Consider the following 57,671-nt stretch of genomic DNA (forward strand, 5'->3'; position numbering starts at 1 on the left):
TAGAAAACAGCGTTCTGGTTCTGTTGTCAAAAAGTCCCTCACCTTGCGGTGGGGGATTTTTTTATGCATGGCTAAAGAGGTTCGATAGAGAGATAAATGACCTAATGTACCTTCGAGATAATGAGCCAAAAAAGAAATGATATTTTTTCAGTCGTCAGAGCGATAACCTTTCCTGACTAGCCCCTAATTTTTGCCACCCTTAGAATGAATTGAGTTCATGCCTCATTTGGTCTTGTGCTTTGCTTTGCTTTGGATGTAATCACGTTTTCGATGCGCGCGCTTACGTTGTGTCGAAGCCTCTTTGGCGTGAACTGAAGCCCCACAGGGCAGTAAAAACGAAGCACTCTTTTCTTGTTCACGTAGATCACCCCTCAAGCTTCAACTGACGTGGAGACGTTTGTCGCTATATCGCACTAGCGCTCTGGCGATCGTCACGATTTTCTGGGAAAGGTTTCCCGGGGCTTTAAGCGCCGGCCCATTGACTCCTGAAATAAATTATTTTGTATCACCTGATAAATTTTGAGCTATATCTATGGTAAAGGAGGTTAAAAAATATGGCGGGTTAAATCAAGAAAAAATAAAAAGCAACGTTATTAATAAGAAGGATTCTGCGGATGCTGTAAATAGGTACATCTGTGATATTGAAAAGTTTATTTTCCGGTAAATGGGGAGTTCTTATCATGAAATACTTTATATCTGTTGCCGTGTTTTTTTTGAATGTTGCACCTGTTTTAGCAGGAGATAATCGTTCGGTTTCGATTATAGCTGAGGTGCCATCTCAATCATTTTATGTTGTGGAGCAGAGTGGCTCCACTATTTTTTCTGGTAACCAACGAATGCATTACGACACAGGTGTTAGTAATTTTTCTGAAGTTGGGGGGGAAATTATTATTGGAGCGTCAGCAGGAACTATTTCTGCAATGCTCTTGGGGACTCAGGCTTTAACCGGGCATTATTCAGCGAACCAAATACCATTAGAGGTGCATATAGATTCTTTGCTATTAACTGCCTCAAGTCAGCAGATTGCAAATGAAATGGAAGCTGCAGCGAGTAAAGTTGTTAAATTAACGATCAATGCAAAAACCAGCGATTCTGTAGTCGCTGATTATTATTCAGCCAGTTTAAATATTTTGTTCGAGAATTCGGCTGATCTTTGACCCTGACTTTTCATAATAAAAACTCCCTGGTGCTCTTTAGTAGTCCTGGGGAGTTTTGTACATCCCTAAATCAACCTGAACTCGGGATAATGAGTGTCGAATACTCTATATTTAACAAAAAAATCAAATAGATAAGCCAATTTATTGAACCAGCGTAAGTCATTACTCACTGAATGCGCAGATTTTTGCGCATATCAAGGCGCTTTGTCTAACTGTCCAACTGTCTAACGTCCACCCAACCTCACATATTTCGGATTAGTCTGATGTTGTCATTCGCCCCGACTCCTTAAAATGAATTAAATCCTAATCAGTTGAGGCTCGGCTCTTATGGCACGTTTACTTAAATTAAAGCGTCTTAGCATTATAGTTATGGCTTTATGTCATGTATCAGCTTTTGCCGGATCGCAACTGAGTCAACCCAGCCTTTTATCTCAGGCTAAGGAATTGCCAGCAGATTTTGTTTCTTATTTATTTGATGCTCCCCTTTTTGTCCGGGTCGAATTAAATGATCAGTATCTGGGCGATGCTATGGTAATGCTGAATCGGAAAGAGCAAGTTCAGTTATTAAGGTTTACAGAAGCTCACAGCAGTAAATATTCAGAGCAGGACCGTACCGCGTGGGCAGATAGTTTACAGAACTTTACTAACCTGGGTAAATGCACCACTAAATGCCCAAATAATATATTAGCCTTATATTACAATTTAAATGAATCTAAACTAAGCATTCTTACCGCCGATGCAGAACAAAACACTGTAGGGCGCCACTACCAATTGCCTGAAAATGGTAGTAAAGGATTAATGCTGGAAAATCGTTTGAATGTAACTGCTGCAGAACACCAACAAGCTAACGTGAATTATAATTTTAATGCAACAGCCAGTCGCGGTTTATGGTCATACCATGCAGGTGGGCAGTTTGTAAAAAGTGATTTCGCCGAAGAAAAAAATATGTACGGCATTGACCAGTTGTATGGACAGACTGAATTTGAGGATAACTTTGTTCGTGTTGGGTATTTTTATAATGGCACAGAGGGTCTTAGTTTAAGACCTCAGCGACTTGGAAATAACACTATGTTGGGTGCTATGTATAGCTCTTCCGATGCGTTGGTGAGAGTGGAAAATACACCAAGTAGCACACCTATTTACGTTACGGCGAACAAGCAGGCTTCAGTTGAGCTATACAAAAATGGTGCATTAATTCATAGTCAGCAAGTTCCATCAGGTTTGCAGACTGTTGATACGCGTCAGTTACCGACAGGTATTTACCCTGTTTTAGTTCGATTAATTGAAGACGGTCAGGTAATTTCTGAAACGGAAGAGATGGTTTATAAACCGACCTCCTGGCGCGACCCATCGCAAAAGCTCAGGTACAGCTTTTTTGCCGGTCAGGAAAGTAATTTTTTATCGGGAACTACAAATAATGCTGATGAACGTTTCACTTTGGGGGCAGCTGTAAACTATTTATTGAAGCCTCAGTTGGTTGGTGGTGCTTCAATACAAACCAGAGGCTCAGAGCTGGAAATGGGCGCTTCCTTTGATTGGACTTTATTCGATCAGACCAGAATGTTAACAAATGTTTTGCATTCAACAGAGTTTGGCATGGCAGCCGATATGCAGCTGATGCATCCTCTTAATTTTGGTTATGTTGTTTTGGGGCACAGATACAGTAAAAAAGATTTAAGTGAAGCCTTAACTGAGCAAGCCCAGCACATCAGCAGCTTAAGTTTAAGTTACCGCTTGACGAGAGATCAAAATATGATGATGCGGGTCAGTCGCCAAAATAATCAGGGAACGGCTTATGATATCAGCTGGCGTTACAACTCGTCTGTATTAAATGCTCCGGCCGTCTGGAGCCTGAGTGCATTTAATCGTCCGGGGAACAAGGGGACAAAATTTGAGCGTCAGCAAGGTATAGAGCTTGGAGTAAACATCAGATTTGGTGATTCATCGCAAGATCGAAACCGTTACAATGCAGCCATAGGTAGCCGCACTTCAACAAGTGGTAAAAAAGAACAGGTGTTGGATTTGGGCTGGCAGGGAACATACTCTGATTCAATCATCAAACAGCTGAGTGCGAATGCGTCAGTAAATTCATCAGGAGTAGGGCTTAGTGGCGCTGGGTCTGTAGATAACGATGTGGTGCAAGCCGATATGTTTATCAATACTGCCGCTGGTTCTGGTTCGCTTAGTGGTGGGTTAAATTTACAAAATAGTGTTGTGCTGGGAACCGAAGGTGCAGTTGCCAGTAGCGCGTCATTGTTCAATGGTGCTGCTTTGACCGTAGACTTGATCAGTGATGCTCCTGATGTGCCAGTGATGGCCTATGACTCAAATGGTGGTCAGTATCAGCTAAAACCTGGGAAAAACCTGGTACCTGTCACGGCGTTTAAGCCAGGTACTGTAAGTTTTGATTTGGCACAAGGACGCACGGATAATATCAGCTTATCAAAAAGCAGCCAGAGTTATCAGTTAAACAAAGGCGGTGTAGAGCATGTTCAGTTGTATGTTCATAAAACCGTGACCGTATTGGGACGTTTGCTGGATGCACTGGGTAAACCTTTAGGCGGCAGTCATGTTATTAACCATGCCAGTCGAACAGTAACAGAACATAGTGGGTTTTTTAGTGTAGAGATGCGGGAAGCCACACCTACTTTAAAAGTGGTGTACCAGGGTGAAGAACTCTGTGACATTGAACTGAATACCTCGCATACCACTCGTCAGGATAATGTGGTAATGGTGGGCGATGTTCAATGCGGCGTGGCTGTTGCTAACAAAGAGACTGAATAATAAATCGTGAACAAAACCAGGTTTCAAAAACGCATGTTGTGTTGTGTTGTGAGTATTGTGAGTATGGTCAGGCATACAGTGAAGCAGAAAAAAGTTCTGCTCTGTTTAAACTCGCTGTTAAGTAATTGATTTACGGAGTTAGTAATGCAACAGATAAAAAAAATAGCTCAAGCAAACGTAGCTCTGCTTTGTTTGTTAAGCACGATGACAGCAACAGCCTATGAGGTTAGTGTAAAAGCTGAATATCGTACAGTAAAAGGTGTCAATCAGGCAGAATTTACCGACACAACCAGTTGCGGCACCAATTACTGGTGTAGTTATATGGGACAAAGGAGAACCGTCATTATGAATGCCACGGGGTCAGTGCTTACAATAACTGTGCCCTCAACAGATCCCCGGCAAAATCTGTACTATAAGGTTCCTGGCAGTAGAACAGTGAATATGACTAATGCAAAAGGGCAAACACATATATTAACTTTTAATTTTAGTGCAATTGGTGGGGTGTACAGACGGACAGAATCAAATGGCACTATGCCAGGTTTACACGAGTTAACAGGAAACATTTCTCCTGATAATGCTGGCTCTAGCTGCGAGCGTCGCTGGGCACACGGGGGAAGCGCTGATACTGGGTTTGCCTGGAATATTATGCCTGCCTTTCAATCCACAGGAACAACCTGCCATAAAATGTTTAATAAATCTTCCCGCCTTGGTACCTGGGAATACGGGATAAATCTCTTCTTTCTAGCGTATGCACTCGATACGCCAAACCCTTTAGCGATGGAGAGTGGTGTATATACCGGCAACCTTACTTTTTCAGTTGGGCCAGGAGGCGAGATCGATTTTGGCGATAATGTTACTACTACGTCTAATCAAATGACAGTTAACTTTGAATTGAATGTAATGCACGATTTTATCTTTCAGTTTCCGGCTGCCGAAAGTATTGCTGTGTTAGAGCCAGCCGGGGGGTGGGCCAGTTACAATGGCGCAAACCCGGGCTCAATAAATAAAGATATCCCATTTAGAGTAACAAACTCCGGGCCTTTTACTATGTATCTTGCATGCGAACATGATTTAAATGTTGGTTGCGGTGTTAAGGCGGCTTCAGGCCGCACAGTGCGGCTGAATACTTCGATTACTCTGCCTGGCGCAATTCGGCTTGGTAATGGTTCACCAGTGAACCGGGTGCCATTACCTGTAGGACGTTTAATGCGTAAAGCCTTTACGCCGGTCTTTGCGGTAAGTAATCAGCAAGGGCTGTTGCATTTTGATATTACGAATCCGGCTTTAGAGGGAATGTTAAAAGATACTCCCGGAGAAAGGTATGAGGGGGATGTAACCCTAATGATTGAATCTGAGCTTTTTGAATAAATAAGCATGTAAAAAACGGAATATTCCTATAGTACGCAGCGCTTCCGTTATTTAAATTAACAATTAATTACTTGTGCTTTGTCAAAACTAATGATTTTTCGTTTTGAAGTGAAGTGAAGTGAAGTGAAGTGAAGTGAAGTGAAAAGGAGCAGTACGTGATAAATTACGAAGAATTCTGGCTCGACGTGAACCAGACGAAGTTAAAATGCAAAAATAATTATTTAATTTTAGATTGCTGGCAAAATCAGTTATATATTGCAGGAAAGTATCTGAGATTAAATGAAATACAAAAGCGATTATTTGCTTGTTTGCTGAAAAATGTAACGCGCAAATCCGACCTTTTTAATTATCTGTGGTTTGATTGTCCGCAGCAGAACCCCAGTAATAGCTACCATCAGCTGCTGCATCAAATTAGAGGGTTATGTCGGGACAACAATTTACCATGTTTGCTGCTGACATTCCCCGCTTATGGAGTGCGACTGGATATTGAAGCGGTTGAAAGTATAGCTGTTCGTAGTGAGACCGGCGGAAAAGTAGCATAAAAACGGACCGGATATGCAAAGTCTTGAGAGAGCCCATGTCGCTCTGCTTAGCTGTCATTTTCGGAGCGCAAAGTTCAGGGGGGCAATGTTATTCATAACTGAGATGGACACGGACGTTTCTGTTTTTCTGCGGCTTAAAAACTTGTTGTGGCTATCACATGAGTTTTTATCGTCTTGCCCAGATCTACAAGGTAAAAAAAGTGAGGACCCATTCTTTAAAGTCTGAGCTGAATTCTCAGTCAAAATTTAAAAAGTAAGCGTAACTCGAACCCCGCATTCCAGCTTTAGCTAAACCACCATACCCTGTGTGCATCATTCACCAATCAGGGTTTCCTATGCTTCGCAGAACCTCCGAACAATGGCAGACGCTGTTTGACCAGCACAAAGCCAGCGGTTTAACTCAGACCGAATTTGCACAGCAGGGCATCGACCCAAGTTACTTCAGCCTGCGCAAGCGGAAGTTGCTTGCCTGGCAACAGGCGACAACGACGGCTTTGTTGAGCAACACCTTATGGCATAGTGTTTTGCCAACCGCTGTTGCTCAGAAAGCGGGATATTGAACTGCACCTGCCGGCTGGGGATCATGGCAATCGTTAAACAAGCGGAAGCTGGCACGCCGGTCCCAGAATTATGTCGTGAGCATGGTATGAACTCAGCGACTTTTTACAAATGGCGAGCCAAATTTGGCGGCATGGATGCATCGTTGATGGCTCGTCTAAAAGAGCTTAAAGCTGAAAATGCCCGTTTGTGATGTATGCCGAAGAGCGGCTAAAGGCCGATGTCATTCAGGAGGTCATGGCAAAAAAGTGGTAAAGCCGTCGTAGCTCAAAGCGATGGCACAGTAGGCTGTTGTAAATCGAAAAATAAGTATCCGTTTAGCTTTCGCAACCTTTTGTATCAGCGAAACCTGTTATCGCTATCCGTGTGTCAATAACGACGAGAATGCAGATATTGCAGACTTTCTTGTTGAATTAACTGAAAAAGGATCAGATTTGGTCTTTGGCCAGTGTTTTAGTTACTTACGCAACGTAAAAGGTTTTGGTTGGAACCACAAGGATGTTTATGCGAATTTACTGTGAATTAGCGTTAAATCTGCGAATAAAACCACGCCGAAGGTTAAAGCGAAATGCACCAGAGCTGCTGAAAGAGCCAAACAAACCCGATTAGCTTTGGTCGATAGATTTTATGCATAACCAGCTATCAGGTGGAAGAAGCCAACCGACTGTTCAGCGTGATTGATGGCTTTAAATGTGAAGGGCTCGCGATTGAAGCTGGTTTTTCCTTGCCAACAATGCGGGTGATCCGCCCCCTAAATTAGCTACTTGAAGGGCAAATAAACCTAATGGCTATCCATTGTGACAATGGACCTGAGTTTATTAGTCACGAATTTACGGAATGGGCGTGAAAAAGCATGAGATCAAGATTGATTACATTCAACCTGGCAAGCTGCAGCAAAATGCGTACATCGAACGACACAACAAGGCGAACAGGTATACGAACAGGCACAGCTGGGTAAGCAAACATATTTATTTGACAGGCTTAAAGAAGTTCAGGACTATGCCACCAAATAGTTATGGTTTTACAATCATGAACGGCCACATAAAGCCAATGACGGAAAGCCACCATTGATGGCTGCATAAACTCTACTTTTAACTTCGGTTAAAAATGGGAGCATTACCGATAGGTAAGCTTATGGCGACAAAATGTCGAAAACTATATTAACCTGGCCTAAATAAGTTCCAGGTTGATATTGGGTACCGCTTGGTGCTGGCCGGACACTAATGTGTACTGGAACCAGTCGTCCCGCATGACTGTCCTGACTGTTAAGTATTTGTTGAGCTGTTGTAGTTAAAAGCACGGAATTTATGTATACGTTCAAAGGTATGCTGTCATTTATACCTACCAGTTCAGCTTCATTATAAAGTCTGGCCGTAACAGGTCCCAAACTGCTTTCAATATAAAGCTGCTGTCGAATAGCTGAAGGTCTATTACTAACCATATCCCAGCGCATAGTTTGTGTTTCGTACAGCCAGTTGTTTCCCGTTGGGGGTCTTACAATAAAGTTGGGATTAGGTAGCTCTACTATAACTTTTACTTTGTGCTCAAGAATGTCGCTCGCTGATAAAATATGGGAAGTCGATAATAATAAAAAAGCTATTATTGAATGTATTTTAATCATGACTTTAACTCTCTAAAATTTGACAATGCGATTGATAGGGTGTTGTAGAAAACTTCAGCATATAAAACCAGTTGAGTGGTTTTATATGCTGAAGGCCTTCCATCAAAAAGAGTATGGTTTTTTTACATCGAACTCTTTTATGTCGAAGTATATTTTTTTGCCCGACATTTTTTCATATGTTTTCTCTCTTCCCGGCAGCAGGTGATCAACTCTTACAGGAGTGCAGTTTAAGCCAGAGTTGTCGCAATATCTGATCATGTCGACAATCGCTGTCGAGTTGCCTTTGTTTGTTACTTTAATATTTGACTCACTTTCAATAACTTGGGTATCAAATTTTGTTTTTTCTGGATGGACCATTACTATGGTTCCATAGCCGGCCATGATGCTAAAACCAGCATCTAGTTGTTTTTTATACTCTTCAGCTTCTTTTTCCGACAAATTAAACTGATCGTTAATATCTGGTGCTACCGGAATATAACGTACCCGGAAATAACGTTCTTTGTCACGATTCCCCATATACAATAGCCGTACAGTTTGGCTAGATCCTGCAGGAATTATTAAGCGAGCCGGGCTGGCAATTAAAGTGTCTGTTTGTTTGCTTACGTCCAGTATTTCGCCCGCTGCGACTTCACTACTTTTCCCGTTGCTCTCGTAGACAATTTCAGCTACAGATACTCGTACATAAGCGGTCGACGACCCCGAATTCATAATACGCTTTACCTCGGTTGTTTTGCTTGCCGCCACATAATCGTACATTGAACCTACATTAAGTTGTGGGGCTGCCAAAGCATGAACTGAGCTAAGAGTTATTCCAATAGCTACCAGAAGTTTGTGCATGTCGTTCTCCTTTAATAACAATTCTAAAAAATCAATACCTTTAAGGTACTTTAAGGGTGTGAGCATAGCTATCAGATTCCTCTGATTCAAGTTATCCGTAATGTTTCACAACCTCTGAGATTTTTACAAGAAATTATAACAGTAGCCCTTTGGCTTTTAGAGAATGGATTGCAATTTGTGGTAGTAAGGTTAAGTTTTCGCCTGATTTTGTGGTGGCAACAACTGTAAAAAACCAAATATCACTTTTGGTTGTTAAATATCCAATGTGCCAACCCAGGTCTGGATAAATCGTTTTGATCCAAGCGGTTTGATAATAAAGCTGATAAGTATCCGTTTTTTCTGCAAGTATCAATTGTTCTACTAAAGAGAAATTACCGAACTGGAAAGGTAATTTTTTTTTGTAAAAACTTTTCAGAAAACTGACTTGTTCGTAGCTATTGATCTGTAGGTTGCCGTTAAACCAGAACTCGGTACCTGTACTAATGTTGTCTAGGTGTCCGTACTTTGACGCTTCAAGGTACTTGACGTAATTTATTGTTCCAACATTTTTGGTGAGTTGATCCAGGTGGTAACAATCTGACGTCCTACGACCTGCTTGCTTGGTTATTTGTCGATTTAACCAACGTTTTTCCGTACATGTTTTATTTTTCCAAATGAAGCCGCTTTGTTCTGGCGTAATAATGGTTTCCTCCAGAAGAATTAGCATGTTCAGTATTTTGAAAGTTGCAGCAGGAGGCAGTGGCTGAGAAGCTTTTCGCGAGTTATGGATATAGGTTTTTCCAGAATGAAGAGATGACAGTACCATAGCTCCTTCGATGCCGTGAGCAGAAAAAATACTGGCAATTTGTTGATCGTTGGCTGAAACGAAGCAAATAGACTGAATTGCGATTAGAAAAAATACTTTTTTCAATAAATCCTCTTTGCGGAAACTTCGTGCTTTACTATCTGCGCTAGTTTTTCATCTTTGTTATCGTTTGGTCATCAGACTAATCTGGTTCTAAATGGAAGCTTCAATGCATGGGCTAAAAAGTGTGCACGTTTTTCACAAAAAATTAGCATGCAGTAATTTTTTACTTGTCTGGCAGCTGATATAAAGGTAAATAGTTGGCCCAATTTTTAGCGATGATTCGCGACAAAACGCGACAGGACAAATCATGAAAGAGCGTATTGGCTTTATTAACCAGCCGGGCAGTGCTGTAACAGTGGAGTTACCAGACTGGGTAGCCACTTTTGTTGACTGGCAAAAAACCTATCACAATGACGATGAAAAAATGGCTCTGGCCATTGAATTGTCAAAACAAAATGTAGAGCGTGGCACGGGGGGCCCTTTTGGTACTGCTATTTTTGATCGGGTTTCAGGTCAGCTGTTAGGGGTAGGGGTCAACCGTGTGGTGCCTTTGACTAATTCCACCTTACATGGCGAAACTGTGGCTATTATGATGGCCGAAAAAGCTTTGGGTTCTTTTACTCTGGCCACAGACAGTGGCCGTGAACTGTTTACCTCTTGTGAGCCTTGTGCCATGTGTATGGGGGCGGTGCTCTGGAGTGGCGTCAATCGTATGGTCTGTGCTGGTGCTGCTGAAGATGCCAGAGCTATTGGTTTTGACGAAGGCCCGGTATTTGAGCAGTCGTATCAGTATTTAGCAGATGCCGGTATGGAAGTGGTGCGTCAGTTTAAGCGTGCAGATGCCAAAGCAGTGCTGGATTATTACAAAAACTCCGGTGGCCGTATTTATAACGGCCGCGATTAAAAGGGAATTTGAAGTGTTATTTGTAGTGATGTTAGGTGGAAAACACCCTAAAGCAAAAATTGAAGTCCATGATGTGGCTTTTGTTACTGGCGACAGCATTGAAGATTGCTATCCGCAGGTACGCGAGCAGTGGTTTGGCACTATGGCGGGTATGCATATCGATTCCTGGATGCAAGTGGATGGAATAGAAGGCTATCAGCTGCGGTTTTCTGAACAAGCACCTGCTGCAGATGAATTGCGGTTGTTTTTCATTAATTTAGGCGGCTACTTGCCTGGTGCTTTTGGTGAAGATCATCATTACCTGCTGGTCACAGCCAAAGACAAAGCCGAAGCTAAACAAAAGGGTAAAGCATACCTGCCCAAAGGCTGGGATAAACCTCACACCGATGCTGTAGTGGATGTAGATGACTGTATTGCTATTGATCAGGTAGGAGGCCGTTATGTACGGCTGGTTCTGGCTGAGCACAAAGACATAGTTTATCAGTCGGATTATATTATTTTGGGTTGATAACAAAGGTCAGAGCTAAAGCTCTGACCTTTTACAACTGCACCGAAGACAAACCCGGCTGGGTTTTCTTTAAAGTGGAGACGTATTTTTCAAAACGTTCTTGCTCACTTTTATCCAACTGATTTTGCCGAAGCACCCGGGCTGCATTACGGGCGTAGTTGATGGCTTCGCCTGTGACTCCTGCGCTTTTACTCATGGCCTGCAGCAAATTCAGCGCTATCACCGGATTGGTGGGCATAAAGTCGAAGGTTTCACAAAACAGCGACACGGCGCGGCCATACTGGCCCATACGGTAGGCGTCTGAGGCTTCGGTATTAATTTGTTTGATCTGCTGTTTTAAGCCTTCGTGTTTGTCCTGTTCCAGTTGCAACATAATGCGCTGAGTTTCGGTCAGGAAATCATCGTCATACAACATGGTTTTTAAGCGGTCGATACAAAGCTGGCTGGAATATAAATCACCCAGTTCAAAAAAAGCTTTGGCTGCATCCATACAGCTGTCGATGGTCAGATCATCCAGGGGTAAGTCCTGAATTTGCTGCATTAATTCGCGGCCTTCTTTGATGGCTCCACGGCAACTGCTCATGCGGCTGCGTAAGATCACGGTTTCCCGCTTCAGCGCATCTACGTTAAAGCGTTTATGCAAAGCGTCCAGCAACTTGCCTGCATTTTGCAGAATAACAGCTTTATCCAGCACAGATGCACCTTTAGCCTGATCGACCAAAGCGCGGGCATGGTTCAGATAATTATCAGCTGTATCGTCTATAGAATGACGGGCCCCCTGAACTATTTTGCCGGCAATGCGGGCAGCTATATCGGTATGGCCCAAAATGGCACATAAATTACTTAAGGTTTTTTGGCGGCTGACGTTTTTAGGGGACAATGTGGCGGCTTTTGTTAAGGTTTCAAAAGCCAACTGATAACGGCCATGGCGCACATATAAACGGGATAACCAATCCAAAGCTTCCACTTTAGTATCGCCAAACTGAGTCAAATCAGCCAGTTCCAGTTCGGTATCTTCCCAGCGCTCCAGATAAAAACAGCTTAAGGCATGGCCCAGACGCGCCCAGCTATAGGCTTTTTGTTGCAGCACTTTTTGGTAAAAGACTTCAGCTTTATCGTATTGCCCCAATTTCAGCAGCAGTTCGCCTTTCAGTCGCATGGCTTGCAATGCATAGTCTGGTTTGGTACGCATCACCAGATCGCATTCACGTGAGGCTTCGGCGTAGTCTTGCTCAAACAAGCGGAAAAATACTTTACGTAATTCAATGCGGTGCCTGATGGCTCTGTGGATGCGCTCTTCCAATGCAGGTGCGGTAAAAGGTTTCAGCAGATAGTCATCAGGTTGCAGCTCAATCACACCATGCACTATCTGGCTTTGGCCTTCGGCGCTAATGACGATAAAACAGCAGAGCGGGGCCAGCAGTTGTTGTTTTTTTAAGGCTTCAAATAACTGATAACCGTCTTTGCAGTCACCGAGGTTAAAGTCACACAAAATAAAATCGAAGGGCATATCTATACATTTCTGCATAGCTTCGCCTGCGTCTTTGGCCAGATGAATAGCCTCAAACCCCATTTGTTGTAACATTCCTTTTACAGTGGCCCGGACGGGCGCACAGTCATCAATGACCAAGACTTTTTTACAACGAAAAAATGACTGGTCCATAACGGTTTAACTCTTATTATTGCGTTTAACTGCTGATTTGTAGCGACGAAATTATGGGGCGCATACTAAATAGCCAAATTCATTTTGTAAAGTATGTTTTTTATATGTTAACCATGATTAATTGCTGCTTCACTCTAAAGATAGCAGAAAGATCCTATAACTCATCACCTTAGCCTGAATCTCCTCTGCGTGAATTATTTTGTACAAAAAAGAAGATGAACCAGGATTGCCATTGCAGTATTTTTTATCGGAACTTAAATGTCTGATTTGCTCTGTTCGTACTTGTGGCATAATAAAACCGTTCTGTAGGCAGTTTAAGGTTGTACCTCTTTGTTTAAATTCATATTTTCCTTTGCATTTTTTATTGTTTGGACAGTGGCTGCTGCGCCTGCCAACTTTGACTCCGCCAAAAAACTAGCTAGCCGTATCTATGCACCTGAAAAACAAGAATTTTATTGTGGATGCGATATTCGTTGGCAAGCAGGCAAAGGTATTCCTGATCTGAAAGCCTGTGGTTACCAAATTCGGAAAAATGGCCCCAGAGCCAGCCGTATTGAATGGGAGCATGTGATGCCCGCCCAGCAATTTGGCTCCCCTTTGTCCTGCTGGAGAAAGGGCGGGCGTGAGCAATGTGGCAAAACAGATAGCTTGTTTAAACAAATGGAAGCCGATTTATTTAATCTCAAACCTGCAATAGGTGAAGTGAACGGTGACAGAGCGCATTATCGTTTTGCACTTTTGCCACCCCAAACACCACAATATGGCTCCTGTGAAGTGAAAGTGGACTTTAAAAGCCGGCAAGTCGAACCAAGACCCCAAATTCGCGGCGATATAGCCCGTATTCATTTTTACATGGCCGACAAATACAACATTCATTTATCAAAAGCCCAGCAACAGCTTTTTATGGCCTGGCATCAGCAGGACCCTGTCGATGACACTGAACTTAAGCTGCAACAACGTATTGCTCAGCATATGGGGCATGGCAATGACTTTGTCACAGGAAAAAAAGTCTGGCAGCTGGATTACAAAGCCTCGGGTTTTGGCCTGAATACACAAGCTCAGGCAAGTCAAATTGCGGCTGTAGCACCAGTTCAGACAGAGCAAGCCTCAGGTCAGGTGCTCGGCAATAAACGCAGCAAGTTGTATCACTTAAGTCATTGCAGTGGTTATCGTCAGGTGTCAGAGCGCAATCAACAATGGTTTGAAACAGAACAACAAGCGCTGAACGCAGGCTTTAAAAGAGCAGGTAATTGCAGTGCAGAAACCTCCATAGGCGCTGAAGACTAAACTCTTATTCTGGCAAAACTAACGCAGAGCAACTTGCGTCTGCGAGGTAGTTCGCGGTACAACCTTGAGCAATAAGTTTATTGATCAGGGATTTCTTTATGCGTCGCTCCATCAGCTTTTTAGCCTTGTGCTGTTTTTCCGCATTAGCTTCGGCCAACCAGGCCACAACTCCAATAGCCATAGTGATCCATGGTGGTGCCGGTACCATCAACAAAAGCCAGATGACAGAAGCGCAGGAGCAGGCCTACCACGCCACCTTAAAACATGCAGTAGAAACAGGTTATGCCGTGCTGGAAAAAGGTGGCAGTAGCGTGGATGCAGTCACAGCTGCTGTGCTGATTATGGAAGACTCGCCGCTGTTTAACGCTGGTAAAGGTTCGGTTTATACCTATGACGAAGGTCATGAACTGGATGCCTCTATTATGCGGGGTGACAACCTGATGGCTGGCGCTGCTTCGGGAGTCACAGTGGTGAAGAACCCTGTATTGCTGGCCCGCGCTGTGATGGAAAAGTCCGAGCATGTGATGCTCTCCGGTGCTGGTGCTGAGCAATTTGCCAAAGAGCAGGGGCTGGAACTGGTTGAAAACTCCTATTTTGATACCGAATTTCGTTATGACGCTTTAAAAAAAGCTAAACAAAGTATGCAAAAATTGCCACATCAGGCACAAAATTACCGCTTAAAGACACCATGGCAGGCTGAATGGAATATGGGCACTGTAGGCGCTGTGGCAATGGATCGCAGTGGTTTATTAACTGCAGCGACTTCCACTGGTGGCATGACAGCCAAACGTTATGGCCGTATTGGTGATGCACCTATTATTGGTGCAGGTAACTTTGCAGACAATAGCAGTTGTGCTGTGTCGGCCACTGGTCATGGTGAGTTTTTTATCCGCTACCGTGTGGCTTCGGATATTTGTGCCAGGGTGAAGTATCAGGGCATCAGTGCTGATAAAGCGGCTGATCAGGTGATACAGCAGGAATTAGCCAAAGTAGGTGGCACTGGAGGTGTGATCCTGATTGACCACAAAGGAAAAGTCGGCTGGAGCTTTAATACCGAAGGCATGTACAGAGCGAAAAAAACTGAAGGCGAAGCCACAATCAGTGAAATTTTTAAAGAGAGTTCAACCAAGTAGCCTGAGCTGGTCTAAGCTTAAGGTGTTGTGAAAATACGACGTTTTTGAGGGGCTTATGGACTTATTAAAAATTTCCGATCATATGAATCGTCACCCTGTGACCTTTACCGAAGAGATGTCAGTGGAAGAGGCGGTAAATAAACTGATCCTCGCTGAACAACTGGGTGGACCTGTGATCAACAAAGAAAAAAAAGTGATTGGTTTTGTCTCTGAGCAGGATTGTCTGTCCAGAATGTTATCCGGTACTTATCATTTACAGCAGGCTGCTTCAGTCAAAGATGTGATGCGCAGAGAAGTGCTGACGGTCAAGTCTTACCACGGCATAGTAGATTTAGCTCAAACCATGCTGATGTCCAAACCTAAGGTATACCCTGTGGTGGATGACGATGGTTATCTGCTGGGCGTGATTAGCAGAACAGATGTATTGAGAGCCATCGATCTGGAATTGCACTCCCATTACAAAGCTGTGAGTTAATCGATTTTACGCTGAGCGGGCGGGTACAAGACCCGCCCCTACAGGTCTCACTGTTGAAGTTGCAGTAAAAGCACCGTTTTAAGCGGTGCTTTTACTGGATCTCAAGCCCCTGAACTTGGTAGCATGTCGCCCCTATCTCTTGAGGGCCTTGTGTTGACCGACTCTACTGTTAAACCTGCTATTGCTGCCAATGACGCTGAAATTTCTGTTGCCGCGCTTGCTAAAGCCATTCCCAATTCATTATCCAAAGATCAGCACCGTTTTCGCCAGACCTTGCAGGGCATAAAAAAACAGCAGGACCAAGCCAAACAGCAGCAGTTAATGCTGCAGCTGTCGGCAAAAATAGCCACTTCTATGCAATTACGCGCTCAGCGACTTGCAGCAATGCCCACTATTGAATACCCGGCTGAACTGCCTGTTGTAGGTAAAAAAGACGACATTAAAGCCGCTATAGCCAAACATCAGGTGGTGATTATTGCCGGTGAAACTGGCTCGGGTAAAACCACCCAAATTCCAAAAATCTGTTTAGAGTTAGGCCGTGGTGTGGCTGGCATGATAGGCCATACCCAGCCACGACGTTTAGCGGCGCGCAGTGTCTCTGCGCGTTTAGCCGAAGAGCTGAAATGCTCTGTTGGTCAGCAGGTGGGTTATAAAATCCGTTTTGGCGATCACACAGCGCCCACCACTTTAGTCAAACTGATGACAGACGGTGTGCTGCTGGCTGAAATTCAGCAGGACAGATTTTTAAATCAATACGACACCATCATCATCGATGAAGCGCACGAACGCAGTTTAAATATCGACTTCTTGTTGGGCTACTTAAAACAGCTGTTGCCACGCCGCCCTGATTTAAAAGTCATTATCACCTCGGCTACCATAGATCCAGAGCGTTTTTCCAAGCACTTTTTTGACGCGCCTATTATTGAAGTCTCAGGCCGTACTTATCCGGTCGAAACCCGTTACCGGCCTTTGGCAGAAAACGATGATAAAGATGCCGATCAGCTGCAATCTATTTTTGATGCAGTCGAAGAGCTTTACCGAGAGCCACCTGGCGATATTCTGATTTTTTTAAACGGTGAGCGCGAAATTCGTGACACAGCAGATGCGCTGGAAAAGTTAAAACTGCCTCATACCGAAGTGTTGCCGCTCTATGCCCGTTTAAGTGCGGCCGAGCAAAACCTGATTTTCCAAAACCATGTCGGCCGCCGCATTGTTTTGTCGACCAACGTGGCTGAAACCTCACTGACTGTGCCTGGTATACGTTATGTGATAGACCCGGGCACAGTGCGTATTTCGCGTTACAGCTACCGCTCTAAAGTACAACAGCTGCCGATTGAAGCCGTCAGTCAGGCCAGCGCCAATCAGCGTAAAGGTCGTTGTGGTCGTGTGGCTGCTGGTATCTGTATCCGGTTATACAGCGAAGAGGATTTTAATGGCAGACCAGAATTTACCGATCCGGAAATTCTGCGTACCAATTTAGCCTCTGTTATTTTACAAATGTTGGCGTTAGGTTTAGGCGATATTCAGGCTTTCCCGTTTTTAGAACGGCCGGACAGCCGTTTTATTAACGACGGTATTAAGCTGTTGGAAGAGCTGGGTGCAGTCAAACCTCAGTCCAATAGCCATAGTTTGCAAATGACAGACTTAGGCCGCCAAATCAGCCGTTTACCTGTCGACCCTCGTTTAGCCCGTATGGTGTTTGCAGCGACAGAACACAGCTGTTTACAGGAAGTGCTGGTGATTGTCTCGGCTTTGTCGATTCAGGACCCACGCGAACGACCTTTGGATAAACAGCAAAAAGCCGATGAATTGCATGGCCGTTTTGCCGATCCGGATTCAGATTTCAGCGCCTGGCTAAAACTCTGGGCTTATTTGCAAGAGAAGCAGGACGAGCTGACCAATAACCAGTTCCGCCGTTTATGTAAACAAGAGCTTTTGAATTACCTGCGGGTGCGCGAATGGCAGGATTTATTTGGCCAGCTCAGCCAAATCTGCAGCGAGCAGCAATGGAGCCTGAATTCGCAGGTGGCATCCTACGAGCAAATCCATAGTGCTCTACTCACAGGTTTATTAGGCCAGATTGGTAGCCGTGACAGCGATGCCGATTACATGGGGCCCCGCCAAAGCCGCTTTTTTGTATTTCCTGGCAGCAGCTTATTTAAACGTAAACCTAAATGGGTGATGGCCGCAGAACTTGTGGAAACCTCGAAGCTTTATGCCCGCGCTGTGGCCAAAATTGAGCCTGAATGGGTTGAGCCTGCGGCTATGCATTTGGTCACCCGCAGTTACAGCGAACCGCATTGGGAAAAGAAAAAAGGCGCAGTAGTGGCTTATGAGCAGGTGTCTTTGTATGGCCTGATCATCGTCGGCAAACGCCCTGTGCTGTACAGCAAAATAGACCCTGCCACTTGTCACACCATTTTTATCCGCAGTGCTTTGGTGGAGCAGGACTTAGGCCTGAATGAAAGCTTTTTAGCCCATAACCAAAAGCTGATTGAGCAAGTCACTGAGCTGGAAGAAAAAGCCCGCCGCCGCGATATCTTGGTGGATGAAGAGACTTTAGCGGCTTTTTACGCTGAAAAAATTCCTGTTTGGGCCAATAACAGAGTCGATTTTGCCAAATGGTGTAAAGAGGCTAAAGCCAAAGATGCCAAGTTACTGCATCTGGATTTAGAGCAGCTATATAAGCGTGACGCTTCAGAAGTCACAGCCGACAAATTCCCCGAATTCTGGCGTCAGGGCAATTTAACGTTGCCGTTGGATTATCACTTTTCACCGGGCGCGCCAGACGATGGTGTCAGTCTTGTTGTGCCTTTGTCCTTGTTAAACCAACTGGAAGAGCAGGGCTTTGACTGGCTGATCCCAGGCTTGCGGCATGATTTATTGGTGGCGCTGATTAAATGCCTGCCAAAACAATACAGACGCAACTTTGTGCCAGCGCCAAATTACGCCGATGCCTTATTACAAAGTATTAAACCTGAAGACGGGCCTTTGCTCGATGTGGTCAGCAACAGATTAAAGCGGATGTCAGGTGTCACTATTCCGGACGATGCCTGGGAGCTGTCCGGCATTGAAACCCATCTGAAGTTTAACTTTAAGATAGTAGATGACAAAGGCAACACCTTAAAACAAGGTCGCTCTTTGGCGCTGTTAAAACAAGAGCTGCAGGGCAAAGTGCAACAGAACCTGAGTCAGGTGGCAGAGCGGGGCATAGAGCAGGACAAACTGACGCAGTGGACTTTTGGCCAGTTGCCACGTGAATACATCAAAATGCAGGCCGGTTATCAAATCAAAGCCTATCCGGCTTTAGTGGATAACAAAGATTCGGTGTCGATAAAGCTGTTGGATAACGCTGAACAGGCGGCTGAACAAAGCAAGTTGGGCCTGCGCCGTTTAGTGCTGTTAAACGTGCCATCGCCAGTCAAATACCTGCAGGAATCCTTGCCGAACAAAGCCAAGCTGGGTTTGTACTTTAATCCTTTTGGCAAAGTGCTGGAACTGATAGACGACTGTATAGCGGCTGGTGTCGATCAATTGTTAAGCCAACAGCCATGGCCTGAAACTGAAGCAGAGTTCACGGTGGTCAAAGAAAAAATCCGCGCAGAGCTGGGTGAAACAGTGCTGCGTATCGCGCTGAAAGTAGAGCAAATTTTAACACTGGGCCATGAAATTCAGAAAAAGCTTAAAGGTAAAGTTGAGTTAAAACATGTGCAAGGCCAGGGGGAAATCAAGCAACATCTGGATTCCTTATTGTTTAAAGGTTTTGTCAGTACTCATGGTGCGGCGCGTCTGGATGCCATTTTGCGTTATTTACAGGCACTGCAAAAACGTCAGGAAAAACTGCCGGTGGATCCAAACCGCGACCGATTAATGTCACACGAATATCAAAAGGCAGCAGATGCGTACCAAAACCTGCTGGGGAAATTTGCTGGCCGAACTATACCTGAGCCCGTGCTGGCTATTCGCTGGATGCTGGAGGAACTTAAAGTGTCGTTACATGCTCAGACTTTAGGTACACCTTATCCTGTGTCGGTAAAACGTATCTTGCAGGCCGTTGCAGAGTTAAAGTAAAGTAAATTTTTAGAAAAAAATTGGCTGTTTTTTGGCAAATCGCTAAATAAGCCATACACTTAGTTCAGGCGCATCGATGCGTTGGAAAGGAGACACAAGGATGCAGACAATGGAACTGAAGCAAAAAAAGGTCATGATAGTGGACGACGAAGACTTTATGTTTCGTCTGCTTGAACTGGCTTTGTCGCCTTTTTACCAACTGTGTTATGCCAAAAGTGGGGTTGAAGCTTTACAACTGGTGCTGCAACAACAACCGGATCTGGTGATGATGGATATCTGTATGCCGGGTTTAGATGGGCTGGACACCTGCCGCTTATTAAAAAATGCCCCTGAAACCGGCCATATCCCCATTCTGATAATGTCGGGCCTGGATACTCCACGCGATGAAATGATAGCGCTGGACGCCGGAGCCGATGCTTTTGTCAGTAAGCCTATCAGTGCCAGGCATATTCAGATGCTGGTGGATGATTTACTCTGCAGCCATATGCATAAGTAAGCAGAATAAAAGCCTTTACAGTGGCCTGTTGCCGATCTATAAAAGATATCAATTCAAAACATTAGACCCAAAGTAATTGGAATTGCAGCAAAACAGCTGTGGTTTCGGCTACGCAGGGGAGGCAGTAAAAGTTTATGTTAGGCCACAGTGATAAACGCAACTACTACCGAATGATGGTGAATGCTCAGGTGCAGTTAATGATTAACGATCCTGAATCAGGCCGGGTGATCAACGCCATCTGCCGCGATTTAAGTGCCACTGGTATGTCGCTGGAAATAGACGAACCGCTGGAAATGGGCATTTTGCTCTACATCAAAATGGAAAGTTCCAACCCCAGTTTCCCCCCTTTATCCGCCCACGCTAAAGTGATGCGCTGCGCTCAGGAGCAGGAAGATTGTTATCAGCTGGGTGTGCAGATCATAGAATTGAATTAAAGCTTTTGTACCTGCTCCAACCGAGATACAAAAGCCTTAAGTAACAGCTGTGTTATTTTGTTTTACAGCTCATCAGCGGCGCTTGATAACCCCACTGCACAGTGAAAACTTTGTTTTGCTCTGACAGCTTTTCATTTCTCCCGACATAGCTATGGTCCTCCTGCTGATACATTAAAGAGACTTGGTCGCCATAATCAGCAATTAAAGTAGCTGGTGTGGTGGAGTAATAACGCAGTGAAATTTCATTGGCCGGGTTGTTATCACAGCTCAGCAACAGATTTTTACTGATGGGAACCAGTTCATAACGCGCCTGTAACTCGGCAATACGCTGGATGTAAAGCGTTGAAGCGCAGGCTTTTTTATCCTCTGCTTTCCAGCACTCCGCTTTCCCTTTTATCCAACCGCGCTGCTCAGCTTTTAACAAAGGCGGTTTTTCATTCACTGCTTTTGCCAAAGCCTGCTGATACACCTCTGCCAGTTGTTGATCTTGTTTGAGTAGTTCTGGGTCTGAGCAAATCAGTTTATCTATAGTGCCTTGATCTTTGGCCTGGCAATTGATTTGGTTGTCTGCTGTGGCAGCCTGAAGTGGGGCAGCTGCGAGTAGGGTGGTTACGAGTAGTAAAAGTTTCATCTTCCTGTCCTTTTGATTTTACTGTTGGTAACAGTGTCAGGGAAAGTGGGGATAATCAAGTTTGGTGCATTGCCGGAGTAAACATTTGATGAATTCGTATGCCACCTGTATGTATTCTGTTAACAATAATAATTCCCATAGTTTAGAAGAATCTGTTGAAATAGAGGTTCATCGGTATTATTAATACTTTAGGTATTTATCATGCAAAAAATGTGTGCGGCTACAGGCAGCATTATTTTAGCTTGGGATTAATGTGTAAAAAATACTGATGAGTACAACTTAACTTCGCAGCACTCTACGGATTTAATCTTGTGCATCCTCTTTGCAGTAAGTGATTATGGATCTGAATTTATCGTTCCCCGGTAAGACCGACGGTCAAGAAGGCTTGAATGAATTTATTAACTATCGCATTTTTCTTTTGTTTGCTCTTCGTAACCGGGATCTGTGTATCAGAAGAGCTGGATCTTAATAGAAATACAGTGATCCCGCATACTGAAGTAGAATTGGCAATCCAGAATATAGTCCACGAATTAAACGAAACATATCTATACCCAGAAAAGGCAAAAATAGCATCAGATAATTTACTCGCAAAATTGCGCTCGGGATACTTTAACCAGCAATATGAATTTTCACGTTTTAATCATGAAGTGACATCTATTCTATTTGACTCGACCAGGGATTCTGGCTTTGAGCTAATTAAACAGCAACCAATGACACTATCAGCCATAGATGAAAACAATCAAGAGTCAGATTCAAAGCCGCAAGACTCAATAACAGTAGAAGTTCTGGAGAATAACATCGGTTATTTAAAAATAACGGGTGATTTTTACTTTCCAAATGAGAATGAAATTCTTGAGGAGCATCTCAAAGTTTTATCTGATGTTGATGCATTGATTATAGATCTGCGTTCGGCTGATAAAATAGCAATAAATATAGCTCAACAGCTGATTAGCTACTTTGTGGAGCCTGGATTAGCTATAGGAAATCTCAGGTTCAATCAGCGCATCGACACTTTAAAATCTTTCAATACAAAAGGGTTTGATAGATTTAAGCAGGATTTTCCTCTCTATATCATCAATTCCTCTTTTGTTGCTGGCTCATGGGAATTTTTTGGCCACACACTTAAGCACTTTGACAAAGCAATAATTATAGGTCAGGAGACCATGGGGGTTGGACATATTGCCAAACCGATCAAGGTAAGTGACACTATGTCAATTATAATGAATCATGCTGTTATTACTCATCCAGTTTCAAATGAAAGTTGGGAAAGTTATGGTGTTGTTCCTGATTATTTCTTTGAAGGGAATTCCGCATTTGAAAAGGCGGTTGATTTAGCATCAAGCCAAGTTATGAACAAATGACATTTAAAAAGCATGCCAGATTAAATATTTTCGATATAAAAATTTGTCTGTTGAAATAAGCTAAATGTTATGTGAAACAGCCACCAAAAGGTGTCTGTTTCACAAATCCAAAAACACCAAAAACCTACTTTACCAGCACCAGACTAAAAGTGGTTGGTACCATTGGGCTGATGCTGTTCAGGCCTGCCAGTTCACGTAGTTTTTCTACGCCTGCGTTTAATTTGAATTTATTTACGTCCAGCATAATTGGCGCAACAGTGGTGACTACCAATTGGCTGTCTGACACTTTGGTCACTTTTACTTTAGCGGTCAGGCTTTGGCTTTGAGTGAGTAAGGTCAGGTCCAACTTTTGATCAACAGTCACGCTGTCACCGGTTTTTAAGCCAGTAAGTACTTTGCTGTCTACTTTGCCTTTGGCATTAATAGTTGCGTATTCTTTGGCCGCTAACACATGTTCCAGAATACGTTCGTTACGAATTGGAATGATAGTGTCTATGCTCATGACCGGGATAGCGACTGAGAATTCGCCTGCCGACGTTAACTTGCCTGTTAACTCTTTAAAGCTGTGGGTTTCGGCCACTACTTCATTTTTCACAGACACAAAATTCAGGCTGGATTGCTCGCTATTGACTGACCAGTCGGCTGCAGCGGAAAAACTTAAGGCTGCCGCCACTATTAAAGTTAACTTTTTTATCGTCATCGAACACTCCTTAGTTGATGGACTGGGGCAAAAGCCCCAATCAGAATACTTTTTAGAATACCGTTCAAAGTACAGTTCAAAATACCTTGCAAACTAAACCTTTCAGATAATGACCTTCAGGGTAGAAGCTGGCAATAGGGTGGTCGCTGGACTGACTGAGTTTCTCGATAAACAAACAATCTTTGTTGGCATCAAGAGCTGCGTCGGCCACTATTTTTTGAAACAGCATTTCTTCCATTAAGCCTGAACAGCTGAAGGTTAATAACAAACCGCCTGGTTTTACCAATTGCATAGCCACACGGTTGATGTCTTTGTAACCACGGGCGGCTTGCATCAGTTGGGCTTTGCTGTCGGCAAATTTTGGTGGGTCTAAAATTACCATATCGAACAACTTGCCTTGCTCTTTGTATTCGCGCAGTAACTTAAACACGTCCTGTTTGACGTTGCTGGCCTTGTCCAGTTCCATGTTATTTAACACTAAATTGCGTTCTGCCGTTTTTAAAGCTAAATCCGACATATCCACGTTGGTGACATGCTCTGCGCCGCCTTTTAAGCACGACAAAGCAAAAGTGCCAGTGTAGCTGAAGCAGTTCAGTACGGTTTTGCCTTTAGCCAGGCGGCCAGCCGCAGCGCGTGAATCGCGTTGGTCCAGATAAAAACCTGTTTTGTGGCCGTTGATCACATCGACCAGAATTTTCATGCCATTTTCTAAAATCACCACTTCGCCGCTTTCACGAGGTAAATGCAACCAGCCGGTGACAGGTTTTAAACCTTCCTTTTTACGCACATCTACGTCTGAACGCTCGTAAATACTGACATCAGGGAAAGTTTGCTTTAATGCTTCTACTATTAATTCACGGTTTGCATCGGCACCAGCGGATAACAACTGACAAACCAGCACATCAGCGTATAAATCAACAGTCACACCTGGTAAACCGTCAGATTCAGCAGCTACTATACGTAAACCGTTGGTTTGCGTTAGGTCATACATATCTTGGCGCACAGACCAGGCGCGCTGAATACGGCGGGTGAAAAAGGCCTGATCGATCTGTTCTTTTTCGTTAAAGGTCCAGGCGCGCACGCGAATTTGCGAGTCGGCTGAATAAGCACCGCGGCATAACCATTTGCCATCGTGGGTGAGTACATCTACAGTTTCGCCCGATTCTGGTTTACCTTTAACCTGGAGTACCGCTTTAGAAAATACCCAAGGGTGGCGGCGTCTTAAGGATTTTTCGCGTTCGGGTTGTAAAATGATACTGTGAGACATAGGTCAACTCTGTAGATGGGCAAGGGGCGCTATTTTAGTGAAGAGCGCGCAAAAGCTAAAGCAAAACTATGAAAAGGATCCACTAAATTGATGCAAAACCATGCAGTACCCAGTCAGATGACGGCTATTGAGGTGATTAACCCCGGATCTCAAAGCCAATTGCAGCAGGTGACAGTGGCTGTTCCTCAGGTAAAAGCAGGGCAAGTGCTGGTTAAAGTGGCCGCTGCAGGTATCAACAGAGCTGATTTGTTGCAGCGTACTGGCTTGTATCCGCCACCACCAGGTGAATCCGATACTTTGGGTTTGGAAGTCGCTGGCACTGTGGTGGCTGTGGCTGACGATATTTCAACAGACTGGTTGGGTGAAGCTGTATTTGGCTTAGTGCCAGGCGGTGGTTATGCCCAGTATGTGGCAATGAGTGCAGAGCATTTAATTAAAAAGCCAGCTGCTTTAGGCATGGCCGAAGCTGCAGCCTGCGCCGAAGTATTTTTAACTGCCTTTCAGGCCATGCGTGTTGTAGGGCATTTGCCGGATCAAGGCGCTTTATTAGTGCATGCAGGTGGCAGCGGTGTCGGTACTGCAGCCATACAGTTGGGCAAAGCTTCAGGCTGTTTTGTTGCTGTCACAGTGGGTTCAGATGAAAAAGCCAAAGCTTGTTTAGCTTTAGGGGCGGATTTTGCGGTGAACTATAAAACCCATGATTTTTCAGTGGAGTTAAAAGCAGCACGGCCACAAGGTTTTGATTTGATTATCGACCCTGTCGCAGGCGATTACATAGTTGAAGATATTCAGCTGTTGGCGCTGGATGGTCAGATCATTGTGCTTTCAATGCTCGGTGGCCGTATGACCCCAGAGCTGGATTTAGGTTTGATGCTGAAAAAACGGGGCCAGCTACTGTGTTCAACACTTAGAAACCGGACTGATGGCTACAAAGCGGCCTTGATCAGTGATTTTACTCAGCAGTTTGGGAAAACTTTAGCTGAAGGTAAAATTAAGCCTGTGCTGGCCCAAAGTATGGACTGGTCGGAAGCCGAAAAGGCGCATCAGTTGCTGGCTTCGAACGCCGTCGTGGGAAAACTGGTACTGACATTGTTTTAACCCCTTCGTACTTGAAGCTGCAGCTTTGTTACCTGCGCGCCTTCGCCCCAGTCACATAGGTAAACTACGCTCCTGGGGTCTCACGCACTTGTCGCCTAACTGCAACTCCAATTACTTTGGGTTTACTTTAGGTAAAGCAAGACCACTTATGCCGGTTTGTTTTTATCTGGCTCCGCTTCGGCTACTGCTACAGCTTCAACAGTTTCATTTTCTGTAGCAGCTTCGGTTTCACTCTCCATACTGCTTAATTCCTGATCCGCAGTGGGTAAGTCGGCTTCATGCAGATGAGGTTGTACCATTTGTTCCTGCACCATTTGCTCATCAACCCGTGGATCTAAAGCGGCAGCTAAAGGAGAAGATACTAAGTCGCCGGATGCCATTACATAATCCTGAGGCACTTCTTTATTCTGTTGTTTCTGCTGATAATTGACATGAGTTAAACGTAAAAACAGCAGCAGGGTGCAAAGCGCCATAAAACCATACAACATGCTGTTACCCACCATTTGCATAAAGGTGGATGCTATTAAAGGCCCAATACAAGCGCCCATACCAAAGGTCAGCAAAATAGTGGCGGACAAAGCGACTCTATGTTCCTGCTCCACATTCTGATTGGCCAAAGCTGTTGCCAGTGGGTACAAGGTAAAAGCCAGAATGCCAAAGGCAAAAGTGAAGATAAGCTGCAAAATACCGCTTAACGGCAATATGGCAATACAAAGCACCACTATGCCTAACAACACTGTATTAGTGCGAATTAAACGGCTGCGTTTGATTTTGTCTGATAACCGGCCCATAGGCCACTGCGCTACTAAACCTGCAACCACAGTAGTCGCCATATAAGCGGCCACTTGCTCTGTAGTGGCGCCGCTATGGGCTATATAAGCCGGAGCCAAACCGTAAAAGGAACCCACAATCACACCAGCCATCGCAATAGTGGTGAGCGACTGCGGTACTTTTTGCCAGAACAGTTTTATTTTCAGCGGCGCGGGCTGTAAAGGGGCAGGGTGAATACGGCGTGTTAAGGCCAAAGGCACAATACAAAGCGCAAAACACATAGCCACAATAAGCAGAGGTTTTAGTGTCAGTTCAGGGCTTAAACTAATGGCCAGTTGGCCCAGCACTAAACCTAAATAAGAGACAATCATATAACTGGCAAAGACTGTGCCGCGGTTTTTACTGTCGGCCTGCTCATTCAGCCAGCTTTCCAGCACCATATACATACACATCATGCCCATGCCGACCATAAGGCGCAGCACCAGCCAAATGGCTAAATCGTCTATCAAGGCATGGCCTAAAGCGCTTGCTGTGGTAATACCTGCACTGGCAACAAAAGCACGGATATGACCCACACGAGCTATTAACCTATGACCAATTTTAGAACCTGCGACCAAACCCAGATAATAAGCCGACATCATGCCGCCTATCCAGATTTGGGCGGCCGAGTCTGCGGCAAGGCGCAAACCTAAATAAGTGGTGAGTACCCCAGAGGCGAGTACCATCAATAAAGTGGCAAAATACAAAGAAGAAAACGAACGCAGAATGTTAGACATGCTTTTCCTTGTCACAAAAAAGGGTAGTAAACCTACTACCCTAAGTAATTGGAGTTGCAGCGCGACGACAAGTGCTCGAGACCCCAGGAGCATAGTTCACCTATGTGACTGGGGCGAGCGCGCGCAGTCAACAAAGCTGCAGCTTCAAGAACGACGGGTAGCTTTATTTCACTCTCATACCTGGCGTAGCACCATCATCTGGTGTTAACAGGAAAATATCACTGCCACCAGGGCCTGCTGCCATCACCATGCCTTCGGACATGCCAAAACGCATTTTACGTGGCGCTAAGTTCGCAACCATCACGGTCAAACGGCCAATTAATTGCTCTGGCTGGTAAGCAGATTTAATACCTGCAAAGACCTGACGTTGCTCATTGCCTAAATCCAGTTGCAGTTTCACCAGTTTGTCAGCGCCTTCAACATGTTCAGCGTTAATAATACGGGCTACACGTAAATCCAGCTTGGCAAAGTCGTCTATGTTGATGGTTTCGCCAATAGGTTCGATAGCGCCATCTGCTGGAGCAACAGCTGCTGCTTTGCTTTCAGCCACAACAGCTTTAGCGACCGGAGCCGCAGCCGTTTGCTGCAGGTTTTCTTTCGAACTTTCGACCATAGCTTCTACCTTTGTCATATCCACACGTTGCATCAATGGTTTAAACACATTGATGCTGTGATTGGTTAAAGCGGTCTGATAGGTTGACCAGCTTAATTCGTCGTTTAAAAACAGTTCTACTTCTTTCGCCATAGCTGGCAGAACTGGTTTTAAGTAATGCATTAAAACGCGGAAAAGGTTAATGCCCATGGAGCACACCAAATGCGCTTCGGTTAAGGTGGCTTCATTTTTTGCCAGCACCCATGGCGCTTTGGCGTCTATATACTGGTTGGCTTTATCCGCCAGCGCCATAATTTCACGGATAGCGCGGGCAAATTCACGTTTTTCAAAACTGTCGGCAATGGTTTCGCCTGCCGCTGTGAACTCGGCCAATAAATCGGGTTCTGCAATTTCGGCTGTTAACTTGCCATCGAATTTTTTGCTGATAAAGCTGGCGCAGCGGCTGGCGATATTCACCACTTTACCTACTAAATCTGCATTCACTTTTTGCGCAAAGTCTTCCAGATTTAAGTCCAAATCGGTGATATTGCTCGTGAGTTTGGATGCAAAGTAATAACGCAGATACTCCGGGTTTAAATGCTCAAGATAAGTACGGGCTTTGATAAAAGTCCCCTTAGACTTGGACATCTTCGCACCGTTGACAGTGACAAAACCATGAGCATAAACAGAGGTAGGTTTACGGTAACCCGCACCCTCTAACATAGCCGGCCAGAACAGACTATGGAAATAGATAATGTCTTTGCCGATAAAGTGGTAAATCTCAGCGTCTGAGTCTTTTTGCCAGAACTGGTCAAAGTTAACACCGGTTTTATCACAATAGTTTTTAAAGCTGGCTAAGTAGCCGATAGGAGCGTCCAGCCAGACATAAAAAAACTTGCCCGGAGCGCCTGGAATTTCAAAACCAAAATAAGGCGCGTCGCGGCTGATATCCCATTGCTGCAGGCCTTCAGTGAACCATTCCTGCAGTTTATTCGCCATTTCGTCCTGCAGTGAACCACTGCGGGTCCAGTCTTTTAGCATTTGCTCAAAAGCGGGCAGGTCGAAGAAATAGTGTTCGCTGTCTTTTAATACCGGAGTTGCACCTGAAACCACAGAACGTGGGTTTTTAAGTTCCACCGGGCTGTAGGTTGCACCACAGGAATCACAGCTGTCGCCGTTTTGATCCAAAGCACCACATTTAGGGCAGTCGCCTTTAACAAAACGGTCCGGCAGGAACATTTGTTTTTCCGGGTCAAACAACTGGCTGATGGTTTTGCGTTTGATATAACCACCCTGGTCCAGCTTGGTGTAAATATCGCTGGCAAACAAACGGTTCTCTTCGCTGTGGGTGCTGTGGTAGTTATCAAAACCTATTAAAAAATCCGCAAAGTCGGCCTGATGCTCTTGCGAAGTTTGGGCAATCATCTGCTCTGGGGTAATACCCAGTTGCTGAGCTTTGAGCATAATAGGGGTGCCATGAGCATCATCGGCACAGACAAAATAACACTGATGACCACGGGCTTTTTGGAAACGAGACCAGATGTCAGTCTGAATATGTTCCAGCATATGACCTAAGTGAATGGGGCCATTGGCATAAGGTAAAGCACTGGTGATAAGAATTTTGCGTTGTGTCATCGATAACTCATAGATATATCACTGAAAAAAGTGGCTTAATGATACAATAGCGCGCGTTAAAGCGCACCAGTTCAAAAGCAGCAAAGCGCTGGATCAGTAGCAAAAAACAGAGTTTTTACCCTGTACAGCAGATTGAGTGACACGATGTGGTTTAAATGGTTTAAAAAATCAGCAGAACAGCAGCCGGCAAGTGATGGCATGCCAGAAGCATTAGCCAAAACTTTGGCTGAATTTCAAAGTAACGAATTTCCTATGCCGCTGGATAGTTTAATTCAGCAGGCAAGTTTTACTGCTAAACAGAATAGCCTGAGTTTAACGCTGAAATTTCCATGGGTTTCTTTAGCGGATGAATTATTGCCTGCGCTGCAGCAGGTGCAGCCAGATCTCAGGCTTGAATTAAGCAGCGAAAATACAGCAGAACCAGCTTATCGCAACATCAAGCAAGTGATTTTGGTTGCCTCTGGTAAAGGTGGGGTGGGTAAAAGCACCACAGCTGTTAACCTGGCCGTTGCTTTAGGCTTAGAAGGCGCCAAAGTAGGGCTGCTGGACGCGGATATTTATGGTCCTTCCATTCCTACAATGTTGGGTTTAAAAGACGCCAAAGCTGAGTCACCGGATGATAAACACTTATTGCCTAAAGAAGCCGCTGGTATTTATCTGCAGTCGATCGGCTTTTTAGTTGATCCGGAAAAAGCTTCTGTCTGGCGTGGCCCCATGGCCAGTCAGGCTTTGCTTCAGCTTTTAAACGAAACCTTATGGCCTGACTTAGATTATTTAATTGTCGATATGCCACCAGGCACAGGCGATATTCAGTTGACGATGTCACAAAAATTGCCGGTGACAGGGGCTTTAATAGTCACAACGCCGCAGGATGTGGCCTTGGCCGATGCACAAAAAGCCATATCTATGTTTCGCAGCGTGAATATTCCTGTACTTGGATTGGTGGAAAACATGAGTTTTTACCAGTGCAGCCACTGCGGTAAAATCGATGACATTTTTGGTACCAACGGCGGTTTAGAATTAGCTGAACGTTATCAGGTGCCTGTGCTGGGTCAGTTACCCTTACAAAAACAAATACGCCAGTCCTGTGATGCCGGAACGCCAATTGTGCTGAATTCAGCCGAAAGCGGTACTGGTTTTTACCGGGCTATAGCACGACAACTGAGCTTTGCTTTATATTGGAACTCTCAACATCAACAAGCAAAGCAACCCGAAATTATTTTTACGGATGATTAACCATGAGATTGTGTGACCGCGACATTGAAGCCTATTTAGATGAAGGCAAGATCCAAATTACGCCACGGCCAACACCAGATATGATCAGCGGTGTCAGTGTGGATATTCGCTTAGGCCATAAATTCCGCACCTTTCGTGCTTATGCCGCTGCATTTATTGATTTAAGTGGCCCACGTGAAGAAGTGGATCACGCGTTAAATTCAGTAATGAGTGATGAAATTGTATTAACAGACGATGAAGCGTTTTTCCTGCACCCGGGCGAACTGGCTTTGGCTATTACACTCGAATCCGTCACTTTGCCAGCGGACATAGTAGGCTGGTTAGATGGCCGTTCTTCATTGGCACGTTTGGGCTTAATGGTGCATGTAACTGCACACCGTATCGATCCGGGCTGGTCTGGCAATATAGTGCTGGAATTTTATAACAGTGGTCGTTTACCACTGGCGCTTAGGCCCAATATGAAAATTGGTGCTTTGAATTTTGAAACTATGACAGGTGAAGCTGCCCGTCCATACAACAAAAGACTGGATGCTAAGTATCAGCAGCAGACAGGTGCTGTTGCAAGCCGCATCAGCCAGGACGACCAAAGTTAAAAAACTCCTGCGTTATTTGGCAAAGGTTTTAGGTCAGACGGGCGCGGGTAAACCGCGCCCCTGCACTCAGGCCTAGCCACAACATCAACTACTTTGGCGTTGGAATTTGCGGTGGGGTTTGAGTGTACTGGCCCAGAAATGAAAAAGCCCATACAAAAGTGGTATGGGCTGAAGCAATAAAGCAAAAATGAAGCGGGGTAATTATGCAGTATATCTGCATAGCTTCGCAACCCGGCTTTTTTAGATTTTTCCATCTTTTTGCGTTTTAATTGCATATTTAAGTAAAAAATCAGAAAAAATTTCAATTCAAAGTTCAGCACCCCATGATTTACAGGAGTTTTTAATGCAGCCTGCCAGTTTTGTTCGTCTGTTCAGTTTGGCCGCTATTTGGGGTTCCTCGTTTTTATTTATGCGTATTGCAGTCGGAACTTTAGGACCTGCGGCTTTGATGACGGGCAGGGTGTTGTTTGCTGCTGTGTTTTTAGCAGGAATGGGCTGGTTACTGAAAAAACATCAGCTGGATTTAAAAAACAACTGGAAGCATTTTTTTATTCTGGGCTTTTTTAACTCGGCATTGCCGTTTTTGCTTTTTGCTTATGCCGCTCAAACCTTAACGGCTTCTGTGTTGTCTGTGCTTAATGCTACTGCGCCTATCTGGGGCGCTTTGATTGGCATTCTGGTCTTCAGGCAAGGCCTGAACTTGCGTATTCTGCTGGGCTTAGTGCTGGGCATTAGTGGTGTCGCTATTTTGGTAGGTTTTGACCCTGTGGTGTTGGAACCTGGTGCTTTAGTGGCAGTGTTTTGCGCAGCAGGCGCTGCCTTTTGTTATGGCATTGCCACCCATTACACTCGGTTGGCAAAAACTGTTGCACCCTACACTAATGCACACGGCAGTATGTGGACCGCAACTCTGATGTTGGCTCCGGTGATATTGCTATTTCCAATACAGGCGGATATCAGCGTCAATGTGACTTTTGCTGTGCTGGCGCTTGGCGTGATTTGTACCGGTGTGGCTTATTTATTGTATTTCCGTTTAGTTCAGGATGAAGGTGCTACTCCGGCTTTAACTGTCACCTTTTTAATTCCGGTATTTGGCGTATTCTGGGGCCATGTGTTTTTAGATGAAGCCTTAGGCTGGCATACTTTTGTCGGTGTGGCCGTGGTGATCACAGGCACCTCCTTAGTCACGGGTTTTAAACCTTCAGCACTTTTCAGAGTCAAAGCTTCATAACCTGATAATCAGTGCAAGTCTGGTATCGGTTTTACATGCTTCGCCTGTATATAAAGAGGCAAAGTTCATTCAGAAGCTGTTCAGGCATTCCTTGCTATAACTTCAGGCAAGCTGGTGATAAAAACATCAGGCTAAAACGAGTTTTTAGAGTGTGGCGTCGGATCTCGCGACACTTTTATCCGTAGATCCGAATTGTGGTGGCCATGGTTATAACGTGGCAGGAGCGTACTATGCATGCCTTGATGAAATGCTTACCTTTGCTTTCAGTGGCTTTATTCCCAGCCTTGTTGGTTGCTCCTGTTGCAGCACAACAAACCGCCAGTGCCGGAAGCACTGTGCAGAGTTTTAGCCAGGCTGAGCTGGACGCTATGCTTGCTCCTGTGGCTTTGTATCCGGACACAGTGTTGTCGCATGTGTTAATAGCGTCAACCTATCCACTGGAAGTGATTAAAGCCCATCGGTGGGTGGAAGAACACCCTGGTTACAATGCGGAAAAAGCACTGGACGAAGTGGAAGACATGGACTGGGATCCAAGCGTTAAAGCCTTGGTACCTTTCCCACAATTGCTGCAACGTATGAGCGATGACATTGACTGGACTCAACGTTTAGGTGATGCCTTTTTAGGTCAGGAAGCGCAAGTGATGACCAGCATCCAGACGTTACGTACCAAAGCCTATGCTTCAGGTAATCTGGATAAACAACAACATATTAAAGTGGTGAAGGAAGAAAAAACCATCATCATTGAATCTGCTTCACCAAAAGTAGTGTACCTGCCTTATTACGATCCACAAATCGTCTATGGACCATGGTGGTGGCATAGCTACCCACCTGTTTATTGGCATGTGCCTGCAGGTTATGCTGTGAATCGTGGTTTTTCCTGGGGCCTGGGTATTCATATTACTCCGGGATTCTACTTCAGCAGCTTTCACTGGCCGCGCCGGCAAATCGTAGTGATCGATCATCGTCATCATTGGCGTGATCCTTATTACTATCGCAGTCATCAGATAGTGCATCATAAAAAGTCACATCACTGGCGCCATAACCCGCACCACAGACGTGGTGTCAGTTACCATGCTGGCTATCAGCCAACCCGCGAGTTCAGCGGCAACCGTAGCTATCAAAACAGAGAGCAGCAACGTGAATGGGCGGCTCAAACCCGCGAAAACAAAGGTTATGCTGCTGATCGCAAGTTTAACAATGAAAAAGCTCAGCGCTTTGATGACAAAGAACGTCAGTTTGAGCGGAACAAAAAAGGTGATGAACTCGTTCGCCGTGCAAAAGAAGAAGGTCCAAGGCTGAGAGTGGAACCTACGAATTCACGTGAATTTAAAGACAAGGACCAGCTTATACGGCAGGATCTGATTAAAAATCGTGAGTTGCCGAAATTAGATCGCCCAGTTCAGCAACCCAGGCAAGAGATAGCACGGCCGGAACGGACTCACCAGTCCACAGGATCGGAGCGTGTTAAGTTTGAACGACCTGTACAACAAGCCAGAACTGAAGTTGCGCGTCCGGAACGGAATTATCAAACACCTCGCGTCGAGCAGCCAAGAGTTGAGCGCAGTTACCAGGCCCCCCGGATTGAACAGCAGCGGATCGAGCAACCCAGAGTTGAGCGCAGCTATCAGGCACCTCGTGTTGAACAGCCGCGGATGGAAAGGCCCAGGGCAGAGCAACCCAGAGCTCAGGTTCGGGAGATGCGCAGTTCGGAAGCACGCAGACAGATTGAATAATTAGTCATGGTCAGAATAAGAAGGCAGCCACGGCTGCCTTTTCTATAATCAATATAAAGTATAAAAGGATAGTCCTATGAACTTAATAGCAAAATCGGTTTTGAAGGCCACAGCTGTGCTGGTCCTGACGCTGAGTTCATTTGTTATTTCTGCACAATCCCCTTTGTTAAAAGAGCAAATTGAAACCATAGTGACAGGTAAAAAGGCCACAGTTGGAGTTGCGGTGTGGGGGCCTGATGACCTGGAACCTTTGCTGGTGAATCCCTTTGAAAAGTTTCCGATGCAAAGTGTATTTAAGCTGCATTTAGCTTTGCTGGTTTTACATCAGGTGGATCAAGGCAAACTGGAATTGAGCCTGTCGGTGGCAGTAAAACGTGCAGAGGTATTACAAAATACCTGGGCTCCTATGATGAAAGATTATCAGGGCGACGAATTTACTGTCACCATTGAGCAACTGCTGCAGTATTCAGTGTCGCACAGCGATAATGTGGCCTGTGATCTGTTGTTTGAACTCATTGGTGGGCCTGCGGCTCTGCATGCGTATATTCAGTTTGTGGGGATAGCAGAAACTGACGTTGTGGCCAATGAAGCGCAAATGCATGCTGACGATCAGGTGCAATATCAAAACTGGACTTCGATGAAAGCTGCCGCCCGGATCTTAAAAAAGTTCGAACAAAAAGAGCTGTTGTCTGAAACTTCTCAGGCCTTACTGTGGAAATGGATGGTGGAAACCACCACAGGGCCAGAGCGATTAAAAGGTTTGTTACCTGCAGATGCTGTCGTAGCGCATAAAACCGGTACTTCAGGTATCAGGGGTGGAAAAACAGCGGCAACCAATGATATAGGGGTCATCATGCTGCCCGATGGCCGACCTTTGCTGGTAGCTGTCTTTGTGAAAGATTCAGCCGAATCAAACAAAACCAATGAAGCTATAATCGCGCAGGTAGCCCAAGCCGCCTATCAGTTTGAACTGAAAAAGCTCTCTGCAGTGAGTCCAAATTAAGCCGGTATCAGGGCTATCGAAGCCAGTTGCTAAGGTTGTACACTAAAGCCCTGATCTGAAAATGGAGTAGGTTATGCAGTTATTAGGTTCTGTGGCTTCACCTTTTGTGCGTCGGTTACGTTTAGTGCTTGCTGGTCAGCCTTATCAGTTTGTCGCCTTAAATATTTTTGAATCGGAAGGACGTTCTGTACTGGTGAAACACAATCCGGCCCGTAAAGTGCCGGTGTTGGTTGACGGTGAGCAGGTGATTTTTGATTCAGCTGTGATCTATCGTTATTTAGCGCAAAAGTTAAATTTCAAACCATTAAACTGGGATCAGGAAAACAGCCTGACGACCATTAACGCTTGTACTGATTCGTTGGTCGAGTTGTTGCTTTGCACGCGTTCAGGTTTTGATGTGAACGAAGACAAACTGTTTTTTAATCTGCAGCACGAGCGTATTCAGGCCACGTTGGAAGCGCTGGAGCAGCAGATCAAAGCAGGGCAGTTTGGACAGTGGGACTATACAGCGATTAGCTTGTATACCCTGGTTGACTGGATATTGTTTAGGGATTTAGTCGATTTAAAACCTTTTCCGGTGTTACTGCAGTTCAGAAGCGAACACTTAAAGCAGCCTATGGTGGCTGAAACCGATCCACGTTTAAGCTAAATGCCAGACCCGGAGCTATCATTGGCAAGGCTCCGGGATTTCTAAACTTTAGATAGCGGCTTAATTCGATATGCGGATCAGAGCCAAGGCTCTGATCCAGCCGTTATTCCACACCAATAAAACCGCCGGTTTGGTGTGTCCATAACTGAGCGTAAATTCCGCCTTTGGCGATCAGTTCCTGGTGGCTGCCTTGTTCAACGATACGCCCCTGATCCAGCACTATTAGTCTGTCCATCGCTGCAATAGTCGACAAACGGTGTGCTATAGCTATCACAGTTTTACCTATCATGAGCTGGGTTAAACTTTGCTGAATAGCCGCTTCTACTTCAGAATCCAGCGCTGAGGTGGCTTCATCCAGAATCAGAATAGGTGCGTTTTTCAGTAATACCCTGGCTATCGCAATACGCTGGCGCTGACCGCCGGATAATTTAACGCCACGTTCACCGACCTGAGCATCATAACCACTGTTGCCTTTCAGATCGGTCAGGTCCTGAATAAAAGTATCAGCTTCAGCTAAACGCGCGGCTTCCATCATTTCTGCTTCAGTGGCACCAGGGCGACCATACAGAATGTTTTCCCGCACAGTGCGATGCAATAAAGAGGTGTCCTGAGTGACCATGGCAATATGAGCGCGTAAACTTTCCTGCGATACGGTTTTGATGTCCTGGCCATCTATTAAAATCTGGCCTGAGTTGACATCGTAAAAACGCAGCAGCAAGTTCACCAGCGTGGATTTACCTGCACCGGAACGACCCACCAAACCGACTTTTTCGCCGGGTTTAATAGATAACTCCAGGCCATCAATCACAGGACCTTGTTCGCCAGCTACTTTGCCGTAATTGAAGTTCAGCTGTTTAAATTCAATCTGGCCTTGTGTCACCTCAATGGGCTTCGCATCGGCTAGATCGACTATTTGCTGAGGTTGCGAAAAGGTGGCAATACCATCAGCCACAGTGCCAATGTTTTCAAATAAAGCACTGACTTCCCACATGATCCACTGTGACATACCGTTCAAACGTAAAGCCAGGCTGACGGCTATTGCAATAGAACCTACAGTGACAGCGTTTACAGTCCAAAGCCAAATGGCCAGCGCCGCAATAGAAAACACCAGCAAATAATTCAGGCACTGCACACTGACATTCAGCCAGGTAGCCAGGCGCATTTGCTTATAAACAGGCACAAGGAACAGCTGCATGCTGTCACGGGCATATTGTGACTCGCGACTGGTATGAGAAAACAGTTTGATGGTGCTGATATTGGTGTAGCTGTCGACAATACGGCCTGTCATTTCTGAACGGGCGTCGGCCTGTTCAGTAGCCACCTGCTTCAGGCGGGGCACAAAGTAAAATTGCAGGCCAGTGTAGAGCACTAACCAGGCCAGCATAGGCAAGACCAGACGCCAATCTGAATCTGCGATCAGATACACCATAGCGCCAAAATACACCACAACATACACCATCACATCCAAAAGCTTGGTAGCAGTTTCACGCACGGCCAAAGCAGTTTGCATCACTTTGGTTGCAATACGGCCGGCAAATTCATTCTGATAAAAGCCCAGGCTTTGTTTCAGTAAATAGCGGTGCGCCAGCCAGCGGATGGACATAGGGTAGTTGCCCAAAATGGTCTGATGAATCAGTGCAGAGTGTACAAACACTAAAACAGGCAAAACCACCAACATCACCACTGCCATAGTGATCAGAGTATCTTTTTCTTCTTGCCAGAAGGTTTCAGGATTTTTATTCACCAGCCAGTCTACTAACTGACCCATATAACCAAATAAAGACACTTCAAGCGCGGCCAGTAAAGCTGTCGCTATGGACATCAGCAACAGAGGCAACACCATACCTTTGCTGTAATGCAGGCAAAATGCAAACAAACCTGTAGGAGGTTGTGTGGGTTCGTCATCAGGGAAGGGTTTGGTTAGTCGTTCAAAAAAGCCCAGCATAAAAATCCTCGGAGGCGACGAAAAAGGCGGCTATTGTACGTCAAAGTGTAAACAACAGATGTAACTATTTGATGAAAGCCTGTTTTACAGCGATGGCGTTTTTGAACTTCAATTTTACTTTAAAGGCGTTAGGACGATTCAAATTGTTTTTTTGGTGAAAATATATACAAAAAAATATGAAAAAACCAAAAGCCTTGATCTTACGTTAAGTCAGCAGCTTAGATTTACATTAAAACCCATAATAGGTAAATTATGGAAAATCTATAACTTAGCGGTCATTTCACTTGCTTGCAAAGGCCTACAGGCTTTCTACACTCATGGTACAGAGTACCCGATTGAGGGTGTCGTCTCGTTTCAAAGGAGTGTTGAAATGGATGCCAAAGAAATACTGTTGCATATAAAGCAAGCGGAATTGCAATGTGAACTGGTTATCGAAGCTGGCCACGAACTGGACAGAGCCATCAAACAATTACAGGACTGGTCTGAAGACTGGGACTGTCAACGTCGTGCCTGCGAAGACGTATACGATGCGGTGCATTTAATCCTGATCCACAGTTATCAGTTATCCAGAATTTTCTGGCCAGCGAAATGTTGTGGAGAATTAGGGCTGGATATGTGCCACAGAGCCATGACGTTACGTAGTGAAATCAACTTACCTGATTTGCGTCATCCTCTGCGTAATGAAACTTTATGGCGTCATGCAGATGAACTGGACCATTCGGTGCGGGATAATGGGTCGATGCGCCGTTATAACGCTCATCACTTAACCAGCTTTAATCAGGTGATCACCTGGATGGATAATGAAGCCATGTTTTGCTGGCTTGAACCAGGCAGTAAAACTTTTGTTTTCCATACCGAAGAATTTGCTCTGACGGAACTGTTGGATGCAGTACTGCAACTGCAACAGGATATTCAACACTATATAAAGAAGCAGCATCAGCCAAACCTAAGTCTGGCAAAACGTGCGTTTTATCCGTATGAGAAACAGTGGGCTAACTAAAATCAGGCAATTACAAAGAAGTGACCAAATAGTATTCAGACAAGGCTATTTAGTCAGCCTGATAAAACCATAACTTTGAATATCCCGCACTTTATTCTGCTGCAAGCTTTCAGCTACTGCGGCCTGAAAGTCTTCCACATACAGATGCAAATCATCCAGAAACTGCTCATCAAGCTTATTGCGTTCATCCATTTTACGGGTTCTTTGCACATCAAAAGCCTGCATACAAAGCTTATGAGCCCTTTGATCCATTTGCTGCGAAATTCTTTGTTCTATTTCACTGACAGTCAAATTACGACAGGTCTTCTTGTAAAAGAAAACACCACTTAGTAGCAAGACCGCCAGTGTTATCAGCGATAAAAACTCAATCATAAGACGATTCCTTTTCTGATAGCCGCTATTTCCTTTGCTAACCAAAGTGCGGTCATGGGTACTACAGAGATATTGATGGCAACGATCGCATATTTATACATGGCAGAAAGCAAGTCGGTTTCAAAAACTATCCTGTCTGCAAAACGGAGCAACTGCATTGAACACAAGGCTAAAAAACAGACCATAATGTAGCGGGTTAACTTGCTGGCAGGGATCTCATGCACAGCGTGAACTTTATAGATACACCATACGCATAATATCTCAATGGTTCCCCACGTAACATACCAAAAGGAAGACCCTACTATTACGTGATTGGTCGATACAGCCATAACAAAAGGTTGAATCAGGTCCATAAACAAATTGCCTACAACCCATACGGTTAAGGCAATCCTGGAAGAGATATCCAGCTTGTAAAATACAGAGACAATCAGTAGTAAAAAAGTACCTACCCAGAACAGCTTGTCTACAGTGTATGCAAAGTCACCCACTGTTATTGTTCCTGATCCTTGTCTTTATCACCGATAGGTGGTTCGTTACCAGAACCGCTGCCAAAAGTACTGGCAGGAGGTTCATTACCAGAACCGCTGCCAAATGTGCCGATAGGAGGTTCGTTACCGGAACCGCTGCCAAATGTTCTGATAGGAGGCTCGTTACCGGAGCCGCTGCCAAATGTTCTGATAGGAGGCTCGTTACCGGAACCGCTGCCTAAAGTCCCGAACTCAAGCTCCGCGGCAAGTTTAGCTTTTGCTTCTGCGGACAAGGTGACGGTATCTGCTGTAGAAGGGGTTGTAGCAGTTGTCGTTTTGGCTGGAGCAACAGGAGCCACCGGCGAGGCTATTGATGTTCCTGCTGTAGTTGGAGTATTCAAATTGACTTGCATAACGGGTCCTTACTGTTGTCACTAAATTAAATACGAATGTACACGAACTATTTATTAAAAATCCAATATTTTTTACAATTAGGCAAAATTTAGATCCGAATATAGCCATAAGCCGAAATGCTACGGACCTTATGCTTTTTTAATAACAGAGCAAGCTCCGCCTGATAGTCCTCAACTTATAGATTCACTTTAGCCTGAGACTTATCTTTCTAAGTATTGTTTTTAGGCTTCCGTTTGTTTTACACACCTATCCATCATTTGATGGGGAGGTGTGTGTGGCGTTTTGAAATATAGGAGATTGTTGGTACTCGTTTTCGTGGTGAATGCCGAACCTGATCCGCCAGATTTACCGTTTCGCGTACATAGCTCCAGCAACATGCAAACCAATAAGCCACCAAAATACTGAAATAAAAAACAGATGAATTTCAAGTAGCTGACTGTATTGTTTAATATTTTTATGGTCAGGCGAGGAAAGCTCCAAGCCCAACAGATGCAGTGAAAGTTCACTTTCGCCTGCCATCATAACTCCCGAGACGGCTAATGCAAATACGACTGCATAAAGCAGAAACTGGATAACTGAGATAAACCTGCTGTGGAGCTTGTTCTGTATTAAATTCCTGGGTATCTGAGCTTTGAATAGTGCGGCCCACACCATTCTTGATACCAGCACAAGCAGCAGTATAGCTCCAACCAAGGCATGCATTTCAATCGCATCTTGCCTGTGCTCAATTTGGCCTTTGACACGATAGTCCAAAAGATGGATCTGAGACCCCATATTCAAAAGCATAAACAGGATCAACAAGGATGATATCCAGTGAAGCGCTCTGTCTACGATGTAAGCTTTTGTCATTGTTCTTCCCTGGTGTTTTTGTGTTTTGGCTTTGGCCTGCACAGCAAGGCTTCTGTCACTCAGTTCAAAATTTGTTTTTGAATTCAACAAGGTTTGAGATATTACTTCAGAAAGTGAAAACATGCAGGGACTTTAGAATGCAATTTGTAAAGCTTGCTCAAACAGAAGTGCCTAGAGCAAGGCATCATCGCTTCAACGTTTCGGGAAAGTTGGATGATGCAGCCTTCGACAAGAGATACAAATTGTTAAAAAATGAGGAAAATTAATGGTCGGTACGAGAGGATTTGAACCTCCGACCCCTTCACCCCCAGCGAAGTGCGCTACCAAGCTGCGCTACGTACCGACGTTGGGCCTTATAGTACTGCTTTAACCCATAAATGCAATGCCCCTTGGTTTGACTGCGTTTTTTTTGTACGCTTTACAGCACCTTAGGTTAATTTCCAACCGCCAATTCCACCCAATGCTGGTACACAGGGATAGCCAAAAGTACATTGACAGGGAAGGTGATGCCTAAGGATGCCATCATGGCCAGGCCTATGTTGGCGTCAGGTATACTGGCCCGCACAGCGGCTGGTGCTGCTATATAAGAAGCACTGGCGGCCAAAGTGGTCAGAACCAACAAAGTGCCCTGGGGTAAATCCAGTAGTAAACCAAAAGCTAAACCTAAAGCTCCTAAAGCAAAAGGGGCCAGTGCTGCAAACAGCATTAAACGCCAGTGTTGCAGCGGCAGTGGGTTACAGACTTTGGCAGTGCACAGGCCCATTTCCAGTAAAAACAAAGCCAGCATGGTTTTAAAACCACCAATCAAGGCGGGCGCTATAGGCTCTAAGCCTTCAGGACCATAAAGATAACCAATCAATACGCCGCCACCAAGCAGCAATACGCCACGGCTGGTTAAGGCTTCGCGCCAGATCTGCGCTTGTTTACCCTGACCTTTGAGTGCGCCATACAAACCCAACATAATGACAATGGCCGGTAATTCCAGCATCACCAGATATAAAGTGGTTTCGGGTAATAATGGCATGCCGGATTTTTCCGCCAGTGCCAGCACCACAGCAAAAGTACCGGCGCTGACAGAGCCATAATGGGCGGCAATACTGACAGAGTCTGAATTATTCAGTTGCACCAGGTAACGTAACAGCGGGTAACACAAAAGCGGAATTATTAAACCTAAAGCACCCACAGCCAACAGATCAGGCACCATACCGCTATGGGCCTGACCATGCAGCGCCATGCCACCTTTGAGGCCCAGTACCAGCATCAGCAAAATAGATAAGGTCTCGTAAATAGACTGAGGAACTTTTAAATCTGACTTTAATAAGCCTGCTATAAGGCCAAAGGCGAAAAACGCAATCACAATATCCGGCATAACCCAACTCCGTAGCTGTTATTGGCTGGCGATTGTGCCTGCCTTTGGGTATATTGGATAATTAATTGTTTGCTAGTTAAGTATTGATAATTATCTATGGATGTGCGGCATTTAAGTTTCAGATTACTGCAGGTTTATGTACAGGTGGTGCGCTTGGCTTCTGTATCGGCGGCCGCACGTTTATTGCATTTAACCCAGCCTACAGTGTCCTTACAGCTGAAAAAGCTGGCGGATGAAATAGGGCAACCTTTGCTGGAATACCGGGAAGGAAAAGTGCGTACCACTTATATTGGGGATGCGTTGTTTCAGGCGGCGTCCGATGTATTAAGCCGTTTTGATGACTTTTCTTCTTTGTTGGAGGAGGCCAAAGGCGGGCGCAGTGGCACTTTAAGCTTAGGCATAGTAACCACAGCTAAATATGTCATGCCCATTATTCTGGGGGCTTTTGATAAAACCAACCCCAAAATTGAAGTGACCTTAAATGTAGGCAACAGGGCACATATTCTGAACCGATTTGCCCATCAGGATGATGATTTATATCTGTTTAGTCAGCCGCCAAGCGGTGAGTTGGTGCAGGCATGCCGTATTATTAAAAATCCGCTGCAACTGATAGCGCCAGCTGATCACTGGGCATCCCGTTTTTGTGCAGAAGGCGGTGAACTTGATTTTGCAGAACTAAAAAACGAGCGGTTTTTAATGCGTGAACCAGGCTCCGCCACCCGTATGCAATTTGAGTCCTGGTTGAGTAGTCAGGGTGTTGAGTTGTCTAAAACCATGCAGATTGAAAGCAACGAAGCCATCCGACTCAGTGTCGCCAGCGGTTTAGGCCTTGCGGTGTTATCTGCCTATACTTTAGGCCAAAGCAATGAGCAGTTTAAGGTGTTGAAGGTGAAAGGTTTTCCGCTCAATAGCCACTGGTATCTGGTGGCGCGCAAAGACAAAAGACTGAGCGCCTCAGCCCGGCGTTTGATCCAGTTTATTGCAGCACATCTGACCGACTGTATTGAAGCGCAGTGGGTGGTTGACGATATAGCTTTGTTAGATGAACATTTCAGCTAAAACAGCGGGTAAAAGCTTTGCCTTCATTCTCTGAACAAGGCATCATTTTGTTTTACTGATTTTTGGATGTCTGCATGTCTTTATGGATCCCTTTTACGCTGCTGGCTGCTTTTATGCAGGCAATGCGGAACGCCTTACAAAAGCAACTGAGTAAAGACGTACCAGTAATGGGCGTGACTTTAGCCCGATTTATTTATGCCGGGCCTTTAGCACTGCTGTATTTAATTGGGCTTTATCAGTGGCAGGATTACGACATCCCCCATTTTAACTTCTGGTTTGTGTTTTATGTGCTGGCAGCGTCGACCATGCAAATTCTGGCTACAGCCCTGATGGTGGTGCTATTCCGGCTAAAAAACTATGCCATAGGGGTAGGCCTGGCCAAAAGCGAGGCTATTTTGGCTGCTATTGTTGGGGTGATGTTTTTTGGTACCTACATCAGTCCTTTAGGGTGGGTTGGTGTCTTTATTGGTGGAATCGCGGTGTTTTTGCTGACCGGAGCCACCAGCATTCGTTCTTTATCCGCCAAAACTCTGGCCTTGGGGTTGGGCAGTGGTTTGGCATTTGCGCTGACTTCTTTGTGGGTACGAGAGGCCAGCCTTACTTTAGGTTTGCCATTTTTGCCAGCCGCAGCCTGGGTCCTGTTTTTTGTCATAACAACCCAAACCTTGGCTTTATTGGTTTATCTGGCGTTGAACGACAAAACCACCTTAGTGAAGTTATGGCAAAGGCCACAACTGACGTTGGCTACCAGTTTGACCAGCTGTTTAGGCTCTTTAGGCTGGTTTACTGCGATGAGCCTGCAAGCAGTAGCCTATGTGAAAACACTGGGGCAGGTTGAAATACTATTTACATTACTGATTTCGGTGCTGGTGTTAAAAGAAAAGTTAAAGCGTCAGGATTTGCTGGGCCTGGCGTTCATTGTGCTGGCTGCTGTGTTGGTGATGTGGGCTTAGCGCACCAATGATCAAAAAGTAAACATTTTGTATTGAATTTAAGCAATTTGTCATATACCTGAGCTAGTCTTGTTTGTGCTCTGACGCAGATGCAGAGCCTTTTGGGGGCAGGAAGCAGAACCTCACACCATAACAAAAACTTACAGGATTACTCATGAAACAGATCACAACCTTATCGCTGCTTGCTGCAGCCTTTTATTGCAGCAGCAGTTTTGCCAGTTTGCTTATCACCGAAGTACTGTACGACGCCCCCAACAATGACGCCACAGAAGAGTTTGTAGAGCTTTACAACAACAGCTGCACAGCCATTAACCTGCAAGGCTATAGTTTGCAGGACAATGGTGGCAGTTTTAACTTATCCGGCACTGTAGCGCCACGCAGCTATTTTCTTGTGGCGAAAAATACGGCGGCTATGCAGGCCTTATACGGGGTTACGCCGCATTTATCGGGTTTGACTCTGGCATTTGGTAATAACGGCGATTACGTCAGACTAAAAAACGGCAGCACCGAAATTGATGCTGTGGGCTGGGAAAATGGCTTATCTGGCTGGTCGATCAATGCCGTGGATAAATCCATTAGCCGAAACAAAACCACAGATAATAATCTTGTGTCTGATTGGGTTGTTTCCAGCAACTATGGTAACCCGGGTAGTGGTGTGTTTACAGCAACCTGTGGTGGCGGTGGCTCAGAACCTGTTATCAATCAGCCGACTTATTATGCAGCTGCTGCGGGGAAAACAGGCAGCGAGCTGAAAACAGCACTGAACTCTATTTTACGTGGCCATCTGCGTTTAACTTATAGTCAGGTGTGGGATGCGTTGTCTTATACAGACGAAGATGTAAACAATACCAACAATGTGATTTTACTGTATGCAGGTCGCTCTCAGGCTAAAAGCTTCCGTGCCGGCCAGAGTAATTCACAAGATGCCTGGAACCGTGAGCATGTCTGGCCAAAAAGTCATGGTTTCCCAAGCGAAAGCCAATACGCTTACACTGATATTCATCACTTACGACCAGCTGATGTGTCTATTAACTCCAGCCGTGGCAATAAAGACTTTGATTTAGGTGGTACGCCACTGACCGAAGCGCCGGAAAACAAAACCGACAGCGACAGTTTTGAACCCCGTAATGCGGTCAAAGGTGATGTGGCCCGTATGATGTTTTATATGGACGTACGTTACGAAGGTGGCGACGAAACGGGTACGCCTAACCTGATATTACGCAACTATATTCCAGCAAGCAGTTCGACCACTGAAATGGGAAAACTTTGTGTATTACTGCAATGGCATATACAGGATCCGGTCGATAGTTTTGAAATTCGTCGTAATAACCGTATTTACGAATGGCAACAAAACCGCAACCCCTTTATCGATAACCCACACTGGGCTCAATCAATTTATGGCGCCAGCTGCGGTTTATAACGGCAGGCTGTAAGTCCGGACAAAGCTGCTTTGTGGTAAAAAGCAGCTTTGTTTTTCTGGTCTGCTTTTGGCCTGCATTGCTTTGGGTATAGAATAGGGCGCATTAAAAAACAAAGCGTTTAAGCGCTAGCCTATGGAGCATCTATGAAGCCTGAAGAGTTGCTGCAGCAATTGCAGAACCACCCTGATTTTTTAAAACTCACTTTGGCCCATCCTGATTTTTTACCTTTTGCCAGCTATCAGCTAGAAAACGGCACAGATATTCAAATCTGGGATACAGGGGTTATTTATTGCCAGCCTAAGCAGTTTGGCCAGCAGGATATAGTGCTTTCAAGCGGTGTGCATGGCAACGAAACCGCACCTGTAGAGCTGTGTTCAGATCTCTTGAATGATGTACTGACTGGAACTCTGTTGCTGACAGAACGTGTGTTGTTTTTATTTGGCAATCCACCGGCTATGAATGCGGGGGTGCGTGAAATTCAGGACAATTTAAACCGCTTATTTTCAGGCCATCACAGCAAAGAACCTGGTGTACAAAGCGCTGAGCGCGAGCGCGCGAAAAAGTTAGAGACTTATGTACTGAAGTTTTTTGAAGATACACCAGAAGGTTTACGTGAGCGTAAACTTTATGACTTGCATACGGCGATTCGGGGTTCACGTTTTGAAAAGTTTGTGGTCTATCCGTTTTTGCATGGGGAAAACTGGAGCAAAAACCAGTTTGAGTTTTTAAAAGCCTGCGGTGCCAACACAGTGCTTTTAATGCAAACCCCAGCCAGCACTTTTAGTTATTTTGCCGCCCAAAGCTGTAAAGCGCATGGTTTCACCATAGAGCTGGGCAAAGCCAGGCCTTTTGGCGAAAATGATATGAGCCGTTTTTTTGAAGCCGCTACTGCTCTGAGAGCGCTTATTTCCGGCGAAACGCTAGCCACTACTGAATTTAATGAAGCGGACTTTAACCTGTATGAAGTGCGCCGCTCTATTAATAAAACCACTGAAGATTTTAAGTTGCATTTTGCTGACAACATTGAAAACTTCACCAGTTTTGATGTCGGCACTGTGCTCGCCAGTGACCAGGGTGTGGAATACAAAGTGGAAGTGGAAGGCGAAGCCGTTATTTTCCCTAACCCAAAAGTAGCCATTGGTCAGCGCGCTATACTGATGGTTAAACCTGTTTCTGTGGCAGGAAAAGTAAGTTAAGGCTACGCCCGAAAGAGCTTTGCAGTAAAAAATGGCTGACAGCTGGTGCATCTTCACTACATAGACCAGCTGTTTTTATTTGTGCCTCTGGTTGCAATGCAGTTTACGTAAAGGTAAAGTTGCGGCCGAAAAATAGAAGAAAATAGCGATACTGATTAAACACACGTAAAACAAAAAATAATGGTCAGGGCAAACGGGGAAACGCAGTTCAGTTACCAAGAGTGGTCACCAAGCCACCAGGCGTTTAAACCTTTGTCACAGTCTGACGGATACAACCAAAAGAGACACCTATGACTAACCCCAATAACGCAACCATCTCTACAGTGCACACAGCTGAGTTTACCAGCGGTCACGCGTTACAAATTCCTACGCTGCGTATCCTGCAGGATGACGGCTCTATCTACCCTGGTGCAGAAGTACCGCAGCTCGACAAAGCCACAGCCCTTAAAATGTACGACAGTATGCAGTTTATCCGCATACTGGACGAACGTATGCTGGCAGCTCAGCGTCAGGGGCGTATCAGTTTTTATATGCAGTGTTTAGGCGAAGAAGCCGCTACTGTCGGCAGCGCAGCCGCATTGGATGATAAAGACATGATTATGGCGCAGTACCGTGAACAAGGTGCCTTGCGTTATCGTGGTTTTAGTCTGGAACAGTTTATGAATCAGCTGTTTTCCAATGAAAAAGATTTAGGTAAAGGCCGTCAGATGCCAGTGCATTACGGCAGCCAAGATATTTATTACATGACGATTTCGTCACCACTGGGCACACAAATTCCTCAGGCCAGTGGTTACGCTTACGCACAAAAGTTACGCGGACTGAAAAACACCACCATTTGTTATTTTGGTGAAGGTGCAGCTTCTGAAGGTGACTTCCATGCTGGTTTAAATATGGCCGCTGTGCATAAAGCGCCGGTGATCTTCTTCTGCCGTAACAACGGTTATGCCATTTCAACTCCTGCCAACGAGCAATTTAAAGGCGATGGTATTGCCTGTCGTGGTGTGGGTTATGGCATGAAAGCTATTCGTGTCGACGGTGCAGATATTCTGGCTGTGTACAAAGCCACTCAAATGGCACGCGACTACGCCTTGGAGCACGAAGAGCCTATTTTAATTGAATCTATCGCTTACCGTTTAGGCGCGCATTCCTCTTCAGATGACCCAAGTGGCTATCGCTCCAAAGAAGAAGAAGAGTTATGGCGTAAAAACGATCCGATTTCCCGTTACCGTTTATGGCTGGTCAAACAAGGCTGGTTGAATGAAGACGAAGATAAAGCCAAGTCGGATGCTTTGCGTCAGGAAATTCTGGATGCATTAAAAGTAGCAGAAAAAGTGGCCAAACCTGGTATCGAACATTTGATGTCAGATGTGTACGAAACACCTATTCCACTTTTGAACGAGCAATTAGAAGAGCTAAAAGCACATATCAGAAAGTACCCGGATGCCTATCCGGTGACGGCGGGGAGATTTGAATAATGGCTAAAATGAATATGTTACAGGCGATCAACAACGCCTTAGATTTAGCCATGGCCAAAGACGATGGTGTTGTTTGTTTTGGTGAAGACGTAGGCCACTTTGGTGGTGTATTCCGTGCCACCAGCAAATTGCAGGAAAAGTACGGCAAAGCCCGTTGTTTCAATACGCCTTTAACTGAGCAAGGCATCGCTGGTTTTGCCAACGGTATGGCAGCTCAGGGTATGAAACCTGTGGCTGAAATTCAGTTTGCTGATTATATCTTCCCGGCCTTTGACCAGATTGTGAATGAAACAGCCAAGTTCCGTTACCGCTCAGGTAATGAGTTTAATGTGGGTGGTTTAGTGTTCCGCACGCCTTACGGTGGTGGTATTGCAGGTGGTCATTACCACAGCCAGTCGCCTGAAGCTTATTTTGCCCATACACCAGGTTTAAAGATTGTGGTGCCACGCGACCCGGCACAAGCCAAAGGTTTGTTATTAGCTTCTATTAACTGCCCGGATCCGGTGATTTTCTTTGAACCTAAGAAGTTATACCGCGCCTCAGTAGGTGAAGTGTCAGAAGAGTATTACGAAATTCCATTAGGCAAAGCCGAAGTGCTGCAACAAGGCAAAGACGTTACAGTGTTAGCCTGGGGCGCGCAGATGGAAACTATTCAAAAAGCTGTGGATATGGCCCAGGCCGAAGGCATTTCCTGTGAAGTGATTGACCTTCGCAGCATTCAGCCTTGGGACGTTGACACAGTGGCAGAGTCGGTGATGAAAACCGGCCGTTTAGTCATTAACCATGAAGCGCCATTAACGGGTGGTTTTGCGGCTGAAATTGCATCAACCATTCAGAAAAAATGCTTCCTGCATCTGGAAAGCCCGATTGAACGGGTGTGTGGTTTAGACATTCCGTACCCGCTGGCACTGGAAAAAGAATATGTGCCCGATCATCTGAAAACTTACGAAGCGATAAAACGCTCGGTTAATTTCTAAGGATAGCCAGATGAAAAAAGATTTTATTCTGCCGGATATTGGCGAAGGTATAGTCGAGTGTGAAATCGTTGAATGGCTGGTGAAAGAAGGCGATCGTATCAGTGAGGATCAGCCAGTTTGTGATGTGATGACCGACAAAGCTTTAGTACAAATTCCTGCTGTGTACGACGGTGTGGTCACCAAACTCTATTACGCCAAAGGCGATATTGCCAAAGTGCATGCGCCTTTGTTTGAAATGGACACAGATGGTGTTGCACCTGCTGCTACACCTGCTTCAGCTCCAGCCCAAACTCCTGCTGCTGTCGCTACTGGTAAACAGCTGGAAGATTTTATTCTGCCTGATATAGGTGAAGGTATTGTTGAGTGTGAAATTGTTGAGTGGCTGATCAAAGAAGGCGATGTGCTGGCTGAAGATCAACCCGTCTGCGATGTAATGACCGACAAAGCTTTAGTGCAAATACCGGCCAAATACGCTGGTAAAGTGGTGAAGTTGCATTACGCCAAAGGTGAAATTGCCAAAGTACATAGCCCGTTGTTTCAGCAGGAAATTGCAGGTACTTCTGCTCCGGCAGTTGTTGCAACGCCAGTCGCTGCCCCGGTTTGTGCTGCAAAAGCCGCTGCCTCAACATCAGCTCCGGCAGGCAATGGCAAAGCATTAGCCAGCCCGGCCGTGCGTCGTTTAGCCCGTGAATTAAGCATAGATTTATCTTTAGTACCGGGTTCTGGTGACAAAGGCCGGGTATACAAAGACGATGTCAAAGCTTATGCCAATGGCGGTGCTACTTCTGGTGTAGCCAAAGCTGCTGCAACACCGGTTAAAGCCGCTACGGCTGCTACTGTTACAACCAGCTCTGGTGGCAGCCGTGTTGAGCCTATCAAAGGCATTAAAGCGGCAATGGCGCGTCAGATGCAGGATTCGGTATCAACCATTCCGCACTTTACCTACTGTGAAGAAATTGATTTAACAGAGCTGATTGCACTGCGTGGTCAATTGAAAGATCAATACGCCAAGCAGGGTATTAAGCTGACGCTGATGCCGTTTTTTATGAAGGCGATGTCGCTGGCTATTAAGCAGTTCCCTATTATGAATAGTCAGGTCAATAGCGACTGCTCAGAGCTGACCTATTTTGATGATCACAATATTGGTATAGCGGTCGACTCCAAAGTGGGTTTACTGGTGCCGAATATCAAAGGCTGTCAGAACAAGTCGATAGTGCAGATTGCCCAGGAGCTGACGAAATTAACAGAAGCTGCCCGCGAAGGCCGTGTTAGCCCGGCAGAGCTCAAAGGTGGCACTATCACTATTTCCAACATCGGCGCTATTGGCGGCACTGTGGCGACTCCTATTATCAATAAGCCGGAAGTGGCGATCGTAGCTTTGGGTAAAACACAGTTATTGCCACGTTTTAACGCCAAAGGCGAAGTGGAAGGCCGCTCTCTGATGCAAATCAGCTGGTCTGGTGATCACCGCGTGATAGATGGTGGCACCATAGCCCGTTTCACTAACTTGTGGAAAAGCTATCTGGAACAACCCTCATCTATGTTGCTGTCTATGGTCTAAGCCATAAACGAAGCGCTGGTAATTGGTCTTGTTCTTTGCTACAAAACCCGGATGATCGAAAGTAATCCGGGTTTTTCGTTTTAAGGGTATTTGTCTAAAACTCGTGCAGACCCAGGTAATTGGAGCTGCAGTGAGGCGACAAGTCATTGAGTCCCCAACATACATAGTTCACTATGTGATTGGGGCGAAAGCACGCAGTCAACAATGCTGCGGTTTAGGTTGGGAGAGGTTACCCAAAGTAATTGGAGCTGCAGTGAGGCGACAAGTCATTGAGTCCCCAACATACATAGTTCACTATGTGATTGGGGCGAAAGCACGCAGTCAACAATGCTGCGGTTTAGGTTGGGAGGGGTTACCCAAAGTAATTGGAGCTGCAGCGAGGCGACAAGTAAATGAGACCCCATGAACATAGGCGACTATGTGATTGGGGCGAAAGCACGCAGGCAACAAAGCTGTAGTTTCAAGTACGAAGGGTAAATTTATGGATAAACATCAGCTTCGTAACTTCTATATCCCCGAAGAGCAGTCGGTTTACCTGCTTAACGCCAACGATGCCAAAAAACTCAAAGACTGGGTGGCGCTTTGTATCTCTGAATTGGAGAAACTGGGTTATCGTCAGATTGAGCTGGTAGGCAAGGGCGCTTATGGTTTTGTCTTTGCTGGCCTGGATCAAAAACAACAGGACGTAGTCTTTAAGTTCTCCCGTATCAACTTACCACCTCATATCCAGGAACGTCTGGCCGACGAAGGTTATATGTTGTCACAGGCAGCGCATCCAAATGTGCCGCCGTTTTTTACCTATCAGCTGGTAAAAAAGCAGGGCATTTTAATGATGGGCCGGGCTAAAGGTATGGATTTGGAGCAATTCAGTCTGAAACAGGGTCGTTTGCCGGTGCGGTTACTGCTGGATATTGCCACTCAGCTTGCAAGTTTATTACTGGCGTTACGGCAACATAAAAAAGACGGAGAAATAGCGCCCATAGTGCATGGCGATATTAAACCTTCGAATATTGTTTATGACGAAAGCACTAATCAGATCAGTCTGGTGGATTGGGGCTCTTCGGTGTTTGCTCAGCTCGACAGTGAAGGCCATTACATTGGTAACAACGTGATGCAGCTGATGTCGTCGGATTTACAAACATCCAATGCCCGTTTAGGTGATGTGTATTTTATTGGCCCTGAGCAGCGCACTGGTGCTTTATCCAGCCCACGTTTTGATGAGCAGGGTGTCGCCAGTACTTTGTATGCGCTGGCATCCGGTCAGTCCTGCCGTTTTGGCCGCAAGGCTATACCCGCACGAAGCCTGGGTTTACCTATGGAATTCGCCACTATGCTCGACAGCATGCTGGCGGATGATTTGTTGTTGCGTCAGCAGGCGGGTGATTATTTCTTAAAATCTATGCCCAGGTTAAATCATCTGGTGACACCTGACTTGCCGCTGTTAAGTACAGAATCTGTATTACCGGTCTGGATCAGTGAAAAAGTGCAGGAGTTGGATACTGTAGTTTATTCGTCGCGTAAATCCTTTTTGCGTGAGCACAGCGATGAAGAAGGTATTCAGTACATAGATGATGTGCAGCTGGAGCGTTATTACAAAAACTACCTCGAGGGCATGGGCGAAACTGAAAAAGCTTTTGTGGCTGCAGTCAGCCGGTTAGGCCGTTATCCTGTGGTCGGTGGTATTGCCATCCATTGGCAAAGTTCCGGAGTTTATATCGACTCCAGCCTGAATTTGTTTGACGAGCGCCTGCAAAAAGCCTTTGCAGTGGCGGTGAATAATGTAGTGCAACTGGCTCGTTGTATCGCCAAAGTGGGTATTTTTAAAACCTGTTTATTTGATGCCCGCCAGACTATTCACATAGCGCGCGACAGCACAGAGCTGCCTTTTGTGGTGCCTCAAGGCACAAAGCTTAAATATGAGTTGGGTCAAAACCAACTGGATGATCGCAGCGCTCAGCACAGTTACTTTGAAGATGGTAAAGATCCTGACGAGCAACTGGTGTTGCCGGACAGCATTATGGATGACTTAGCAGCACTGAATTTAATTCGTCATACCGGCTGTATCATTTTTGAAGTTACACCTTTGTATATGAAAATACATAACTATTACCGTTTGCTGGAACCTGCTGCTGAAGCACAATTTGCTGCCTTGCTGCAGAGCATTTTGGCAAAAGTGCCTTTGATTAGCGGTGAAGGTGTGGGTGGTTTTATGAAGCTGCCCCACAAAGATACCCGGCATTTCAGCCACCAGAGCCAGCAGGAACTTTGTTATTATCCTGCCAATCCTATGAATTACAGTAAGAATTAGTTTCGGAGAAAAAAATGCGTGTTGTGATGCTGTTGCTGGTTTTATGTTGTGCCAAAGTTCAGGCATCTGATCCCCATAGTTTCAGTAACTTTGCTTTAGTCAGCCACCCGGAGCTGACACTGGATTTAACGGCCGATTTTGATAAGCAGCAACTTCATGGTTTTGTCGAACTGAAACTGGACTGGCATCATCCGGACACAAGGCAACTGGTGCTGGATAGCCGCGATTTGAGCATTGAAAAAGTACTGGGGCAATCCGCGGAGGGCCGTTGGTTGAAACTGACTCATAGCCTTGGGGAGAAATCACCCACTCACGGCCAGGCACTGCGAATTGAATTTCCGGCTCAATTCGCTAAGGTGCGTATTTATTACCACACCAGCCCACAAGCGTCCGGTTTGCAGTGGCTGAGCAAAGAACAAAGCAGCGAAAAACAGCAGCCGTTTATGTATAGCCAGTCGCAATCGATCCACGCCCGCAGCTGGATCCCTTTGCAGGACACGCCCGCAGTGCGGCTGACTTATCAGGCTCGCATTCGCACACCTAAAGAGCTGCTGGCTGTGATGGGGGCGGATAACAGTGCGAATAGTGATAAAGACGGCGATTATTTTTTCCGTATGCCTCAGGCTATTCCTGCTTATTTGATTGCGCTGGCTATAGGGGACTTAGAATTTAAAGCCATGTCAGATCGCACTGGCGTTTACGCTGAAAAAGCCTGGCTGGATAAAGCTGTGGCTGAATTTTCTGATACAGAGCAGATGATGCAAGTTGCAACGGCCTTGTATGGCGATTATCCATGGGGCCGTTATGACTTGTTGATATTACCTGCCAGTTTTCCTTTTGGCGGCATGGAGAATCCCCGTTTATCTTTTATCACCCCTACAGTGATAGCGGGTGACAAAAGTCTGGTCAGTTTAATAGCGCATGAGCTGGCGCATTCCTGGTCTGGTAATTTAGTCACAAACGACAGCTGGCACGAGCTCTGGCTCAATGAAGGTTTTACCAACTATGTGGAAAACCGCATTATGGAACAAGTTTTTGGGCCAGAACGTGCTTTATTGGAACGTCAGTTGTCGGTACAGGATCTGGAAAATGATTTGCTGCAGCTGGATGCCAAAGATACCTTGCTGATCACCGATTACACAGGCCGTGATCCGGATGAAGCCTTTACGCAGGTGCCTTACATCAAAGGTATGTTGTTTCTGCAGTTTTTAGAACAGCGTTTTGGTCGTGCCGTATTTGATCCTTTCCTGAAAAACTATTTCCAGACCTTTGCTTTTCAGAGCATGAATACTGAAAAATTCCTGCGTTATATGCGTAAAACCCTGCTGAATGACCCGGATATTGTCTCTATGGGTGAAGTACTGGAATGGTTGTATCAGCCTGGCCTGGCCAGCACTTTTGTTGCGCCTGCCTCTGATGCCTTTAAACAAGTGGATCAACAGTTGGCCTTATGGCAAAAAACCGGCAATCTGACTGAATTACAGACAAACAGCTGGAGCATTCACCATTGGTTACATTTTATGGGTCAGTTGGCTGCTACTGTCGACATTGCTCAGTTGAAGCAACTGGATGAGGCTTTTCATTTAAGCCAAAGTCAGAACGCAGAAGTGGCAACAGCCTGGTTTAAAGTAGCCTTGGCAAAAAACTATCAGCCGGCATTGCCTGCACTGGAACAGTTTTTGATGCAGGTAGGGCGGCGTAAATTTGTGGTGCCTTTGTATCAGCAGCTTAGCCAACAGCCGGAACATCTGGAGCGGGCTAAAGCTCTGTATCAGAAAGCAAGGCCGGGTTATCACCCTTTAACTCAGTCTGCTGTTGATAAGGTATTGAAGCTGAATTAAATTTTAAGTGACCGTTCAGCTTGGCCAGGTAATCTGTGCTGAACAGATAGTGTTTAAAAGGATTAAAAAATGAAAACGAAATTAGTAGCTCTTTTGGTCTGCAGTATGACTTTTGTTGCTTTGGCTGATACAAAAGCAGTAAAAACTGTCACAGTATCAGGTTCAGCCATCATGCAGGCTAAACCTGACGCTGTGCGTTTAACCATGCAAATTCAGCAAAGCTCTGAGAAGGTCAGTGACGCCAAACAAAAAGTCGATGAGCAGGTGGCCGCTTTAACCAAAGCTTTGCGCAAGCTGGGTGTAAAAGATGATCAACTGAACAATGCACCTTTGCGTATTCAACAGGATTATCAGCACGACCCAGAGCGTAAATTACCCCAACGTTATCAGGTCAGCCGCGATATCGTGGTGTCGTTAAATGACTTATCGCTGTACAGCACAGTATTGCAACAAGCAGCAGATTTAGGTGTGACTCAGATGAATCAGGCCGAGTTTCTGGTCAGTGGCTCGGATGAGTTGTATCAAAAAGCGCTGCAGCAGGCTTTTACTCATGCCAAAACCAAAGCATCTTTATTAGCTCAGGCTAATGGCTTAAAGCTGGGTTCAGCCCAAAAAATTAATGAACAAGGTTATGCTCCAGCCCCTGTGATGAAGATGACCAGAGCTATGTCAGACAGCGCTGAAGTCAGCTTTGGTCAGACCGATATCAGAGCAGAAGTGTCAGTTGAGTTTGAAATGAACAGCCATTGATTGTTTATTAAACAAATGCGGCTAAATCTTTTTGTGGCAGAGGTTTAAATTTAGCGACAAAACAAGTAATGTAGGGACCTTCGTAGTAATGGTAGAACCTATATTTCATGCGTGAGCAAAAATCAGAATTTTATCAGCTGCTGCAACAGCAAGCTCAGTCTCTGATCGAAGACGAAACAGACCTGATTGCTAACATGGCAAATCTGAGTGCGTTGCTCTTTAATGAAATGCCTGATCTGAATTGGTCAGGCTTTTATATTTTAAGGGATGACGTTTTAGTGCTGGGGCCTTTTCAGGGCAAAGTGGCTTGTGTGCGTATACCAGTTGGCAAGGGCGTCTGTGGCACTGCGGTGGCAACAGGCGAAATCCAGCTGGTTAAAGATGTGCACGAGTTTCCAGGTCATATCGCCTGTGATGCGGCCAGTAACTCTGAAATTGTGTTACCGGTGCGCCATAATGGCAAGATTATCGCTGTGCTGGATATCGACAGTCCAAGCCTGGCTCGCTTTGATCAGGACGACCAGCAAGGTTTAGCTGGATTGGTCCAATTGTTTGAACAGCATTTGGCCCGGACTTTATGAAAGACTTAGTCAATATTCAGGATTATTTATTCCAGGTCACTGATGTAGGTGACTGGGAAGGCGAAGAAGAGATCATCGCTGATCGCATCAACGCCATTTACCACGCAGTCTGGCGTCGTTTTCCAGATGATATTTTACCAGCCGAAATAGACCATTTACTTAATGCGATTTGGAACGAACTACGAGGTAGTTTTGTTTTATTAGAAGCAGATGAAGATGAATTGGTCGACTGGGCTATCTGTTACGTCAATAACCAATTAGAAGAAGGCATTAAGTTAGACGATGCCGCTGATGAAGAAGAGTAATTTTGCATGACAACCCCAACTGAACAAATTCAAGCTCAACCCGCAGGCAAAGATGTGAAACAAATCCTCGCCGAACTTAGCGAAAAGTTTCCTCTGTGTTTTAGCCAAAGCGGTGAAGCTAAACCTCTGAAAATAGGTATTTTTCAGGACTTAGCCCAGCGGTTGTCTGAAGAAGATGGCATCAGCAAAACGCAAATTCGTCATGCCTTACGTTTGTATACCTCCAGCTGGCGTTATCTTGCTGGCGTCAAAGTGGGTGTTGCCCGTGTTGATTTGGATGGTCAGGCAGGCGATCTGATCGACGAACAGCAAGCTGCTCATGCAGCTGAAACCTTAGAGCAAAGCAAAGCCAAAGCGGCTGAAGTACGCAAAGCAAAAGCAGCGGCAGAACGTGCTAAACACAAAGAGCAGCAAAAAGACCAGCCAAAAAATCCGGCTTCAGACAAAGCTGCTTACAAAAAATCCCAGCCAAATAAGGCCACAGTGGCAGCAAAAGCAGCCAAACTTCACTCTAAGCCTCAGACCACAGAAAAAGTGGTTCCAGAGCAAGCAGTTGAACTTATTGCATTAAATACAGCCACATTAAAAGTTGGCAGTGCTGTGCAGTTAAAAGTTGGCTTAAAACCTGTGCCTGCAACTGTGCTTGAAGTAGTTAAAAATGATGTTGTGGTACAGCTTGCCTCAGGTATGGTGATTAAGACCCAAGGGGATAAGCTGTTCCAGGCTTAACAGAGATGAGTGTTCAATGAAAAAAATTTCCAGCTTAGCGGCGTTTTTTCTGGTGATCGGCAGCAGTGTGGCTGCGCCGGTTATTTCTCCTGTGCCAAATCTGGTACAGGAACCACAACATGCAACGGCCAGTAAACG

General features: G+C 45.3%; 51 protein-coding genes, 1 tRNA gene and 1 pseudogene (1 of these 53 running past the window's edge). 37 read left to right on the top strand and 16 right to left on the bottom strand.

What is annotated here, in order from left to right; translation table 11 throughout:
* Positions 1–680: 680 nt before the first annotated feature.
* From RHEIN_RS02150 to RHEIN_RS02185, 6 genes and pseudogenes are all read left to right on the top strand, one after another.
* Positions 681–1,157 (top strand): CS1 type fimbrial major subunit, encoded by a 477-nt coding sequence (locus RHEIN_RS02150; protein ID WP_008897328.1) that lies wholly within the window; start codon positions 681–683, stop codon positions 1,155–1,157.
* Positions 1,158–1,484: 327 nt separating this feature from the next.
* Positions 1,485–3,941 (top strand): TcfC E-set like domain-containing protein, encoded by a 2,457-nt coding sequence (locus RHEIN_RS02155; protein WP_008897329.1) that lies wholly within the window; start codon positions 1,485–1,487, stop codon positions 3,939–3,941.
* 144 nt (positions 3,942–4,085) lie between these two features.
* Positions 4,086–5,309 (top strand): hypothetical protein, encoded by a 1,224-nt coding sequence (locus RHEIN_RS20235; RefSeq protein WP_008897330.1) that lies wholly within the window; start codon positions 4,086–4,088, stop codon positions 5,307–5,309.
* Between the two features lie 155 nt (positions 5,310–5,464).
* On the top strand, positions 5,465–5,851 hold the full coding sequence (locus tag RHEIN_RS20240) for a helix-turn-helix domain-containing protein (protein WP_008897331.1): 387 nt from the start codon (positions 5,465–5,467) through the stop codon (positions 5,849–5,851).
* A gap of 335 nt (positions 5,852–6,186) precedes the next feature.
* A complete protein-coding gene (gene tnpA / locus RHEIN_RS02175; RefSeq protein WP_008897332.1) occupies positions 6,187–6,411 on the top strand; it encodes an IS66 family insertion sequence element accessory protein TnpA in 225 nt (74 codons plus the stop codon).
* Positions 6,412–6,434: 23 nt separating this feature from the next.
* Positions 6,435–7,491 (top strand): annotated as a pseudogene (locus tag RHEIN_RS02185) (IS3 family transposase).
* 50 nt (positions 7,492–7,541) lie between these two features.
* Here the strand turns inward: RHEIN_RS02185 and RHEIN_RS02190 are convergent.
* The 3 genes from RHEIN_RS02190 to RHEIN_RS02200 all read right to left on the bottom strand — a co-directional run bounded on the left by RHEIN_RS02190 (position 7,542) and on the right by RHEIN_RS02200 (position 9,777).
* Positions 7,542–8,030: a CS1 type fimbrial major subunit gene (locus RHEIN_RS02190; protein WP_008897333.1), complete on the bottom strand. Its 489-nt coding sequence runs from the start codon at positions 8,028–8,030 to the stop codon at positions 7,542–7,544.
* A 102-nt stretch (positions 8,031–8,132) separates the two neighbouring features.
* Positions 8,133–8,867 carry a hypothetical protein gene (locus RHEIN_RS02195; RefSeq protein WP_040554332.1) on the bottom strand — a complete coding sequence of 245 codons (735 nt, stop codon included), beginning with the start codon at positions 8,865–8,867 and terminating at the stop codon, positions 8,133–8,135.
* A gap of 133 nt (positions 8,868–9,000) precedes the next feature.
* Entirely contained in the window at positions 9,001–9,777 is a 777-nt protein-coding gene (locus RHEIN_RS02200) for a serine hydrolase (protein WP_008897335.1), read from the bottom strand.
* Between the two features lie 244 nt (positions 9,778–10,021).
* On the opposite strand from RHEIN_RS02200, the gene RHEIN_RS02205 reads away from it, so the two are divergent.
* Both RHEIN_RS02205 and RHEIN_RS02210 read left to right on the top strand, forming a co-directional pair.
* Positions 10,022–10,618, top strand: a complete 597-nt coding sequence (locus RHEIN_RS02205; RefSeq protein ID WP_008897336.1) for a nucleoside deaminase — start codon at positions 10,022–10,024, stop codon at positions 10,616–10,618.
* Between the two features lie 13 nt (positions 10,619–10,631).
* Entirely contained in the window at positions 10,632–11,126 is a 495-nt protein-coding gene (locus tag RHEIN_RS02210; RefSeq protein ID WP_008897337.1) for a DUF1543 domain-containing protein, read from the top strand.
* A gap of 31 nt (positions 11,127–11,157) precedes the next feature.
* Here the strand turns inward: RHEIN_RS02210 and RHEIN_RS02215 are convergent, their stop codons facing one another.
* Positions 11,158–12,789, bottom strand: coding sequence for a response regulator (locus RHEIN_RS02215; RefSeq protein ID WP_008897338.1), 1,632 nt, complete (start codon positions 12,787–12,789; stop codon positions 11,158–11,160).
* Between the two features lie 330 nt (positions 12,790–13,119).
* On the opposite strand from RHEIN_RS02215, the gene RHEIN_RS02220 reads away from it, so the two are divergent.
* The 6 genes from RHEIN_RS02220 (at position 13,120) to RHEIN_RS02245 (ending at position 20,685) form a co-directional block, all read left to right on the top strand.
* Positions 13,120–14,076 carry an endonuclease gene (locus RHEIN_RS02220; protein ID WP_008897339.1) on the top strand — a complete coding sequence of 319 codons (957 nt, stop codon included), beginning with the start codon at positions 13,120–13,122 and terminating at the stop codon, positions 14,074–14,076.
* Positions 14,077–14,174: 98 nt separating this feature from the next.
* The gene (locus tag RHEIN_RS02225) at positions 14,175–15,209 is read left to right on the top strand and encodes an isoaspartyl peptidase/L-asparaginase family protein (protein WP_008897340.1); all 1,035 of its coding nucleotides are present in this window, start codon (positions 14,175–14,177) and stop codon (positions 15,207–15,209) included.
* Positions 15,210–15,264: 55 nt separating this feature from the next.
* The gene (locus tag RHEIN_RS02230; protein ID WP_008897341.1) at positions 15,265–15,684 is read left to right on the top strand and encodes a CBS domain-containing protein; all 420 of its coding nucleotides are present in this window, start codon (positions 15,265–15,267) and stop codon (positions 15,682–15,684) included.
* 150 nt (positions 15,685–15,834) lie between these two features.
* The gene (hrpA, locus tag RHEIN_RS02235; RefSeq protein ID WP_008897342.1) at positions 15,835–19,755 is read left to right on the top strand and encodes an ATP-dependent RNA helicase HrpA; all 3,921 of its coding nucleotides are present in this window, start codon (positions 15,835–15,837) and stop codon (positions 19,753–19,755) included.
* 109 nt (positions 19,756–19,864) lie between these two features.
* Positions 19,865–20,251 (top strand): response regulator, encoded by a 387-nt coding sequence (locus RHEIN_RS02240; protein WP_158005461.1) that lies wholly within the window; start codon positions 19,865–19,867, stop codon positions 20,249–20,251.
* Between the two features lie 134 nt (positions 20,252–20,385).
* Positions 20,386–20,685 carry a PilZ domain-containing protein gene (locus tag RHEIN_RS02245; RefSeq protein WP_008897344.1) on the top strand — a complete coding sequence of 100 codons (300 nt, stop codon included), beginning with the start codon at positions 20,386–20,388 and terminating at the stop codon, positions 20,683–20,685.
* Between the two features lie 52 nt (positions 20,686–20,737).
* Here RHEIN_RS02245 and RHEIN_RS02250 read toward each other — a convergent pair whose 3' ends face one another.
* Positions 20,738–21,316, bottom strand: coding sequence for a lysozyme inhibitor LprI family protein (locus RHEIN_RS02250; protein WP_008897345.1), 579 nt, complete (start codon positions 21,314–21,316; stop codon positions 20,738–20,740).
* Positions 21,317–21,705: 389 nt separating this feature from the next.
* On the opposite strand from RHEIN_RS02250, the gene RHEIN_RS02255 reads away from it, so the two are divergent.
* The gene (locus RHEIN_RS02255) at positions 21,706–22,677 is read left to right on the top strand and encodes a S41 family peptidase (protein ID WP_008897346.1); all 972 of its coding nucleotides are present in this window, start codon (positions 21,706–21,708) and stop codon (positions 22,675–22,677) included.
* Between the two features lie 124 nt (positions 22,678–22,801).
* On the opposite strand, the gene RHEIN_RS02260 is transcribed toward RHEIN_RS02255, so the two are convergent.
* Both RHEIN_RS02260 and RHEIN_RS02265 read right to left on the bottom strand, forming a co-directional pair.
* A complete protein-coding gene (locus tag RHEIN_RS02260; RefSeq protein ID WP_008897347.1) occupies positions 22,802–23,377 on the bottom strand; it encodes a YceI family protein in 576 nt (191 codons plus the stop codon).
* Positions 23,378–23,453: 76 nt separating this feature from the next.
* A complete protein-coding gene (locus tag RHEIN_RS02265; protein ID WP_008897348.1) occupies positions 23,454–24,644 on the bottom strand; it encodes a class I SAM-dependent rRNA methyltransferase in 1,191 nt (396 codons plus the stop codon).
* A gap of 90 nt (positions 24,645–24,734) precedes the next feature.
* Between RHEIN_RS02265 and RHEIN_RS02270 the strand changes: the two genes are divergently transcribed.
* Positions 24,735–25,742 (top strand): NAD(P)H-quinone oxidoreductase, encoded by a 1,008-nt coding sequence (locus tag RHEIN_RS02270; RefSeq protein WP_008897349.1) that lies wholly within the window; start codon positions 24,735–24,737, stop codon positions 25,740–25,742.
* A 146-nt stretch (positions 25,743–25,888) separates the two neighbouring features.
* Here the strand turns inward: RHEIN_RS02270 and RHEIN_RS02275 are convergent, their stop codons facing one another.
* Positions 25,889–27,289, bottom strand: coding sequence for an MFS transporter (locus tag RHEIN_RS02275; protein WP_008897350.1), 1,401 nt, complete (start codon positions 27,287–27,289; stop codon positions 25,889–25,891).
* 163 nt (positions 27,290–27,452) lie between these two features.
* A complete protein-coding gene (metG, locus tag RHEIN_RS02280) occupies positions 27,453–29,516 on the bottom strand; it encodes a methionine--tRNA ligase (RefSeq protein WP_008897351.1) in 2,064 nt (687 codons plus the stop codon).
* Between the two features lie 144 nt (positions 29,517–29,660).
* Between metG and apbC the strand changes: the two genes are divergently transcribed.
* From apbC to RHEIN_RS02310, 6 genes are all read left to right on the top strand, one after another.
* Positions 29,661–30,752 (top strand): iron-sulfur cluster carrier protein ApbC, encoded by a 1,092-nt coding sequence (gene apbC / locus RHEIN_RS02285; RefSeq protein WP_008897352.1) that lies wholly within the window; start codon positions 29,661–29,663, stop codon positions 30,750–30,752.
* A 2-nt stretch (positions 30,753–30,754) separates the two neighbouring features.
* On the top strand, positions 30,755–31,345 hold the full coding sequence (gene dcd / locus RHEIN_RS02290; RefSeq protein ID WP_008897353.1) for a dCTP deaminase: 591 nt from the start codon (positions 30,755–30,757) through the stop codon (positions 31,343–31,345).
* A gap of 343 nt (positions 31,346–31,688) precedes the next feature.
* The gene (locus RHEIN_RS02295) at positions 31,689–32,576 is read left to right on the top strand and encodes a DMT family transporter (RefSeq protein ID WP_008897354.1); all 888 of its coding nucleotides are present in this window, start codon (positions 31,689–31,691) and stop codon (positions 32,574–32,576) included.
* A 230-nt stretch (positions 32,577–32,806) separates the two neighbouring features.
* Positions 32,807–34,309, top strand: coding sequence for a DUF3300 domain-containing protein (locus tag RHEIN_RS02300; RefSeq protein ID WP_008897355.1), 1,503 nt, complete (start codon positions 32,807–32,809; stop codon positions 34,307–34,309).
* A gap of 76 nt (positions 34,310–34,385) precedes the next feature.
* Positions 34,386–35,312, top strand: a complete 927-nt coding sequence (gene bla / locus RHEIN_RS02305) for a class A beta-lactamase, subclass A2 (RefSeq protein ID WP_008897356.1) — start codon at positions 34,386–34,388, stop codon at positions 35,310–35,312.
* 73 nt (positions 35,313–35,385) lie between these two features.
* Positions 35,386–35,961: a glutathione S-transferase family protein gene (locus tag RHEIN_RS02310; RefSeq protein WP_008897357.1), complete on the top strand. Its 576-nt coding sequence runs from the start codon at positions 35,386–35,388 to the stop codon at positions 35,959–35,961.
* 103 nt (positions 35,962–36,064) lie between these two features.
* Here RHEIN_RS02310 and RHEIN_RS02315 read toward each other — a convergent pair whose 3' ends face one another.
* Positions 36,065–37,906, bottom strand: coding sequence for an ABC transporter ATP-binding protein (locus tag RHEIN_RS02315; protein ID WP_008897358.1), 1,842 nt, complete (start codon positions 37,904–37,906; stop codon positions 36,065–36,067).
* A 370-nt stretch (positions 37,907–38,276) separates the two neighbouring features.
* Here RHEIN_RS02315 and RHEIN_RS02320 point away from each other — a divergent pair, with 370 nt between their 5' ends.
* Positions 38,277–38,906 (top strand): hypothetical protein, encoded by a 630-nt coding sequence (locus RHEIN_RS02320; RefSeq protein ID WP_008897359.1) that lies wholly within the window; start codon positions 38,277–38,279, stop codon positions 38,904–38,906.
* A gap of 45 nt (positions 38,907–38,951) precedes the next feature.
* Here the strand turns inward: RHEIN_RS02320 and RHEIN_RS02325 are convergent, their stop codons facing one another.
* From RHEIN_RS02325 to RHEIN_RS02350, 6 genes are all read right to left on the bottom strand, one after another.
* Complete coding sequence (locus RHEIN_RS02325; protein ID WP_008897360.1) at positions 38,952–39,278, bottom strand: hypothetical protein; 327 nt, start codon at positions 39,276–39,278, stop codon at positions 38,952–38,954.
* On the bottom strand, positions 39,275–39,766 hold the full coding sequence (locus tag RHEIN_RS02330; protein WP_008897361.1) for a hypothetical protein: 492 nt from the start codon (positions 39,764–39,766) through the stop codon (positions 39,275–39,277). Before RHEIN_RS02330 ends, RHEIN_RS02325 begins: the two co-directional genes overlap by 4 nt.
* A 2-nt stretch (positions 39,767–39,768) precedes the next feature.
* Positions 39,769–40,158 carry a hypothetical protein gene (locus RHEIN_RS02335; RefSeq protein ID WP_008897362.1) on the bottom strand — a complete coding sequence of 130 codons (390 nt, stop codon included), beginning with the start codon at positions 40,156–40,158 and terminating at the stop codon, positions 39,769–39,771.
* Positions 40,159–40,504: 346 nt separating this feature from the next.
* Entirely contained in the window at positions 40,505–41,131 is a 627-nt protein-coding gene (locus tag RHEIN_RS02340; protein ID WP_083826262.1) for a cytochrome b/b6 domain-containing protein, read from the bottom strand.
* A gap of 143 nt (positions 41,132–41,274) precedes the next feature.
* Positions 41,275–41,351 (bottom strand) — tRNA-Pro (locus RHEIN_RS02345).
* Positions 41,352–41,441: 90 nt separating this feature from the next.
* Positions 41,442–42,377 (bottom strand): sodium-dependent bicarbonate transport family permease, encoded by a 936-nt coding sequence (locus tag RHEIN_RS02350; RefSeq protein ID WP_008897364.1) that lies wholly within the window; start codon positions 42,375–42,377, stop codon positions 41,442–41,444.
* A gap of 96 nt (positions 42,378–42,473) precedes the next feature.
* On the opposite strand from RHEIN_RS02350, the gene RHEIN_RS02355 reads away from it, so the two are divergent.
* From RHEIN_RS02355 to prc, 14 genes are all read left to right on the top strand, one after another.
* Entirely contained in the window at positions 42,474–43,436 is a 963-nt protein-coding gene (locus RHEIN_RS02355) for a LysR family transcriptional regulator (RefSeq protein WP_008897365.1), read from the top strand.
* 74 nt (positions 43,437–43,510) lie between these two features.
* Positions 43,511–44,389: a DMT family transporter gene (locus RHEIN_RS02360; RefSeq protein WP_008897366.1), complete on the top strand. Its 879-nt coding sequence runs from the start codon at positions 43,511–43,513 to the stop codon at positions 44,387–44,389.
* A 154-nt stretch (positions 44,390–44,543) separates the two neighbouring features.
* Positions 44,544–45,809 (top strand): endonuclease, encoded by a 1,266-nt coding sequence (locus tag RHEIN_RS02365; RefSeq protein ID WP_008897367.1) that lies wholly within the window; start codon positions 44,544–44,546, stop codon positions 45,807–45,809.
* A 144-nt stretch (positions 45,810–45,953) separates the two neighbouring features.
* Positions 45,954–47,006 carry a succinylglutamate desuccinylase gene (astE, locus tag RHEIN_RS02370; RefSeq protein ID WP_008897368.1) on the top strand — a complete coding sequence of 351 codons (1,053 nt, stop codon included), beginning with the start codon at positions 45,954–45,956 and terminating at the stop codon, positions 47,004–47,006.
* Between the two features lie 290 nt (positions 47,007–47,296).
* Positions 47,297–48,481 carry a thiamine pyrophosphate-dependent dehydrogenase E1 component subunit alpha gene (locus RHEIN_RS02375; protein WP_008897369.1) on the top strand — a complete coding sequence of 395 codons (1,185 nt, stop codon included), beginning with the start codon at positions 47,297–47,299 and terminating at the stop codon, positions 48,479–48,481.
* Complete coding sequence (locus RHEIN_RS02380) at positions 48,481–49,458, top strand: alpha-ketoacid dehydrogenase subunit beta (protein ID WP_008897370.1); 978 nt, start codon at positions 48,481–48,483, stop codon at positions 49,456–49,458. Before RHEIN_RS02375 ends, RHEIN_RS02380 begins: the two co-directional genes overlap by 1 nt.
* 10 nt (positions 49,459–49,468) lie before the next feature.
* Positions 49,469–51,019, top strand: a complete 1,551-nt coding sequence (locus tag RHEIN_RS02385; RefSeq protein ID WP_008897371.1) for a dihydrolipoyllysine-residue acetyltransferase — start codon at positions 49,469–49,471, stop codon at positions 51,017–51,019.
* A gap of 481 nt (positions 51,020–51,500) precedes the next feature.
* Complete coding sequence (locus RHEIN_RS02390; RefSeq protein WP_008897372.1) at positions 51,501–53,327, top strand: protein kinase domain-containing protein; 1,827 nt, start codon at positions 51,501–51,503, stop codon at positions 53,325–53,327.
* Positions 53,328–53,341: 14 nt separating this feature from the next.
* Positions 53,342–55,168, top strand: coding sequence for a M1 family metallopeptidase (locus tag RHEIN_RS02395; protein ID WP_008897373.1), 1,827 nt, complete (start codon positions 53,342–53,344; stop codon positions 55,166–55,168).
* A gap of 69 nt (positions 55,169–55,237) precedes the next feature.
* The gene (locus RHEIN_RS20250) at positions 55,238–55,918 is read left to right on the top strand and encodes an SIMPL domain-containing protein (RefSeq protein WP_008897374.1); all 681 of its coding nucleotides are present in this window, start codon (positions 55,238–55,240) and stop codon (positions 55,916–55,918) included.
* A gap of 107 nt (positions 55,919–56,025) precedes the next feature.
* A complete protein-coding gene (locus RHEIN_RS02405) occupies positions 56,026–56,499 on the top strand; it encodes a GAF domain-containing protein (RefSeq protein WP_008897375.1) in 474 nt (157 codons plus the stop codon).
* Positions 56,496–56,804: a hypothetical protein gene (locus tag RHEIN_RS02410; protein ID WP_008897376.1), complete on the top strand. Its 309-nt coding sequence runs from the start codon at positions 56,496–56,498 to the stop codon at positions 56,802–56,804. Before RHEIN_RS02405 ends, RHEIN_RS02410 begins: the two co-directional genes overlap by 4 nt.
* Positions 56,805–56,810: 6 nt before the next feature.
* Entirely contained in the window at positions 56,811–57,533 is a 723-nt protein-coding gene (gene proQ, locus RHEIN_RS02415; protein WP_008897377.1) for an RNA chaperone ProQ, read from the top strand.
* Between the two features lie 16 nt (positions 57,534–57,549).
* Positions 57,550–57,671: the 5' end (the start) of a carboxy terminal-processing peptidase gene (gene prc / locus RHEIN_RS02420; RefSeq protein WP_008897378.1), read on the top strand. The gene runs 1,897 nt beyond the window's last position; only the first 122 of its 2,019 coding nucleotides appear in the window; it begins with the start codon at positions 57,550–57,552; the stop codon falls past the right edge of the window.

The sequence above is a fragment of the Rheinheimera sp. A13L genome, from assembly GCF_000217935.1.
Lineage (GTDB): Bacteria > Pseudomonadota > Gammaproteobacteria > Enterobacterales > Alteromonadaceae > Pararheinheimera.

Excerpts from the sequence above, each read along its gene's own strand:
- RHEIN_RS02150 (WP_008897328.1), top strand. The coding sequence starts at position 681 with ATGAAATACTTTATATCTGTTGCCGTGTTTTTTTTGAATGTTGCACCT.
- RHEIN_RS02155 (WP_008897329.1), top strand. The coding sequence starts at position 1,485 with ATGGCACGTTTACTTAAATTAAAGCGTCTTAGCATTATAGTTATGGCT.
- RHEIN_RS20235 (WP_008897330.1), top strand. The coding sequence starts at position 4,086 with ATGCAACAGATAAAAAAAATAGCTCAAGCAAACGTAGCTCTGCTTTGT.
- tnpA (WP_008897332.1), top strand. The coding sequence starts at position 6,187 with ATGCTTCGCAGAACCTCCGAACAATGGCAGACGCTGTTTGACCAGCAC.
- RHEIN_RS02190 (WP_008897333.1), bottom strand. The coding sequence starts at position 8,030 with ATGATTAAAATACATTCAATAATAGCTTTTTTATTATTATCGACTTCC.
- RHEIN_RS02195 (WP_040554332.1), bottom strand. The coding sequence starts at position 8,867 with ATGCACAAACTTCTGGTAGCTATTGGAATAACTCTTAGCTCAGTTCAT.
- RHEIN_RS02205 (WP_008897336.1), top strand. The coding sequence starts at position 10,022 with ATGAAAGAGCGTATTGGCTTTATTAACCAGCCGGGCAGTGCTGTAACA.
- RHEIN_RS02215 (WP_008897338.1), bottom strand. The coding sequence starts at position 12,789 with ATGGACCAGTCATTTTTTCGTTGTAAAAAAGTCTTGGTCATTGATGAC.
- RHEIN_RS02225 (WP_008897340.1), top strand. The coding sequence starts at position 14,175 with ATGCGTCGCTCCATCAGCTTTTTAGCCTTGTGCTGTTTTTCCGCATTA.
- RHEIN_RS02230 (WP_008897341.1), top strand. The coding sequence starts at position 15,265 with ATGGACTTATTAAAAATTTCCGATCATATGAATCGTCACCCTGTGACC.
- RHEIN_RS02240 (WP_158005461.1), top strand. The coding sequence starts at position 19,865 with ATGGAACTGAAGCAAAAAAAGGTCATGATAGTGGACGACGAAGACTTT.
- RHEIN_RS02245 (WP_008897344.1), top strand. The coding sequence starts at position 20,386 with ATGTTAGGCCACAGTGATAAACGCAACTACTACCGAATGATGGTGAAT.
- RHEIN_RS02250 (WP_008897345.1), bottom strand. The coding sequence starts at position 21,316 with ATGAAACTTTTACTACTCGTAACCACCCTACTCGCAGCTGCCCCACTT.
- RHEIN_RS02255 (WP_008897346.1), top strand. The coding sequence starts at position 21,706 with ATGAATTTATTAACTATCGCATTTTTCTTTTGTTTGCTCTTCGTAACC.
- RHEIN_RS02260 (WP_008897347.1), bottom strand. The coding sequence starts at position 23,377 with ATGACGATAAAAAAGTTAACTTTAATAGTGGCGGCAGCCTTAAGTTTT.
- RHEIN_RS02265 (WP_008897348.1), bottom strand. The coding sequence starts at position 24,644 with ATGTCTCACAGTATCATTTTACAACCCGAACGCGAAAAATCCTTAAGA.
- RHEIN_RS02270 (WP_008897349.1), top strand. The coding sequence starts at position 24,735 with ATGCAAAACCATGCAGTACCCAGTCAGATGACGGCTATTGAGGTGATT.
- RHEIN_RS02275 (WP_008897350.1), bottom strand. The coding sequence starts at position 27,289 with ATGTCTAACATTCTGCGTTCGTTTTCTTCTTTGTATTTTGCCACTTTA.
- metG (WP_008897351.1), bottom strand. The coding sequence starts at position 29,516 with ATGACACAACGCAAAATTCTTATCACCAGTGCTTTACCTTATGCCAAT.
- apbC (WP_008897352.1), top strand. The coding sequence starts at position 29,661 with ATGTGGTTTAAATGGTTTAAAAAATCAGCAGAACAGCAGCCGGCAAGT.
- dcd (WP_008897353.1), top strand. The coding sequence starts at position 30,755 with ATGAGATTGTGTGACCGCGACATTGAAGCCTATTTAGATGAAGGCAAG.
- RHEIN_RS02295 (WP_008897354.1), top strand. The coding sequence starts at position 31,689 with ATGCAGCCTGCCAGTTTTGTTCGTCTGTTCAGTTTGGCCGCTATTTGG.
- RHEIN_RS02300 (WP_008897355.1), top strand. The coding sequence starts at position 32,807 with ATGCATGCCTTGATGAAATGCTTACCTTTGCTTTCAGTGGCTTTATTC.
- bla (WP_008897356.1), top strand. The coding sequence starts at position 34,386 with ATGAACTTAATAGCAAAATCGGTTTTGAAGGCCACAGCTGTGCTGGTC.
- RHEIN_RS02310 (WP_008897357.1), top strand. The coding sequence starts at position 35,386 with ATGCAGTTATTAGGTTCTGTGGCTTCACCTTTTGTGCGTCGGTTACGT.
- RHEIN_RS02315 (WP_008897358.1), bottom strand. The coding sequence starts at position 37,906 with ATGCTGGGCTTTTTTGAACGACTAACCAAACCCTTCCCTGATGACGAA.
- RHEIN_RS02320 (WP_008897359.1), top strand. The coding sequence starts at position 38,277 with ATGGATGCCAAAGAAATACTGTTGCATATAAAGCAAGCGGAATTGCAA.
- RHEIN_RS02325 (WP_008897360.1), bottom strand. The coding sequence starts at position 39,278 with ATGATTGAGTTTTTATCGCTGATAACACTGGCGGTCTTGCTACTAAGT.
- RHEIN_RS02335 (WP_008897362.1), bottom strand. The coding sequence starts at position 40,158 with ATGCAAGTCAATTTGAATACTCCAACTACAGCAGGAACATCAATAGCC.
- RHEIN_RS02340 (WP_083826262.1), bottom strand. The coding sequence starts at position 41,131 with ATGTTTTCACTTTCTGAAGTAATATCTCAAACCTTGTTGAATTCAAAA.
- RHEIN_RS02350 (WP_008897364.1), bottom strand. The coding sequence starts at position 42,377 with ATGCCGGATATTGTGATTGCGTTTTTCGCCTTTGGCCTTATAGCAGGC.
- RHEIN_RS02355 (WP_008897365.1), top strand. The coding sequence starts at position 42,474 with ATGGATGTGCGGCATTTAAGTTTCAGATTACTGCAGGTTTATGTACAG.
- RHEIN_RS02360 (WP_008897366.1), top strand. The coding sequence starts at position 43,511 with ATGTCTTTATGGATCCCTTTTACGCTGCTGGCTGCTTTTATGCAGGCA.
- RHEIN_RS02365 (WP_008897367.1), top strand. The coding sequence starts at position 44,544 with ATGAAACAGATCACAACCTTATCGCTGCTTGCTGCAGCCTTTTATTGC.
- astE (WP_008897368.1), top strand. The coding sequence starts at position 45,954 with ATGAAGCCTGAAGAGTTGCTGCAGCAATTGCAGAACCACCCTGATTTT.
- RHEIN_RS02375 (WP_008897369.1), top strand. The coding sequence starts at position 47,297 with ATGACTAACCCCAATAACGCAACCATCTCTACAGTGCACACAGCTGAG.
- RHEIN_RS02380 (WP_008897370.1), top strand. The coding sequence starts at position 48,481 with ATGGCTAAAATGAATATGTTACAGGCGATCAACAACGCCTTAGATTTA.
- RHEIN_RS02385 (WP_008897371.1), top strand. The coding sequence starts at position 49,469 with ATGAAAAAAGATTTTATTCTGCCGGATATTGGCGAAGGTATAGTCGAG.
- RHEIN_RS02390 (WP_008897372.1), top strand. The coding sequence starts at position 51,501 with ATGGATAAACATCAGCTTCGTAACTTCTATATCCCCGAAGAGCAGTCG.
- RHEIN_RS02395 (WP_008897373.1), top strand. The coding sequence starts at position 53,342 with ATGCGTGTTGTGATGCTGTTGCTGGTTTTATGTTGTGCCAAAGTTCAG.
- RHEIN_RS20250 (WP_008897374.1), top strand. The coding sequence starts at position 55,238 with ATGAAAACGAAATTAGTAGCTCTTTTGGTCTGCAGTATGACTTTTGTT.
- RHEIN_RS02405 (WP_008897375.1), top strand. The coding sequence starts at position 56,026 with ATGCGTGAGCAAAAATCAGAATTTTATCAGCTGCTGCAACAGCAAGCT.
- RHEIN_RS02410 (WP_008897376.1), top strand. The coding sequence starts at position 56,496 with ATGAAAGACTTAGTCAATATTCAGGATTATTTATTCCAGGTCACTGAT.
- proQ (WP_008897377.1), top strand. The coding sequence starts at position 56,811 with ATGACAACCCCAACTGAACAAATTCAAGCTCAACCCGCAGGCAAAGAT.